This window comes from Kribbella sp. NPDC058693, from assembly GCF_042715335.1.
GTDB classification, from domain to species: domain Bacteria; phylum Actinomycetota; class Actinomycetes; order Propionibacteriales; family Kribbellaceae; genus Kribbella; species Kribbella jiaozuonensis.
On sequence record NZ_JBHXSQ010000003.1, the window covers coordinates 779,361 to 834,078 of the forward strand.

General features: G+C 68.8%; 57 protein-coding genes and 1 pseudogene (2 of these 58 only partly in view). 36 read left to right on the top strand and 22 right to left on the bottom strand.

Going from position 1 to position 54,718, the window contains the following annotated elements; translation table 11 throughout:
• The 3 genes in view from nagA to ACFWUU_RS21705 are tightly spaced (at most 11 nt apart) and all read left to right on the top strand, a layout consistent with a single transcriptional unit that may run on beyond the window.
• Positions 1–912 carry the 3' portion of an N-acetylglucosamine-6-phosphate deacetylase gene (gene nagA, locus ACFWUU_RS21695; RefSeq protein ID WP_380177583.1) on the top strand. It extends 219 nt beyond the left edge of the window, so the window shows 912 of its 1,131 coding nt (coding positions 220–1,131); its start codon lies off the left edge, out of view; it ends in the stop codon at positions 910–912.
• On the top strand, positions 900–1,814 hold the full coding sequence (locus tag ACFWUU_RS21700; RefSeq protein WP_380177585.1) for a 1-phosphofructokinase family hexose kinase: 915 nt from the start codon (positions 900–902) through the stop codon (positions 1,812–1,814). Before nagA ends, ACFWUU_RS21700 begins: the two co-directional genes overlap by 13 nt.
• An 11-nt stretch (positions 1,815–1,825) precedes the next feature.
• A complete protein-coding gene (locus tag ACFWUU_RS21705) occupies positions 1,826–2,662 on the top strand; it encodes a ketose-bisphosphate aldolase (RefSeq protein WP_380177587.1) in 837 nt (278 codons plus the stop codon).
• Here the strand turns inward: ACFWUU_RS21705 and ACFWUU_RS21710 are convergent.
• A complete protein-coding gene (locus tag ACFWUU_RS21710) occupies positions 2,659–2,913 on the bottom strand; it encodes a hypothetical protein (RefSeq protein WP_380177589.1) in 255 nt (84 codons plus the stop codon). The genes ACFWUU_RS21705 and ACFWUU_RS21710 overlap by 4 nt on opposite strands.
• 74 nt (positions 2,914–2,987) lie before the next feature.
• Here ACFWUU_RS21710 and ACFWUU_RS21715 point away from each other — a divergent pair, with 74 nt between their 5' ends.
• From ACFWUU_RS21715 to ACFWUU_RS21725, 3 genes are all read left to right on the top strand, one after another.
• On the top strand, positions 2,988–3,545 hold the full coding sequence (locus ACFWUU_RS21715; RefSeq protein WP_137258888.1) for a TetR/AcrR family transcriptional regulator: 558 nt from the start codon (positions 2,988–2,990) through the stop codon (positions 3,543–3,545).
• 75 nt (positions 3,546–3,620) lie between these two features.
• Positions 3,621–4,154 carry a hypothetical protein gene (locus ACFWUU_RS21720; protein WP_380177591.1) on the top strand — a complete coding sequence of 178 codons (534 nt, stop codon included), beginning with the start codon at positions 3,621–3,623 and terminating at the stop codon, positions 4,152–4,154.
• A 1-nt stretch (position 4,155) separates the two neighbouring features.
• Positions 4,156–5,427: an APC family permease gene (locus tag ACFWUU_RS21725; RefSeq protein WP_380177593.1), complete on the top strand. Its 1,272-nt coding sequence runs from the start codon at positions 4,156–4,158 to the stop codon at positions 5,425–5,427.
• Here the strand turns inward: ACFWUU_RS21725 and ACFWUU_RS21730 are convergent.
• Complete coding sequence (locus ACFWUU_RS21730) at positions 5,393–6,442, bottom strand: ABC transporter permease (protein ID WP_380177595.1); 1,050 nt, start codon at positions 6,440–6,442, stop codon at positions 5,393–5,395. The two genes, ACFWUU_RS21725 and ACFWUU_RS21730, sit on opposite strands and share 35 nt — an antisense overlap.
• Positions 6,439–7,317, bottom strand: coding sequence for an ABC transporter ATP-binding protein (locus tag ACFWUU_RS21735; RefSeq protein WP_380177597.1), 879 nt, complete (start codon positions 7,315–7,317; stop codon positions 6,439–6,441). Before ACFWUU_RS21735 ends, ACFWUU_RS21730 begins: the two co-directional genes overlap by 4 nt.
• A gap of 65 nt (positions 7,318–7,382) precedes the next feature.
• Here ACFWUU_RS21735 and ACFWUU_RS21740 point away from each other — a divergent pair, with 65 nt between their 5' ends.
• Entirely contained in the window at positions 7,383–8,597 is a 1,215-nt protein-coding gene (locus ACFWUU_RS21740; protein ID WP_380177599.1) for an RNA-guided endonuclease InsQ/TnpB family protein, read from the top strand.
• A 37-nt stretch (positions 8,598–8,634) separates the two neighbouring features.
• Here ACFWUU_RS21740 and ACFWUU_RS21745 read toward each other — a convergent pair whose 3' ends face one another.
• Both ACFWUU_RS21745 and ACFWUU_RS21750 read right to left on the bottom strand, forming a co-directional pair.
• Positions 8,635–9,027: a GntR family transcriptional regulator gene (locus ACFWUU_RS21745; protein WP_202878018.1), complete on the bottom strand. Its 393-nt coding sequence runs from the start codon at positions 9,025–9,027 to the stop codon at positions 8,635–8,637.
• 73 nt (positions 9,028–9,100) lie between these two features.
• Entirely contained in the window at positions 9,101–10,411 is a 1,311-nt protein-coding gene (locus tag ACFWUU_RS21750; protein ID WP_380177601.1) for a cryptochrome/photolyase family protein, read from the bottom strand.
• Between the two features lie 61 nt (positions 10,412–10,472).
• On the opposite strand from ACFWUU_RS21750, the gene ACFWUU_RS21755 reads away from it, so the two are divergent.
• The 10 genes from ACFWUU_RS21755 to ACFWUU_RS21800 all read left to right on the top strand — a co-directional run bounded on the left by ACFWUU_RS21755 (position 10,473) and on the right by ACFWUU_RS21800 (position 18,119).
• Entirely contained in the window at positions 10,473–11,177 is a 705-nt protein-coding gene (locus ACFWUU_RS21755; RefSeq protein WP_170989997.1) for a metal-dependent transcriptional regulator, read from the top strand.
• A gap of 75 nt (positions 11,178–11,252) precedes the next feature.
• Positions 11,253–12,032 (top strand): class I SAM-dependent methyltransferase, encoded by a 780-nt coding sequence (locus ACFWUU_RS21760; protein ID WP_137258894.1) that lies wholly within the window; start codon positions 11,253–11,255, stop codon positions 12,030–12,032.
• A 43-nt stretch (positions 12,033–12,075) separates the two neighbouring features.
• Positions 12,076–13,428 carry an aminodeoxychorismate synthase component I gene (gene pabB, locus ACFWUU_RS21765; protein ID WP_380177604.1) on the top strand — a complete coding sequence of 451 codons (1,353 nt, stop codon included), beginning with the start codon at positions 12,076–12,078 and terminating at the stop codon, positions 13,426–13,428.
• A 12-nt stretch (positions 13,429–13,440) separates the two neighbouring features.
• Positions 13,441–14,139: an aminotransferase class IV gene (locus ACFWUU_RS21770; protein WP_380177609.1), complete on the top strand. Its 699-nt coding sequence runs from the start codon at positions 13,441–13,443 to the stop codon at positions 14,137–14,139.
• A gap of 67 nt (positions 14,140–14,206) precedes the next feature.
• On the top strand, positions 14,207–15,112 hold the full coding sequence (locus ACFWUU_RS21775; protein WP_137258897.1) for an SPFH domain-containing protein: 906 nt from the start codon (positions 14,207–14,209) through the stop codon (positions 15,110–15,112).
• Positions 15,113–15,125: 13 nt separating this feature from the next.
• Positions 15,126–15,344, top strand: coding sequence for a hypothetical protein (locus ACFWUU_RS21780; protein WP_137258898.1), 219 nt, complete (start codon positions 15,126–15,128; stop codon positions 15,342–15,344).
• Positions 15,328–16,047: a GPP34 family phosphoprotein gene (locus ACFWUU_RS21785; RefSeq protein WP_380177611.1), complete on the top strand. Its 720-nt coding sequence runs from the start codon at positions 15,328–15,330 to the stop codon at positions 16,045–16,047. Before ACFWUU_RS21780 ends, ACFWUU_RS21785 begins: the two co-directional genes overlap by 17 nt.
• Positions 16,048–16,105: 58 nt before the next feature.
• Complete coding sequence (locus ACFWUU_RS21790) at positions 16,106–16,465, top strand: GntR family transcriptional regulator (RefSeq protein WP_130440939.1); 360 nt, start codon at positions 16,106–16,108, stop codon at positions 16,463–16,465.
• Entirely contained in the window at positions 16,465–17,361 is an 897-nt protein-coding gene (locus ACFWUU_RS21795; protein ID WP_137258901.1) for an ABC transporter ATP-binding protein, read from the top strand. Before ACFWUU_RS21790 ends, ACFWUU_RS21795 begins: the two co-directional genes overlap by 1 nt.
• Complete coding sequence (locus tag ACFWUU_RS21800; protein ID WP_137258902.1) at positions 17,358–18,119, top strand: hypothetical protein; 762 nt, start codon at positions 17,358–17,360, stop codon at positions 18,117–18,119. Before ACFWUU_RS21795 ends, ACFWUU_RS21800 begins: the two co-directional genes overlap by 4 nt.
• A 388-nt stretch (positions 18,120–18,507) precedes the next feature.
• Here ACFWUU_RS21800 and ACFWUU_RS21805 read toward each other — a convergent pair whose 3' ends face one another.
• From ACFWUU_RS21805 to ACFWUU_RS21825, 5 genes and pseudogenes are all read right to left on the bottom strand, one after another.
• Positions 18,508–21,132 carry a glycogen debranching protein gene (locus ACFWUU_RS21805; RefSeq protein WP_380177614.1) on the bottom strand — a complete coding sequence of 875 codons (2,625 nt, stop codon included), beginning with the start codon at positions 21,130–21,132 and terminating at the stop codon, positions 18,508–18,510.
• 151 nt (positions 21,133–21,283) lie between these two features.
• On the bottom strand, positions 21,284–22,060 hold the full coding sequence (locus tag ACFWUU_RS21810; RefSeq protein WP_380179041.1) for a substrate-binding domain-containing protein: 777 nt from the start codon (positions 22,058–22,060) through the stop codon (positions 21,284–21,286).
• 96 nt (positions 22,061–22,156) lie between these two features.
• A pseudogene (locus tag ACFWUU_RS21815) lies at positions 22,157–22,270 on the bottom strand (LacI family DNA-binding transcriptional regulator); the annotation flags it as partial.
• 93 nt (positions 22,271–22,363) lie between these two features.
• Positions 22,364–23,140, bottom strand: a complete 777-nt coding sequence (locus ACFWUU_RS21820; RefSeq protein WP_380177616.1) for an LLM class flavin-dependent oxidoreductase — start codon at positions 23,138–23,140, stop codon at positions 22,364–22,366.
• 31 nt (positions 23,141–23,171) lie between these two features.
• Positions 23,172–23,912 (bottom strand): SDR family oxidoreductase, encoded by a 741-nt coding sequence (locus ACFWUU_RS21825; RefSeq protein ID WP_380177618.1) that lies wholly within the window; start codon positions 23,910–23,912, stop codon positions 23,172–23,174.
• A 118-nt stretch (positions 23,913–24,030) separates the two neighbouring features.
• Between ACFWUU_RS21825 and ACFWUU_RS21830 the strand changes: the two genes are divergently transcribed.
• The 3 genes from ACFWUU_RS21830 to ACFWUU_RS21840 are packed head-to-tail and all read left to right on the top strand — an operon-like array spanning position 24,031 to position 26,563.
• Positions 24,031–25,524 (top strand): AlkA N-terminal domain-containing protein, encoded by a 1,494-nt coding sequence (locus ACFWUU_RS21830; RefSeq protein WP_325053136.1) that lies wholly within the window; start codon positions 24,031–24,033, stop codon positions 25,522–25,524.
• Between the two features lie 2 nt (positions 25,525–25,526).
• On the top strand, positions 25,527–26,081 hold the full coding sequence (locus ACFWUU_RS21835; protein WP_380177620.1) for a GNAT family N-acetyltransferase: 555 nt from the start codon (positions 25,527–25,529) through the stop codon (positions 26,079–26,081).
• On the top strand, positions 26,078–26,563 hold the full coding sequence (locus ACFWUU_RS21840; protein ID WP_380177622.1) for a methylated-DNA--[protein]-cysteine S-methyltransferase: 486 nt from the start codon (positions 26,078–26,080) through the stop codon (positions 26,561–26,563). The genes ACFWUU_RS21835 and ACFWUU_RS21840 overlap by 4 nt, the downstream gene beginning before the upstream one ends.
• Here the strand turns inward: ACFWUU_RS21840 and ACFWUU_RS21845 are convergent.
• Together ACFWUU_RS21845 and ACFWUU_RS21850 are read right to left on the bottom strand one after the other, a co-directional pair.
• Positions 26,560–27,762, bottom strand: coding sequence for a cation:proton antiporter (locus ACFWUU_RS21845; protein ID WP_380177624.1), 1,203 nt, complete (start codon positions 27,760–27,762; stop codon positions 26,560–26,562). The genes ACFWUU_RS21840 and ACFWUU_RS21845 overlap by 4 nt on opposite strands.
• A 1-nt stretch (position 27,763) precedes the next feature.
• Positions 27,764–28,240 (bottom strand): cation:proton antiporter regulatory subunit, encoded by a 477-nt coding sequence (locus ACFWUU_RS21850; RefSeq protein WP_380177625.1) that lies wholly within the window; start codon positions 28,238–28,240, stop codon positions 27,764–27,766.
• A 127-nt stretch (positions 28,241–28,367) separates the two neighbouring features.
• Between ACFWUU_RS21850 and ACFWUU_RS21855 the strand changes: the two genes are divergently transcribed.
• The 3 genes from ACFWUU_RS21855 to ACFWUU_RS21865 all read left to right on the top strand — a co-directional run bounded on the left by ACFWUU_RS21855 (position 28,368) and on the right by ACFWUU_RS21865 (position 32,239).
• Positions 28,368–28,910 carry a PadR family transcriptional regulator gene (locus ACFWUU_RS21855; protein ID WP_380177627.1) on the top strand — a complete coding sequence of 181 codons (543 nt, stop codon included), beginning with the start codon at positions 28,368–28,370 and terminating at the stop codon, positions 28,908–28,910.
• Complete coding sequence (locus tag ACFWUU_RS21860) at positions 28,907–30,922, top strand: FAD-dependent oxidoreductase (protein WP_380177629.1); 2,016 nt, start codon at positions 28,907–28,909, stop codon at positions 30,920–30,922. The genes ACFWUU_RS21855 and ACFWUU_RS21860 overlap by 4 nt, the downstream gene beginning before the upstream one ends.
• Before the next feature lie 84 nt (positions 30,923–31,006).
• On the top strand, positions 31,007–32,239 hold the full coding sequence (locus ACFWUU_RS21865) for an FAD-dependent monooxygenase (RefSeq protein ID WP_380177631.1): 1,233 nt from the start codon (positions 31,007–31,009) through the stop codon (positions 32,237–32,239).
• Here ACFWUU_RS21865 and ACFWUU_RS21870 read toward each other — a convergent pair.
• From ACFWUU_RS21870 to ACFWUU_RS21890, 5 genes are all read right to left on the bottom strand, one after another.
• On the bottom strand, positions 32,189–32,779 hold the full coding sequence (locus tag ACFWUU_RS21870) for a TIGR03086 family metal-binding protein (RefSeq protein ID WP_137258913.1): 591 nt from the start codon (positions 32,777–32,779) through the stop codon (positions 32,189–32,191). The two genes, ACFWUU_RS21865 and ACFWUU_RS21870, sit on opposite strands and share 51 nt — an antisense overlap.
• Before the next feature lie 137 nt (positions 32,780–32,916).
• Positions 32,917–33,507 (bottom strand): HhH-GPD-type base excision DNA repair protein, encoded by a 591-nt coding sequence (locus tag ACFWUU_RS21875; RefSeq protein ID WP_380177633.1) that lies wholly within the window; start codon positions 33,505–33,507, stop codon positions 32,917–32,919.
• Positions 33,508–33,529: 22 nt separating this feature from the next.
• Positions 33,530–35,734, bottom strand: a complete 2,205-nt coding sequence (locus tag ACFWUU_RS21880) for an iron ABC transporter permease (protein WP_380177635.1) — start codon at positions 35,732–35,734, stop codon at positions 33,530–33,532.
• A 44-nt stretch (positions 35,735–35,778) separates the two neighbouring features.
• Positions 35,779–36,753, bottom strand: a complete 975-nt coding sequence (locus tag ACFWUU_RS21885; RefSeq protein ID WP_380177637.1) for an ABC transporter substrate-binding protein — start codon at positions 36,751–36,753, stop codon at positions 35,779–35,781.
• Between the two features lie 11 nt (positions 36,754–36,764).
• Entirely contained in the window at positions 36,765–37,577 is an 813-nt protein-coding gene (locus ACFWUU_RS21890) for an ABC transporter ATP-binding protein (RefSeq protein WP_380177639.1), read from the bottom strand.
• Between the two features lie 97 nt (positions 37,578–37,674).
• Between ACFWUU_RS21890 and ACFWUU_RS21895 the strand changes: the two genes are divergently transcribed.
• Together ACFWUU_RS21895 and ACFWUU_RS21900 are read left to right on the top strand one after the other, a co-directional pair.
• The gene (locus ACFWUU_RS21895; RefSeq protein ID WP_380177641.1) at positions 37,675–38,556 is read left to right on the top strand and encodes a GntR family transcriptional regulator; all 882 of its coding nucleotides are present in this window, start codon (positions 37,675–37,677) and stop codon (positions 38,554–38,556) included.
• A gap of 27 nt (positions 38,557–38,583) precedes the next feature.
• Complete coding sequence (locus ACFWUU_RS21900; RefSeq protein WP_380177643.1) at positions 38,584–39,459, top strand: hypothetical protein; 876 nt, start codon at positions 38,584–38,586, stop codon at positions 39,457–39,459.
• A 6-nt stretch (positions 39,460–39,465) separates the two neighbouring features.
• Here the strand turns inward: ACFWUU_RS21900 and ACFWUU_RS21905 are convergent, their stop codons facing one another.
• Complete coding sequence (locus ACFWUU_RS21905) at positions 39,466–40,413, bottom strand: NAD-dependent epimerase/dehydratase family protein (RefSeq protein ID WP_380177645.1); 948 nt, start codon at positions 40,411–40,413, stop codon at positions 39,466–39,468.
• 165 nt (positions 40,414–40,578) lie between these two features.
• On the opposite strand from ACFWUU_RS21905, the gene ACFWUU_RS21910 reads away from it, so the two are divergent.
• The 4 genes from ACFWUU_RS21910 to ACFWUU_RS21925 all read left to right on the top strand — a co-directional run bounded on the left by ACFWUU_RS21910 (position 40,579) and on the right by ACFWUU_RS21925 (position 43,728).
• Positions 40,579–42,036 carry an LCP family protein gene (locus tag ACFWUU_RS21910; protein WP_380177647.1) on the top strand — a complete coding sequence of 486 codons (1,458 nt, stop codon included), beginning with the start codon at positions 40,579–40,581 and terminating at the stop codon, positions 42,034–42,036.
• Positions 42,037–42,049: 13 nt separating this feature from the next.
• A complete protein-coding gene (locus ACFWUU_RS21915) occupies positions 42,050–42,409 on the top strand; it encodes a YciI family protein (RefSeq protein WP_380177649.1) in 360 nt (119 codons plus the stop codon).
• A gap of 81 nt (positions 42,410–42,490) precedes the next feature.
• The gene (locus ACFWUU_RS21920) at positions 42,491–42,868 is read left to right on the top strand and encodes a YciI family protein (protein WP_380177651.1); all 378 of its coding nucleotides are present in this window, start codon (positions 42,491–42,493) and stop codon (positions 42,866–42,868) included.
• A 35-nt stretch (positions 42,869–42,903) separates the two neighbouring features.
• A complete protein-coding gene (locus ACFWUU_RS21925; RefSeq protein WP_380177653.1) occupies positions 42,904–43,728 on the top strand; it encodes an alpha/beta fold hydrolase in 825 nt (274 codons plus the stop codon).
• Here ACFWUU_RS21925 and ACFWUU_RS21930 read toward each other — a convergent pair.
• Positions 43,675–44,010, bottom strand: a complete 336-nt coding sequence (locus tag ACFWUU_RS21930) for a winged helix-turn-helix transcriptional regulator (protein WP_380177655.1) — start codon at positions 44,008–44,010, stop codon at positions 43,675–43,677. The two genes, ACFWUU_RS21925 and ACFWUU_RS21930, sit on opposite strands and share 54 nt — an antisense overlap.
• A gap of 88 nt (positions 44,011–44,098) precedes the next feature.
• Here ACFWUU_RS21930 and ACFWUU_RS21935 point away from each other — a divergent pair, with 88 nt between their 5' ends.
• Both ACFWUU_RS21935 and ACFWUU_RS21940 read left to right on the top strand, forming a co-directional pair.
• Positions 44,099–45,043: an NADP-dependent oxidoreductase gene (locus ACFWUU_RS21935; protein ID WP_380177657.1), complete on the top strand. Its 945-nt coding sequence runs from the start codon at positions 44,099–44,101 to the stop codon at positions 45,041–45,043.
• A 215-nt stretch (positions 45,044–45,258) separates the two neighbouring features.
• Entirely contained in the window at positions 45,259–45,885 is a 627-nt protein-coding gene (locus tag ACFWUU_RS21940) for a superoxide dismutase (RefSeq protein WP_380177659.1), read from the top strand.
• A 56-nt stretch (positions 45,886–45,941) separates the two neighbouring features.
• On the opposite strand, the gene ACFWUU_RS21945 is transcribed toward ACFWUU_RS21940, so the two are convergent.
• The 3 genes from ACFWUU_RS21945 to ACFWUU_RS21955 all read right to left on the bottom strand — a co-directional run bounded on the left by ACFWUU_RS21945 (position 45,942) and on the right by ACFWUU_RS21955 (position 48,971).
• Entirely contained in the window at positions 45,942–46,724 is a 783-nt protein-coding gene (locus ACFWUU_RS21945) for an alpha/beta fold hydrolase (RefSeq protein WP_380177661.1), read from the bottom strand.
• 94 nt (positions 46,725–46,818) lie between these two features.
• Positions 46,819–48,075 carry an RNA polymerase sigma factor gene (locus ACFWUU_RS21950; protein ID WP_380177663.1) on the bottom strand — a complete coding sequence of 419 codons (1,257 nt, stop codon included), beginning with the start codon at positions 48,073–48,075 and terminating at the stop codon, positions 46,819–46,821.
• Positions 48,072–48,971 carry a TIGR03564 family F420-dependent LLM class oxidoreductase gene (locus ACFWUU_RS21955; RefSeq protein ID WP_380177665.1) on the bottom strand — a complete coding sequence of 300 codons (900 nt, stop codon included), beginning with the start codon at positions 48,969–48,971 and terminating at the stop codon, positions 48,072–48,074. The genes ACFWUU_RS21950 and ACFWUU_RS21955 overlap by 4 nt, the downstream gene beginning before the upstream one ends.
• A 94-nt stretch (positions 48,972–49,065) precedes the next feature.
• Here ACFWUU_RS21955 and ACFWUU_RS21960 point away from each other — a divergent pair, with 94 nt between their 5' ends.
• From ACFWUU_RS21960 to ACFWUU_RS21980, 5 genes are all read left to right on the top strand, one after another.
• A complete protein-coding gene (locus ACFWUU_RS21960) occupies positions 49,066–49,599 on the top strand; it encodes a TetR/AcrR family transcriptional regulator (protein ID WP_380177667.1) in 534 nt (177 codons plus the stop codon).
• Positions 49,600–49,653: 54 nt separating this feature from the next.
• Positions 49,654–52,641, top strand: coding sequence for a glycine--tRNA ligase (locus ACFWUU_RS21965; RefSeq protein WP_380179043.1), 2,988 nt, complete (start codon positions 49,654–49,656; stop codon positions 52,639–52,641).
• Between the two features lie 9 nt (positions 52,642–52,650).
• A complete protein-coding gene (locus ACFWUU_RS21970) occupies positions 52,651–53,625 on the top strand; it encodes a pyridoxal-phosphate dependent enzyme (protein ID WP_380177669.1) in 975 nt (324 codons plus the stop codon).
• Entirely contained in the window at positions 53,618–54,526 is a 909-nt protein-coding gene (locus ACFWUU_RS21975) for a ribonuclease Z (protein ID WP_380177671.1), read from the top strand. Before ACFWUU_RS21970 ends, ACFWUU_RS21975 begins: the two co-directional genes overlap by 8 nt.
• Positions 54,527–54,629: 103 nt before the next feature.
• A protein-coding gene (locus tag ACFWUU_RS21980) for an EfeM/EfeO family lipoprotein (protein WP_380177673.1) crosses the window boundary here: on the top strand, positions 54,630–54,718 show its beginning. 1,042 nt of this gene lie beyond the right edge of the window; only the first 89 of its 1,131 coding nucleotides appear in the window; it begins with the start codon at positions 54,630–54,632; its stop codon lies off the right edge, out of view.

A 54,718-nucleotide genomic window follows, 5' to 3' on the forward strand; every position in this document is an offset into this window, starting at 1 on the left:
GATCCGGAGGAGGCGCGAAAGGTCGCGGCCTTCCACGGCAAGCACGGTACGACGACCACGCTGGCCAGTCTCGTCACGGCGCCGCTCGACGTCCTCGTCGACCAGACGGCCTGTCTCGCGGAGCTGCTCGCCGACGGCGTGATCGCGGGCGTGCACCTCGAAGGACCGTTCCTGTCGGCGGCGCGGTGTGGTGCGCACGACCCGTCGCTGCTCCGGCCGCCGCTCAAGGACGACGTGGCGAAGGTGCTCAGCGACACGGTCAAGATGGTGACGATCGCGCCGGAGCTCGAGAACGGGCTGGAAGCGATCCGCCAGGTCGTCGACGCGGGCGCGGTCGCGGCGCTCGGGCACACGGATGCGACGTACGAGCAGATGGTCGCCGGGGCGGATGCCGGCGCGACCGTCGCGACGCACTTGTTCAACGGGATGCGGCCGTTCCATCACCGCGATCCGGGCCCGGTCGGCGCGGCGCTGAACGACGAGCGGTTGCTGCTCGAGGTGATCAACGACGGCATGCACCTGGACCCGCAGGTGGTCCGGGTCGCGCTGGCGGCTGCCGGGGTGAACCGGATCGCGCTGATCACCGATGCGATGGAGGCGACCGGGATGGGGAACGGCCGCTACAAGATCGGCAACCTCGAGGTCGACGTCAAGGACGGCCTCGCGACGCTTGCCCACGGCACGCATTCGATCGCGGGCAGCACCTTGACCATGGACGTTGCCTACCGCAACGCGGTGAAGTCCGGGGTCTCGCTGGTGGATGCGTCGCGGATGGCGTCGACGACCCCGGCGCAGACCTTCGGCTGGTACGACGTGGGCTCGATCGAGACCGGGAAGCGGGCCGACCTGGTGCTGTTCGACGACGAGTACGTCGTGCAGAAAGTGATGCGGGCAGGGTCGTGGCTGGACTGATCGGGACCGTCACGCTCAACCTCGCGCTGGACGTGACGTACGAGGTCGACGAACTGCAGGTCGGCGGCAGTCATCGTGTCGACCGGATCCGTCGGCGGGCCGGCGGGAAAGGCGTGAACGTTGCGCGAGTCGCGGCGATGCTTGGGCATCAGGTGCTGGTGCTCGGGTTCGTCGGTGGCGTGACCGGCGAGCTGGTCGCCGAGGAGTTGTTCGACGCGGGGCTGACTGCTTTGCTGACGCCGATCGCGGGCGAGACCCGCCGTACCGTTGCCATTGTCAACGGAGTGGACGGGGACGCCACGATCTTCAACGAGGCCGGACCGACGGTGAGTGCGGACGAGTGGCGCGCGTTCCTGGATCGGATGCCATGGGGGCGGATGGGCGTGCTCGCGTGTTCGGGCAGTCTGCCGCCGGGGTTGCCGTCAGATGCTTATGCCGAGCTCGCGGTACGGGCGCGGCATCACGACGTACTGTCGGTGATCGATACCGGTGGCGACGCGTTGACCGCCGCGGCCAAGACGGGTGCGGTAGTGCGGGCGAACGCGTCGGAACTGCGTGCGGCTGTTGGTGACGTGGAGGTCGAGGAGGGTGCGTCGGAACTGGTCGCGCTCGGTGCGGCCGCTGCGGTGATCACCGACGGACCGCGCGGGATGGTTGCTGCCAGCAAGAAGGGCGTCTGGCGGGCATTGCCGGTCGAGACCGTCAGCGGGAACCCAACCGGTGCAGGCGATGCGTGTACGGCGGTCGTCGCGGCAGCTGTCGCGGAATCGCCGGAGCCCGACTGGTCCGCCGTACTCAAGTCGGCCGTCGCCGCATCCGCTGCCGCAGTGTTGACACCCGTTGCCGGAGACATCGATCTGGCTGCTTATCGCCGCTGGCAACCTCAGGTAACCGTTAACTAGAAGGAGTTCTCATGCCATTGGTTTCCGGGGCCGAGGTTGTGCTGGCTGCGGCCAAGGCCGGTCGTGGTGTCGGTGCGTTCAACGTGATCCAGCTGGAGCACGCGACCGCATTGATCGCCGGGGCCGAGCAGGTCGGCGCGCCGGTGATCCTGCAGATCAGTGAGAACGCGGTGAAGTACCACGGCGCCCTCAAGCCGATCGGGCTCGGCACGCTGGCTGCTGCGGCGGCCGCGACGGTGCCGGTCGTCGTACACCTGGATCACGCGATGGACCGGGACCTGGTCACCGAGGCGGTCGCGCTCGGGTTCACGTCGGTGATGTACGACGCGTCCAAGCTCGAGTACGCCGACAACGTGGCCGCGACGACCGAGGTGGTGGCGTACTGCCATGACCACGGCGTGTTCGTCGAGGCCGAGATCGGCGAGGTCGGCGGGAAGGACGGCGTCCACGCACCCGGCGCCCGCACCCGCCCCGACGAGGCCGTCGCGTTCGCCGAAGCGACGGGCGTGGACGCGCTCGCAGTTGCTGTCGGCTCGTCGCATGCGATGACCGAGCGCACCGCGACTCTCGACTTCGAGCTCATCACCCAGCTCCGCGAGGCTGTCCCGGTGCCGCTCGTCCTGCACGGCTCATCGGGCGTCGCCGACCCGGACCTCACGCGGGCAGTCGAAGCCGGCATGACGAAGGTCAACATCGCCACTCACCTGAACAACGTCTTCACCGCGGTGGTCCGCGAGGTCCTCGCCGAGAACCCGAAGCTGGTCGACACCCGCAAGTACCTCGGCCCGGCCCGCGATGCCGTCGCGACGGAAGTGGCGCGACTGCTGGGTGTGCTGAAGGCGGTCTAGATCCCCGCGGCGCCCCGGATCCAGTGCGCACGCAGATCGTCGCGGGCGACCTGGACCTGCTCGCGGGTCGTCGGATCGGGCACCTCGAAATCGTCGATCAAGCGGGTGAGCGCCATCTCCACCGCCGCGACCAGCGCGTCCTCTTCGGAGAGGTCGACCTCGGCCACCCCACGCAGCCCGGCCGCCAGCGCGGTCAGGCCGGCCAGCTCCTGGTCGGTGAATTGCACCCGGACCTCGGTCCTGCTGTCCACGCCGCCTCCTCAGCTGGTTGGTACAGTCATCGTGCAGTGCAACGACCATGTTGCACAAGAGTGAGGGGTCGCGGATGACCGTGGCGGTGGACGAGACGCTACGCACGGCCGCCATCGCCGTACTGGCCGAGTACGGCTGGGCCGGCGTGACGCTGGAGCGGGTCGCGGAGAAGGTCGGCCGGTCCCGGGTCACGCTCTGGCGGCAGGGACTGACCGTCGAGGCGCTGCTGAACTCGCTGCTGGACGCGCTGGCCGACGACTACCGGGACACGATGTGGCCGGTGCTGGCCGGTTCCGGGACCGGTCGCGAGGGCCTGATCCGCGCGATCGAGGCGCTGTTCGACGTGATCGACCGGCATCTCCCGCTGATGCTGTCGTCCGACCTGGTGTTCCACCAGGAGCAGGCGCGCAACGGGCCGGTCTCGTTCCTCGATCCGTTCGAGCGGTTCCTCCGCGACGGCGAGGCGGACGGCACGCTGCACCCGCACGGCCGGGTCAGCGACGTGGCCGAGGTGCTGATGGTCTCGGCCGCCTTCACCTATGTGCACATGCGCGGCCGGCACCACTGGTCGCGGTCGCGGGCCCGGCGCCTGACCCTCGACCTGGTACTCCGCGGCGTCCTGGAGGCGTGAAACATGACTGTTGCGAGAAATGCAACGAGCGTGTTTCACTGACGGCATCATCAGCTTCTCCTGGAGGAGACCGCCATGACACTGCCGTACGCCGAACCGCTGGTCCGCCGCGAGCCGCAGCCCCGGGTGATTCCCGAACCGCCGCGGGTCGGCGAGCCGGGTGGGGATCCCTGTGGCCTGTGCAGCTGGTTGTCCGGCCTGGACGACACCGCTCGGGACGCCGAGGACAAGCCGCTCTGGTACGACGCCGACTGGGCGCTCTGCCGGGCGACCGGGGTGACGATCCCCGGCGTGGTCTGGCTGACCAGCCGCGCTCACCACGACTCGTTCGCGGATCTACCGGATGCCCTGGCGCGCAGTTACGGGCCGATGGTCGCCCGGGTCGAGCGGGCCATTCTTGCGCTCGGCGACATCGCCAGAGTGCATGTCTATCGCTGGGGCGACGGCTCCGCGCATTTCCACGTGTGGTTCTACCCGAGGCCGCTGGGCATGCTCGAGGCCAAACGGGAGATGCTGCCCTTGTGGGCGGAGGTGCTGCCGGAAGCTCCGAAGGAGGTCGTCGCCGATGCCGAGGACAAGATCGCGGCGGCGTTGGCGGCGGACAGCTGACATGAGCGCATCCCGGCCGGAGCACGCGGAGCAGCCGGACGAGCCGAGGCTCGCCCGGCGGCTCGGGCTGGGCGATGCGGTGGTGATCGGGCTGGGCTCGATGGTTGGTGCCGGGGTGTTCGCGGTCTGGTCCCCGGCCGCGCACGCCGCCGGCTCGTGGTTGCTGCTCGGCCTGGGGATCGCGGCTGTTGTTGCCTATTGCAACGCAGCGTCCTCGGCGCAGTTGGCCGCGGTGTACCCGGTGTCGGGCGGCACGTACATCTACGGTCGCGAACGCCTGGGGGAGTGGTGGGGCTTCGCCGCAGGTTGGTGCTTCGTGATCGGGAAGACGGCGTCATGTGCTGCGATGGCGCTGACCTTCGCGACCTATGTCGTCCCCGACGAATGGTTGCGGCGTCTGCTGGCCCTCGCAGCAGTGCTGATACTTGCCGCGGTCAACTACCGCGGTGTGACCAGGACCGCGCGTCTGACCAGGATCCTCGTCACCTGCACCCTCGTCGTACTCGCCCTCGTCCTCATCGTGCTCTTCACCGGCGAGCCCCACCACCACACATCCACGCCCACCTCGGCGTACGGCGTGCTGCAATCGGCCGGCCTGCTGTTCTTCGCCTTCGCCGGCTACGCACGAATCGCGACCATGGGCGAGGAAGTCCGCGAGCCCGCCAGAACCATCCCGCGAGCGATCACCGCAGCCGTGATCATTGCCATCGGCATCTACCTGCTCGTCGCCGTCGCGCTGCTGCGGACCGGCGACCCCGCGTCGACCACGGCGCCCCTCGCGTCCGCGGTCGACGGGGTCGGTGCGGCCTGGGCGACACCGATCGTCCGGATCGGTGCCGCGCTGGCCAGCCTCGGCGCCCTGCTCGCCTTGATCGCCGGCGTCGGCCGCACCACGCTCGCCATGGCCCGCAACCAGGACCTCCCGGCCTGGCTGGCCGCCGTACATCCCCGCTACCAGGTCCCGCACCACGCGGAGCTGGCGCTCGCCTCGGTCGTCGGCGTACTGGTGCTCACCACCGATCTGCGCGGCGTGATCGGCTTCTCGTCGTTCGGCGTCCTGCTGTACTACGCGATCGCGAACGCCTCCGCCTTCACCCAACCGGCCGATCAACGTCGTTGGCCCCGCGCCGTCAACGTGATCGGCCTGATCGGTTGCGTCGTACTCGCGGTCACTCTCCCGTGGACGTCCGCGATCGTGGCTGCCGCCCTGCTCGCGGCAGCCCTTCTCGTACGGCGGTTCAGGACAGGTCGCGCCGGATCCGCCAGAAGCTGAACCCGACCAGCGCGAACGCTGCCAGCATGAACAACCCGAACTCCCGCCACTGCAGATCCCAGAACGTGTCAGCGGTGAAGTAGCGCACGTGCTGGCGGTACCCCTCATCGGCGAGCCGCTGGAAACACGCGGCCTCGTCCGGCGTGTTGGTCGGCTGCTGCTTGAGCCCCGGCGGCGGCGCGGGCGCACAGGCCATGGTCCAGTCGGGCAACGTACTCAATGCCTTGCCGGACTTGTCCACGGTGTTGTCGGACAACTTCCACGCGCCGATCGCGCCGGTCGTGACTTCCATTTCCTTCACATGCTGGTTCGGTCCGTCACCGCTGATCCCGAAGCCGCGGATGTTGTCCGCGGTTGCCACGACGTACTTGTCCGTCGGCGTGAGCAGGTGCGGCCGGATGAAGTGCGGCGTGAGGATCTGCACGAGGATCACCACGGCCAGCGTGACCGCGAGAGCGACGAGGGTACGACGTACCACCAGTCCCACCGCGACCCCGAGCGCGAACGCGAACGCGGCGTACCCCACCGGGACGAGACCGCGGGCGGAGAACGTCGACGGGAACATCCGCGGCAGGTACGTGTTCGAGTCCTGGCCTGCGTTGATCGCGTCGTCGATCGGGTCCGCCCACCACGTCACCGCGAGGCTGAGCAGGCCGGTGATCCCGATCGCGGTGAGGCCGGTGACTCCGAGCTTGGTCGCGAGCCAGCGCCGGCGCGAGATGCTCTGGCTCCACACCAGCCAATGGGTGCCCGTCTCCAGCTCGCGGGCGATCATCGGTGCGCCCCAGAACGCGCCGATGACCGGCGGAACGGCGTACAGCAGAACCTGGCCGATGATGTAGAGGAGCGGGTTGAGGCGCTCGAAGGCGAGGTTGCTGATGAACTTGTCGGTCAGGCGGTGGTAGTCGTCCAGCAGGTTCGGCCCGGTCACGGCGAAGAAGATCGCGGCCGCGAGGATCACCGATGCGACCACCAGGAACTGCACGCGGAACTGTCGCCAGGTCAGCCAGATCATCGCTGCACCTCCAGGACTGGGCGCTCCGGCTGGATGTCGCGGCCCATGTAGGCCAGCACGAGATCCTCGAGCGTGAGTTGGGTGACCGTCCATGCCGGATCGTGGATCGGCTGGTCGGTCCGGATCAGGTACGTCGATTGCCGGTCGGTGTGGCTCGCGGTCACGACGAGCTGGTCACGCGGCATGTCCTTCGGATCGCGGAGCGGACCGGTCAGCCGGTAGTGCGTCGCCAGCAGCGTGTCGATCTCGCCGTTGACCTGCACCCGTGAGTCGACGAGCACGATCACGTAGTCGCAGGCCCGCTCGACATCGGAGACCAGATGCGAGGACAGTACGACGCTGAGCTCCTGCTCCGCGACCGCCTCCATCAGGTCCTGCAAGAACTCCCGCCGGGCCAGCGGATCGAGCGCCGCGACGGGTTCGTCGAGGATCAGCAGATCCGGTCGCTTGGCCAGCCCGAGCGTGAGCGCGAGCTGTGCACGCTGACCACCGGACAACTTCCCCGCCCGCTGCTTCGGATCGAGCTTCAGATGCTGGATCCGCTGCTGTGCAAGGGATTCGTCCCACGCCGGGTTGAGCCGCCGCCCGAGCCGCAGATGGTCCGCAATACTCAACCGCGCGTACGTAGGCGTGTCCTGCGCAACATACCCAACCTTCGCCTGCTGCGACCCCGCCGGCGCCCCCAGCACCTCCACCGTCCCCGCACTGGGCGACAACATCCCCACAGCCAGATTCAGCAACGTGCTCTTACCGGCCCCGTTAGGCCCGACCAGCCCCACCACATGCCCAGCCGGAACCTCCAAATCACAATCGGTCAGCGCCCAGCGCCGCCCATACTTCTTCCCCAACCCCTGAGCCTGCAGAACTGTGTTCATCGGATCGATGGCGTGGTCCTACTGCTGACAGCGGGACTGGGACGCCATCTCCCTCCCTTCAGAAAATGTCGGAGGCGACTGATTACGTCGTTCAGGTGTCGCGTTACCGCCTCGCACCGACCGGTGCTCAAGCTGAAGGACTGCTTGAGCAGTGCAGTCATGCGAGGTTCGTTTGGAATCTGGCGCTCGAGCAATGGTCGATGTGGCGGCCAGGACGTCGGTTGTCCGCTCCCGGCCTCGTTGTTCAGATGCGGCAACTGACCGAAGCTCGGAGACAGCACGACTGGCTGCGTGCGGGTTCTCGGACCGTGCAGCAACAGGCGTTCCGGGACTTCGATCAGGCAGTGAAGGCGTTTTTCACCGGTGCCCGCCGACGTCCGACCTGGCGGAAGGCCGGTCGGCGCGAAGGCTTTCGAGTCGTCGGCAGTCAGGCCGGTCGTGTTGAGCGCCTGTCGCGCAAGTGGGCGAAGGTTCTGGTTCCGAAGGTCGGTTGGATCAGATTCCGGCTGTCCAGGACATTGCCGGCGGCGAGGTCGTACCGGATCACCCGGGACGCGGCCTCCAGATGGCACATTGCGTTCGCGGCGAGACCGGAGCCGATCCTTGCGCCCGGCAACGGTCGGGTCGTCGGAGTAGATCGCGGCGTGGCCGTGTCCGCTGCTTTGTCGACCGGCCAACTCCTCGTCTGTCCGGCGCTCCGGCCGGCTGAGCGGAAACGCCTTCGCCGATTGCAGCGTCGACTCGCGCGAGCCTGTCCTGGCTCGAATCGCCGGATCCGCACCAAGGCGGCCATCGCCAGACTGAAGGCCCGGGAGACAGACCGGCGGAAGGACTGGGTCGAGCAGGTCTCGACAGACCTCGCCCGGCGCTTCGATGTGATCCGCGTCGAGGACCTGGACATTCGGAGCATGACTCGGTCGGCCGGCGGAACGACTGTCGCCCCGGGCAAGAACGTTCGGCAGAAGGCGGGCCTCAACCGAGCAATCCTCGCGAATGGTTGGGGACGGCTTGTCGAGCGACTGGAGCAGAAGGCTGTGGGCCGGGTGCAGAAGGTCGCCGCGGCTTACACCTCCCAAACCTGTTCGCGGTGTGGAGCCAGGGACCGGAAGGCACGCGAGAGCCAAGCGACCTTCCGGTGCCGTGCATGCGGCTACATCGCGAATGCGGACGTGAATGCAGCTATCAACATCGCGGCAGGGCGTGCCGTGACCGCGCGTGGAGCCGAGCGGGTTTTGCCGGCAATGAAGCGCGAACCTCAACTCTCTACCTCCTCCCCGTAGATGGTTGGAATCCCTGTCTTCCGAGACGGGGAGGGCGTCAAGCTATGTCCTCCTGAGCGGCGGACCGAAAGGTTGTCAGGAAGAGGGCCTCGATGCTTTCGTCGTCGAGGCCGGCTTTGCGGGCCTTGGCCAGCCAGCGGCGGAGGTCCTGTTTGAGGGGGCCGTGGGCGGCGAGGGTGTTGTCGGTGAGGGTGCGGGTGACGAACGTGCCGCGCCCGGGCCGGGCCTGGACCAGGCCTTCGTGCTCGAGTTCGCGGTACGCCTTGAGCACTGTGTTCGGGTTGATTGCCAGCGACGCCACCACGTCCTTCACGGTCGGCAGCTGGTCACCCTCCCGCAGCAGTCCGAGCCGTAAGGCGTTGCGGACCTGCTGAACGATCTGCTGGTACGGCGAGACCCCCGACCGGCCGTCCAGATGGAACTCGATCATCCATAACCCCATTCATCTAGGTAACTAGCACTATAGGGGTACGGCGGGATCGCTCGTCAAGAGCGAGCAGTGATCAGCGGATGGCGGCGTACCGGCGGAGGGCCTCGGCGCGGGCCTCGCTGTGGTCGACGATCGGGGCCGGGTAGGCGTCGGCGCCGTACCGCCAGGGCTCGTGCGCCGCCTTGCCGTCGAGGTGCCGCAGCTCGGGCACCCAGCGTCGGACGTACTCACCGTCGGGGTCGAACTTCTGCCCCTGGCTGACCGGGTTGAAGATCCGGAAGTACGGCGCCGCGTCCGCGCCGCAGCCGGCCACCCACTGCCAGTTGAGCGAGTTCGACGCGAGATCACCGTCCCGCAGCGACCGCATGAACCACCGCGCGCCGAACCGCCAATGCACGTGGAGATCCTTGACCAGGAACGACGCGACGACCATCCGCACCCGGTTGTGGACGAACCCGGTCTCGGCCAGCTCCCGCATCCCGGCGTCGACGAGCGGGAACCCGGTCCGCCCCGCGCACCACGCCTCGAACAGCTCGCCCGGTTCGTCGTACTGCATCTTGTCGAACTCCGGACGCAGCGGTTTCCACGCGGCCTGCGGGTTGCGCGCCAGAAGATCCGCGCAGAACTCACGCCACGCCAGCTCGCGCCGATAAGCCTCCGCGCCAACGCTGCGTTTGCGGGCCAGATCGGCGAGCATCGTCCGCGGGTGGATCTCGCCGTACTTCAACGGCACCGACATCCGCGACGTGCTGTCGAGGTCAGGCCGATCGCGCTCGTCGTCGTACGCCGCGACGTCCTCGAGGTACGCCTTCCAGTGCTCGAGCGCCGCCCGCTCACCGGCCCCGTCACCCGACGACGGCAGTTCCTCGCCGGAAGCCTTCACCCACGTCACGTCGGCCGGCGCCTCCACCGGTTGCCGCCACCCGTGCGCGAGCCATGCCTTGAAGTACGGCGTGAACACCTGGTACGACCGCCCCTGCTGGTTCAGCACCCGCCCCGGCGCGACGGCGTACGGCGATCCCGTCCGCCTCAGCGGACACTTCAATGAGGCTTCAACTTCTTGATCGCGCTGTTGCCCGTACGGCCCGTAGTCCGCGCTGATGTGCACACTCGCAGCCCCGACCTCATCCGCGACAGCGGGTACGACGGTTGCCGGATCACCACGCCGTACGACGAGCCGTCCGCCCATCGCCTCGGACAGGCTGCGCAGCGACGCCGCGAGGTGATCCCGTCGTGGATCGCCCGACCGGTCCCAGAGCAACGGATCCACCGCAAACACGCCCAAAACCCGGCCGGAACCCGCCGCAACGGCGTCGAGCAAGGCCGGATTGTCCGCCAACCGCAGGTCCCGGCGGAACCACATCACCGCTGTCATCGTGCTCATCATCCGCCAGTACCCAGCAGCGATTCGGTAAGGGTTGCCTCAATAGGTGAGAATGGTTGTCGTGAGCGAGCTGATCGATACCACCGAGATGTACCTGCGGACCGTCTACGAGCTGGAAGAAGAAGGCATCCTCCCTCTCCGGGCCCGGATTGCCGAGCGCCTCCACCAGTCCGGTCCCACGGTCAGTCAGACGGTTGCGCGGATGGAGCGGGACGGTCTGATCAAGGTGGAGGGCGACCGCCATCTGGAGCTCACCGACGTCGGCCGCAAACAGGCGGTCCGGGTGATGCGCAAGCACCGCCTCGCGGAGCGTCTGCTGGTGGATGTGATCGGGCTCGAGTGGGAGGACGTGCACGCCGAGGCCTGCCGCTGGGAGCACGTGATGAGCGACGCGGTCGAGCTGCGGCTGCTGAAGATCCTCGACAACCCGACCGAGTCGCCGTACGGCAACCCGATCCCGGGGCTGGAGGAGCTGCAGACCAGCGGTATCGCGAGCGGGATCGAGGACTTCCGGATCGGCGTCGAGCCGCTCGACCAGGTCCTCGACCAGTCCACCGGCGAGAGTGTGCGGGTGCTCGTCCGCCGGATCGCCGAGCCGGTGCAGACCGACGACGGCGCGATGGCCGTACTGCGGAAGGCCGGCGCCCTGCCCGGCCGCGAGGTCGACTCGATCATGGACGCCGACGGCGTACTGGTCGGCAGCCGTGAGGCGGGCGGTGTGATCAGCGACGAGACCGCCGGTCACATCTTCGTCAGCCGCGTCTGAGCATCGTCAAGGCTGTGTTAACGCTGAGCACCCGATGCGGTACGTCGGGTTGCCGACGGGTACCGTCATCCCGCAATGTCTGAGAACGCGATCGATTGGCCGCAGTACCTGCGGGAGTTCCACACCGCCACGCCCGGCAGCACGGAAGCGCTGCTGTCACGGGCAGTGGCCGGCGACCATACGCCGTACCGCTGGCTGGTCCGTGCCGTTTCCGGCGAGGCGCGCCGGGTGCTCGACCTCGCCTGCGGCAACGGGCCGGTGGCGCGTGAGCTGTACGGGCGCTGGGTGGTCGGGGTCGACAACAACCCGGCCCAGCTCGCCGGTGCGCCCGGTCCGAAGGTGCAGGCCGACGCGCTGCACCTGCCGTTCGCGAACGAGGTCTTCGACGTCGTCACCTGCTCGATGGGCCTGATGGTCCTCCAGCCGCTCCCTGACGTCCTCGCGGAGGCGGCCCGGGTACTGCGGCGCGGCGGCGTGCTGGCGGCGATCGTGCCCGCCGTACGGCCGCTGCGGCGCGGGGACATCCGGACGCTGAGCGGTCTGACCACGCGGCTGCGGTCGACACCCCAGTTCCCGGCCGGCGGCGAGATCACCGAGCTGAAGGACCAGCTCCATCACGCCGGGTTCGACGTGATGGAGAGCCAGCGCGAGCGGTACGTCTACATGATCCGCAGCCGCGACGACGCCGTGCGGCTGGTGAACGCGCTCTACCTCCCGGGTACGCCGGACGTCCGTCGCGACACCGCCGCCGGGTGGCTCGCGGATCGTGCCGAATCGAAGGACGGGCTCGAGGTCGCGATCCCGATCCGCCGCATCACCGCGATGCGCACCAAGGTCGCACTGACCATCTCCTGAATACCGGGCTCCGTTCGGGGCCCGCGGTCGGTACGGTGTGCTTGTGAGTGCGCTGCGCTGGTCCGTCCGGACGCTCGATCGAGCGCTCGACGGTGAGACGGTCTACCGCGAGCTGCTGGCCGCCGAACCGGTCGCGTACTGGCTCGACGGCAGCCTGACCGACCGCGCCCCGCGACGCGTCTCCGTCCTCGGTACGAGCGTCGGAGCCGAGGTCATCACCAGGGATGTTGCCGACGGCGACGTCTTCGCCGAGCTCAACCAACTGCTCGCGGACCGAACCGAGGAGCCGCCGGCAGAGCTGGCCGGGCTCTTTTGCGGCGGCTACGTCGGGTACTTCGGCTACGAGCTGAAGGCGCTCACCGGCGGCCGCGCCGCGCACGAGTCGCCGACGCCGGACGCGCTCTGGATCTGGGCGAACCGGTTCATCGTCATCGATCACGATCACGACCGGACCTACCTGGTCGCGGTCGACGAGCCCGGCGCCGGCGAGAGCTGGTTGGATCGTGCCGAGACGGCCGCCGCCGACTGGTGGATGGGCAGCGTCGACGCCCCGGCGATCGCCGGGCTCGACCTAGAGGCGCATCTCGAGCAGGACCGGGCGACGTACCTGGCCGGTATCGCGCGGGTGCTGGAGGAGCTGGAGGCGGGCCAGACGTACGAGGTCAATCTGACGAACCGGGTCCGGCTGCCGGCCGTGCAGGACCCGTTCGAGTTCTTCCGCTGGCAACGGTCCGCGAACCCGGCGCCGTACGCCGCCTTCCTCCGGTACGGCGATCTCGCGGTGGCGAGCTCCTCGCCCGAACGGTTCCTGACCGTGGACGCGGACGGCTGGGCCGAGTGCCGGCCGATCAAGGGGACCGCGCCGCGCGATCTCGACCCGGCGGAGGACCAGCTCGCGGCGAAGGCGCTGGCCGAGGACGACAAGACCCGGGCCGAGAACCTGATGATCGTCGACCTGATCCGCAACGACCTCGGCCGGGTGAGTGTGCCGGGGACCGTGACCGTGCCGCAGCTGATGCAGGTCGAGAGCTACCGGACCATGCACCAGTTGGTGACGACGGTCCGCGGCCGGTTGCGGGACGGGCTGACCGCGGTCGATGCGGTCCGGGCCTGCTTCCCGCCGGGGTCGATGACGGGTGCGCCGAAGATCCGCACGATGGAGATCATCGACGAGCTCGAGTGGAGTGCCCGCGGGGTGTACTCCGGTGCGCTCGGCTACCTGTCCCTGGACGGGCGGGCGGACCTGAGTGTGGTGATCCGGACGGCGGTGCTGACCCCGGACGGGACCGTGATCGGGGCGGGGGGTGCGATCGTGCTGGATTCCGACCCGGTCGCGGAGTACGAAGAAATGGTGCTGAAAGCAACGGCAGCCGTCGGCCGGGCGAGCCGCGGGTGAAGGGTGGGGGAGATGAGTGGTCTGCTGGTGGCGGATTCGTTCCTGGTTGCCAATGGCAAGGTCCGGGGACTGGAGCTGCACCGGGAACGGTTCGTCCGGTCGTGTGCCGCGGCGGGGGTCGCCGCGGAACGGTTCTGGGACGAGCAGGCCGGGCGGCTGCCCGGGTTCGGGCGGTGGTTCCCGCGGTTCGAGCTGCAGACGTCGGGTGAGCTCGCCGTCCAGCTGCGGCCGGCGCCGCCGATCGGCGGGCGCGTGCGGGTCGCCGTCCACGAGGGGCCGGATCCGCGGACCGCGCCGCGGGTGAAGGGTCCGGACCTGGAGCTGCTCGGCAAGCTGAAGGAGTCGGCGCCTGATCGTGCCGACGAGATCCTGTTGCTCGACGCCGACGGGACCGTGCTCGAGGCGGCGTACTCGGCTGTCGTCTGGTGGGACGACGAGACGCTCTGCTTCCCGCAGTCCGACCGGCCGCTGCTGGCGTCGGTGACCGCGCAGCTCCTGCGCCGGATCGCCGGCAGCCAGGGCGTCGAGATCTCCGAGCGGGCTGTCACTCCACAGGACCTGCAGAACACGACCGAGGCGTGGCTGGTCAACGCGCTGCACGGCATCCGCCCGATCCACGCCTGGGGCGCCTCGGCGATCGACCCGCTGCCGAACTCCGTCTCCACCCTCTGGCAGTCCCACCTGGAGTCGCTGGCGGCCCGTCTGCCCTGATCGGAACCCACTTGTAAATGTGATATCACTTTGCTACCTTCGAGCTATTCGAGAAGGAGGCAATGTGATGGTGGATGTCGCGGTGGAGATGCCGGCCCCGAAGGTGACCGAGCGCGCCGGCCGGGATCTGAACGGTTGGCCGATGGCGCTGCTGGCGTTCGTGCTGCTGGTGGCGGGGGTGGCCGGGTTCATCATTGGCGCCACCCACGATCGGGGAGCGGAGGTCGTGCTCGCGATCGCGGTGTTCGTGGTCGGCCTGATCGTCGCCGCCGGGCTGACCCCGGTGTCGCCGGGCCGGGCGCGGGTCGTGCAGATCCTCGGGCGGTACTCCGGGACCGTGCGGACCAACGGGCTGCGCTGGGTGAACCCGATCTCCTCGCGGCGTGAGGTCTCCACCCGGATCCGCAACCACGAGACGGCCGTTGCCAAGGTCAACGATGCCGACGGCAACCCGATCGAGATCGCCGCAGTCGTGGTCTGGCAGGTCGAGGACACCGCGCAGGCGATGTTCGAGGTGGACGACTTCGTCGAGTTCGTCGCGATCCAGACCGAGACCGCGGTCCGGCACATCGCCAACAGCTATCCGTACGACGTCCATCCCGATGGCGAGGTGTTGTCGCTGCGGGACAGCACCGACGAGATCACCGAGAAGTTGTCGGCCGAGATCGGTGCTCGGGTACACGCCGCCGGTGTGCATGTGATCGAGTCGCGGATCACCCACCTTGCGTATGCGCCGGAGATCGCCCAGGCGATGCTGCGGCGGCAGCAGGCGGGTGCCGTCGTCGCGGCCCGGCAGCGGATCGTCGAAGGTGCGGTCGGCATGGTCGAGCTGGCGCTGGACCGGCTGTCCGAGCACGAGGTGGTCGAGCTGGACGAGGAGCGGAAGGCGACGATGGTCAGCAACCTGCTGGTGGTGCTGTGCGGCGACCGTGACGCCCAGCCGGTGGTCAACGCCGGCTCGCTCTACCAGTGAGTGGTCGTCTGCCGTGGCTGTCGAACGCAAGAAGATCCTGCTCCGGCTGGATCCCGTGGTGCACGACGCGCTGGCCCGCTGGGCGGCCGACGACCTGCGCAGCACCAACGCCCAGATCGAGTTCCTGCTCCGCCGAGCCCTGGCCGACGCCGGCCGCCTCCCCGGCGGAGTAGGCAAACTCCGCCGCCCCGGCCGTCCTCCGAAGGAGGAAGACGATGACCAGAAGGAATGAAACGCTCGCCGGAGGTGGGCAGACGTTGCGCCGTACGCCGCGGCCTGCCCGGAAGGTAGTTGCTCTAGGCAATCTCCAGACGCCGGAGTCGTTGGCGGCCCGGATGTTCTTGCTGTGTTGCGATCCGGAGCGGGGCCGGCTGGGTGCGCGGTCGAAGATCGGGAAGGCGTTGCGGGCGGCGACGCTCGTGGACCTGCAGCTGGCGGGGAATGTGGTTGACGAGGGTGGGCGGGTGCGGGTGACGGCGGTGCCGGCTCCGCGGGATGTGGTGTCGGCCGGGGTGTTGGAGGAACTGCGGGCGGTGGGACCGCGGCGGTGGCGGCATTGGATCGATCGGCGGGGCGGGGTGACCGTGCGGCGGGTTCGGGATGAGCTCGAGCGGGCGCGGTTGATCAAGGTGGAGCCGCATCGGATTCTCGGGATCATCCCGGCGGATCGCATCACGGTCCGGCACCCGCTGATGCGGCGGCAGCTGCTCCAGGCCGCCCATGACACGCTGCGCGCCTCGCGGCTGGTGTCGCGGGTGGACCTGCGCGACGCCTCGATCGTCGTACTCGCGTCCACCGCGGACCTGCGCACGATCGTCAGCAAGGAGCAGCGGATCCGGCACAAGGACCGCCTGGCGCAGCTCGCGGTGCGCGTCGGTCCCGTCGTACCGGCGCTGAAGAAGGCAATCCAGCAGGGGCAATCCGCCGGCGGGTGACCCCGGGCGGTGCTATGGTTCGTTACTCAAGTAACTAACCAAGGAAGGGGGTGGGGTTGTGTTCGACGACCGGAGTCCGATCTATCTGCAGATCGCGGAGCAGATCAAGAACGACATCGTGACCGGCGCGCTGGCCGAGGACGAGCAGGTGATGTCGACCAACCAGTACGCCGCCTTCTACCGGATCAACCCGGCCACCGCGGCCAAAGGTTTCGCGCAGTTGGTCGACGAGGGCGTGCTGTACAAGAAGCGCGGTATCGGGATGTTCGTCTCCCCGAACGCCCGCGACCTGCTCCGCACCGGCCGCCGCGACTCGTTCTTCGCCGACGTCGTCGACCCGATGATCCGCGAGGCCAAAGCGATCGGCATCCCCTTGAAAGACATCCTCCAGCACATCCGCACGTACGGAGACGCCTGATGACCACCGCCCTGACCGTCAGGACAGAGAACCTCTCGGTCCGGTTCGCCGGGGTGCCGGCGCTGGACCGACTCGATCTGCGGCTGGCGCCCGGCAAGATCCATGGGCTGCTCGGCCGGAACGGATCCGGTAAGAGCACGCTCGCCGCGGTCCTGGCCGGATTCCGGCGGCCTGACGAGGGTCGGGTCCTGATCGAGGGCGGCGACCTCGGTACGGCGCAGGAGCCGTACGAGAACGCCGTCGTCACCAGCCGGCTCTGCCTGATCCGCGAATCCGGCGACCGGCCCGACGCCGTACCGGTCAAACAAGCGATCAGTCTCGCGGCCGCGCTCCGCCCGTACTGGGATGCCGAGCTCGCCGGCGACCTGCTGGACCGCTTCGAGGTGCCGCTGAACAAGAAGATCCAGAAGCTCTCCCGCGGTAAGAAGTCCGCGCTCGGCGTCGTCCTCGGCCTCGCCAGCCGCGCTCCGCTGACGATCTTCGACGAGAGCTACCTCGGCATGGACGTCCCGTCGCGGAACCTGTTCTACGACGCGCTGCTCGCCGACTACACCGAAGTACCGCGAACGTTCGTGCTGTCCACCCACCTGGTCAGCGAGGTCAGCGCGATGCTCGAGGAGGTCGTCATCCTCGACAACGGCCGCCTCGTCACGCAGTCACCGGTGGACTCGCTGCGCGGCCGCGGCGCCTCGATCGTCGGACCGGCCGCGGCCGTGGACAAGTTCACCGTCGGCTTCACCGTGCTCGCGGAGGAGCGGCTCGGCGGCACCAAGTCCACGACGGTTCTCGGCGACCTCGATCCGGCGCTGCTGGCGGACGCGGCTGCCGCCGGTCTGGAGATCGGTCCGGTCGGCCTGCAGGATCTCTTCGTCCATCTGACAGGAGCCCGCTCATGACCACCACGGCCGAGGCGACGCTTCCGCGCGAGGCCACCGACTGGCGCCGGTTGAAGACGGTGTTGTTGTCGATGACCGTCGGTCTGCGCCAGATGCTCGTCGGCTACTGGATCGTGATGCTCGTTGCGTTCTTGGCGATCGGGCTCGTCATCCAGCTCGTGACCAGCGGCGTCACCAGCAGCATGTGGGACTACGGCACCCAGTCGCCGAAGTACTTCTCGCTGGCGATCGGCGTGACACTCACCCCGGCGTACCTGGTGCTGCTGGTCGCGCATGGTGTCACCCGGCGGATGTATGCGGTTGCCTCAGGCATCTACCTGACCGGCGCCGCGGCAGCCACCTCGATCGTCTGGGTGCTGGCCTACCAGATCGAGCACTTGATCTACGCATGGCAGGGCTGGCCCGACAAGTTGAACAACCCGCACCTGTTCACCAGCACCTCGCAGGTCGGCCTGGTGTTCGCCGAGTTCTTCCTGCTGATCCTGTCCCACGAGGTGACGGGCTGGTTGCTCGGTATCACCTTCGTTCGCTTCGGCGTCTGGCGCGGTCTGCTGATGCTGCCGCTGGCGTTGATCCCGGCCGTGGCGGCCGAGTTCCTGCTCGTCGCGCAATGGCTCGCCGACATCCTCACCAACGCCGGGTATCACCGGCCACCGCTCGCCGTCGCCGTACCGTCGGTGCTCGCGGTCAGCGCGCTCGGTGTGTATGCCGGGTATCGCATTCTGCAACCGATGGCGCTCAAACCCGCTAAGGGCTAAGACACGTTATGCACAGGGGGTGTGTATAACCGGGACAGTTTCTGTGGATGGTTGCGCGATCACTGTGGACGACCAAAACTGTTGCCAGGAAAGGCTTGTGCGACCCCCGTTCAAGAGCGTAGAAATGTCGACACGCCGCTTCGGACTGGAGTGGCGGGTCGATCGGAAACCGAGGGCCCTAGCGGTGGGGATCCCCACCGAGGTAGACCGGTGACGGGGTCTGCCGGCCTCCACGGACCCGTATCGGGAAGCTGGAGACGTCACCTTCCTTCAGCTGGTGCGGGCCCCTCCGACTCATACTCGGAGGGGCTCGCCTTCTTGAACTCATCAGTCCAGAAAAGAGAACCCCGAGGTCGCGAACGACCTCGGGGTTCCGCGCGGGGATATCTCAGCGGAGGGTGATTCTCAGTTCGGTGTGAGAGCCCTTTGCCGGCACCTGGACCTCGGTCCCGCGCGTGGTGGTGACGAGCTTGTACTGCGTCGCGTGGCCGTCGACCGACACGCTCTTCACCTTCGCCCCGGACGGCAGTACGGCGCCGACCGTGAGCGTCGCGCCGACGCCCTTCGCGGTCACGTCGGTCGACAACGCCTTACCTGTAAGGCGTGCGGAGACATCGACCGAGCCGCGGCCGACCCGGATGTTGCTACCGGCCACCTTCTGCTGGCCCTGCGGCAGCTGCGGTACGACGGCGATCCGGCCCTGCCCGAGGTCGGGGTCGACGCCGAGCTGCTGGTGGATCACCGGCCAGAGGATGCCGTACGCACCCCAGGCCTGCAGTGCCATCGAGCGGTCGTAGAACGGCCGGCCGGTGTTCGCCGCCGAGTCCGGTGACGGGGCGATCTCCGGCATCGCGCCGGGGGTCTCCCAGACCGACGGGTCGAGCTGGATCCGGGCGTTGCCGGTGGTGTACGCCTGCTGCTGCTTGGTGCCCAACCGACCGAAGTTGCCTTCCGCAACGGCCATGATCGACGTGTTCAGACCGAAGATGCTGCGCTCGCTCTTCACCTGCGAGACAACCGGATCACACGTTGCGCCGGGGTTGCCGGCCGGGTCCGATGTCGCGCCGGTGCCGGTGTGGAACAGGCCGAATTCGCCTGTGTAGCAAGCTGTTTCGCGCTGGTCGAGCGCCGTGTTCGCGTTGGCGGTCGAGGCGAGCGGCGAGGCCGGCTTGCCCGGGTGGTTGAGTACCGCTTCCATCGGCGTGACGCCGATCCAGTGCCGCTGGAAGATCGGCGTGTTGTCGTTCGCCGGGTTGGCCGGGTCGTCGATCGAGTCGGCGTACCCCATCGCCTGCGGTACCCACCACTGTGCCTCGAAGCGGGACTCGAGGTCGTTCGCGCGGGTGGTGGCCCACTGCTGCACCTTCGTGTCGTGCTTCGACGCGGCCAGGTCGGCGAGGTCGGTCAGACCGCGGATCAGGTAGACGGTGTTGTCGAGCTTCTCCACACCCATTCCGGTGCGCTCGACGTTGCCCAGACCCTCGGGCCAGCCGTCGCCGTCCTTGTCCAGTTCGCGGTACACGTACTGCAGGTTCCGCACGCTGAAGTCGTACATGTCGTCGCGGAACTTGTTGTCACCAGTCCACCGCCACAGCAGCGCGACCGTGCTGGGGAACTTCACCGTCTCGTCGGTGTTGCCTGCGCTCTGGTTCGAACCGAAGTACACCGAGCCGGTCGGAGTGACCTCGTGCGCGACCTTGCCGCTGCGGTTGTTCAGGATGTCGCTGACATCGCGCAGTGCCTTGAGGTGGGACTTGACGGTGTCGAACTGGCCCGCTGCGACGGCGGCGAAGGCGGTGTACTCGCCGTCGGTCGCGAACAGCCACGGGTAGTCCGGGAAGCCGGCGCCGAACCAGCGCGCGGTCTGTACTGTCCCGGCGGGTGCCGGGAAGTCCTTGCCCTCGTTGACGTCCCGGATCTGCAGGTTGTGCGCCTCCTGCACCGAGTCGGCGAGGTTCTGCTTGCTCCACTCGACGCTCTGCTGCAGCAGCCGGTCACCAGGAAGGTCCACTGCGGACTGCGCGTCGATCTGCTGCCGTACGGCGGTCTTTGCCCGCAGCAACTTGTCCGGGTTGCTCAGCGCCTTGCCGTACTCGCGCTGGGCGGCCTGGCTGCCCTGGTCCGATCCGGCCACGGCGAACCAGATCGTCTTCTGCTGACCGGCCGACAGCTTCACGTCGTAAGTGAGGCGGCCACCGGTGCCCTTGCCGACGAGCGAGTCGTCGCAGCGGGCGGGCGTCGTACCGTCCTTCGGGCAGATCACCGCGGGGCTCTGCGGTCCGCGGTGGTCCGGGCCGAGCTGGTGATCCGTCGGACGCAGGGACGATCCGACGAACGCGGCGTAGTCGTGGTTGGTCGCGTTCGGGTACGACGGGGTGCCCTGCTCGCGGAACCGGAGCGCGCCGTTCGTGTAGTCGCCGGTGTCGGGCAGGTTGGCGTCGGCCGCGCCCGGGGTGGTCCAGTCCCACGGGTACGACTGCATCAGCTCGGAGTGCGCGTCGACGTCGAGCTTGACCGTCTTCGCCGTACTCGAGCTGAGCGTGAGGCCGACCAGCGTCGCGCGGACGCCGTCGGGGACGAAGTCGGTACGGCGTACGTTGACCGAACCGGAGTAGTCGATCCGGCTGTACCCCTGACCGCTCGTGTACTTCGCGGCGGCGACGTCCTTTCCGAGCCAGTTACCGTCGAGCCCGAACCAGATCCCGTCGAGCAACTTGATCGGCTGCGACCAGAAGCCACCCATCTCACCACGGATGTGCCATCCGGTGGCGGGGTAGAGGCCGGTCTCATCACCCATCGCGTAGGCCCGATCGCCAACCACCAGCGACCGCCGATCAGCAAGCCGAGTCGTCTCGGAAAGCTCAGACGATCCAGCAGTTGTTGTCGTGGAGTTCGTGGTGGGGCCTGAGGCGGCGCCGGTCGAGCCGGTGGTGGACGGGCCCGCGAGGGCGGACGCCGTGCCGGCGAGCACGGTCGCGGCGGCGAGCAGCGCGATGCCCGCGGTGCGACGCACCGGGCGCCGCGTGGCGGCGCCGGACTGCCGGGCGGGTGGAGCGGACTGCGGGGTTGGTGGGGCGGAGCTGGTTTGTCTACTTCGGTTGGTCGGATCGGGAGTCATTGGCGGTTTCCTCCTTCTCGCGGCGCCGGGGGGACAGCGCCGGGGATCAGCCAGGGGCCGAGCTGCCCCTGATCACCAGTTCTGGCTGCAGTAAGCGTTCGGTCGGCGTACCGTCGGGCGCGCCGGTGAGGATCTCGATCAGTTCGCCGGCGATCTCGTCCATCGGTTGCCGGAGGCTGGTCAGGCCGGGGGAGACGACGTCGGCCAGGGGTGAGTCGTCGAAGCCGGTGAGGCCGATCTCCCGGCCGGCCGTGATTCCGCGACGGTTCAGCTCGCGCAGCGCGCCGAGCGCGAGAATGTCGCTCAGGGCAACAATCCCGTCGAGCTCCCGCCCGGCGTCGAGCAGCGCCGCGGTCGCGCGCGCACCTTCGTCCAGGCTGTCCTCGTGGCAACGGATCGACAGCCCGGTGGTCTGCAGCCCGAGCTTCTTGCACTCGTCCCGCCAACCGCCGTACCGGTCCTCGGCGAGCCCGGACGACTTGGGCCAGCCGATGAACGCGATCCGCCGACGACCGGTCTCATACAAATGCCGGACCGCCATCGCCGAACCGGCCGCACCGTCAACATCCACCCAAGGACCGGGCTGCGTGGTCTCCTTCCACACCCGCCCGAAGCTGACGAACGGGATGCCCTGCTCCTTCAGCCACGCATGCCGCGGGTCGTGCGTCTCGGTCTGCGACAGCACGAACCCGTCGACCAGCCGACGCGCATGCAGATCGTCGTACGTCGGCATGCCGTCGACGCCGGGCGGTGCGGTGAACAGCAGGATGTGCCGGCCGGTACGTTCCGCGGCGGCGCAGAGCGCGTGCAGGAACTGGTCCATGACGAGATGGGTCTGGTTCGGCCAGTTCGGCACGCAGTACCCGATCAGTTCGACCGCGCTGGTGCGCAGACTGCGGGCGTTACGATTGGGCCGGTAGTTGAGCAGTTCGATCGATTTGTTGACGCGTTCGAGCGTGTCCGGCCGGAGCCGGTGCGGGGCGTTGAGCGCGTTCGATACCGTCTGCACCGACACCTCGGCGTGGGCGGCGACCTGCTTGAGCGTAGCGACAGCGACCTCCCACGGACGTTTTGAACGTTAAAAACATCCGCAGTCTGCCCCGGCCCCTCCAAACCTGTCAACGGTTCAGAGTCGCGGTGGACCCTGGCGCACGATCGCCAACGTCTCCTCAACCCCCATCGGCGCGATCCACCGCCCCCACCAGGTGGCCCCCGCCTCCGCGAACGCCGCGGGCTCACCCCCACTCACCTTCACCTCGCGCGCCCCCTCCGCCAACAGCCCGAGGACATCATCGGGAGTGATGGTCTGCGGCGCATCGGTGCTCCCCTTATAAGCGCAAGACCCACCCCACCGCACAATCCGCCGCCGCACGGCAGGCACCAACATGTTCCCGCCCACCCAGACAGGAATTCGCGGCTCCTGCACCGGCCGAGCCGTCAACTGCACGTCCTCCAACCGGTAGTGCTTGCCGGTGAAGGTGACCCGCTCCCCACTCCAGAGCCGATCGATCAGCTCCAGCCCCTCGTCCAGCATCTCCGCCAGCACCTTGGGACTCCGGCCCTCCATGAACGGATCGCCCGGATCCCCGATCCCCACCCCGAGCACCATTCGCCCACCGGACAGGTGATCCAACGCAACAGCCTCCGCCGCCACCTTCCACGGCCGGCGCCGAGGCAGCGGCGTCACCGTCGTACCGATCCTGATCCGCTCGGTCGCGACCGCCATCGCCGCCAGGCAGATCCACGGGTCGTACGTCGGCTGGGACGCATCGCCCTGGTAGACCAGATAGTCCTCCAGGAACAACGCGTCCCAGCCACAGTCCTCCACCACGCGGGCAAGCTCAGCCAGCCCGCGTGGATCCCGCCCGTCACCCACCGCCCCAACAGTGACCGAGAACTTCATGCTGCTGAGGCTAGAGACGACCTCCGACAATTCAGGCCGTGTGCCCGCCATCGACGGTGAGTTCCGTGCCGGTGATGTACGCCGCGTGCGGGCCGGCCAGGTAGGTGATCGCCGCGGCGACCTCGAGTGGGCTGCCGAAACGGTCCAGGGCGAGGTCCGCGATCTGCGCTGCCGCGTACGGGCCGTCGGCCGGGTTCATGTCGGTGTCGATCGGGCCGGGCTGGACGACATTCGAGGTGATGTCGCGAGCCCCGAGTTCGCGGGCCAACGCCTTGCTCAAGCCGACCAGCGCAGCCTTGCTCATCGCGTACAGCGTCATACCAGGGCTCGTGACCCGGCCGGCCGCGCAGCTGCCGAGATGAATCACCCGGCCGCCGTCGGACAGCAGCGGTACGGCGGCCTGCGTGGCGGCGTACACGCCCCGGATGTTGACCGCGACCACCCGATCCACGTCGGCCGGCGTCAGCTCGGTGATCGGCGCGATCGCACCCACCCCGGCGTTGTTCACGAGAATGTCCAACCCACCAAGGGTTTCCGCAGCCCGTCGTACGCCGTCGCCGACCGCAACCGCATCCGCCGCATCGACGGCGAGCGCCACGGCACGGCGCCCGAGGCCCTCGATCTCCTTCACGACTGTTGCCGCCGCATCCGCGGACGCGTTGTACGTGATCGCGACGTCGGCGCCCTTCTCCGCCAATGCGATCGCGGTCGCGGCGCCGATCCCGCGGCTGCCACCTGTCACCATTGCCTTCTTGCCAACCAATTCGTTCATGTGAACCAGTCCACGCGAGCCGTGACGGTGAAGCTGGCGGGAATCCGACGCCGGATCGTGGCGTCGCAAAACCGCGACCCGGTCCACCTCCATGTCGTAAAACCGCTAGCGACTGTCGGTGGCGGCAGGGATGCTGGAGGACGTGTACGAGTGCAGGGAGCGATGTATCCGGGCCGTCCAGTCCAAGGACGCGCGGTTCGACGGGTGGTTCTTCACGGCTGTTCTGACCACGAAGATCTACTGCCGGCCGAGCTGTCCGGTAGTGCCGCCGAAGGTCGAGAACATGCGCTTCTACCCGAGCGCGGCCGCCGCCCAGCAGGCCGGGTTCCGCGCCTGCAAGCGGTGCCGTCCGGACGCGAGCCCGGGCTCCCCGGAGTGGAACGACCGCGCCGACCTGGTGGCCCGCGCGATGCGCCTGATCGCGGACGGGGTGGTCGACCGCGACGGCGTGCCGGGGTTGGCCGGCCAGCTCGGGTACAGCGTGCGGCAGGTGCAGCGGCAGCTGCTGGCCGAGCTCGGCGCCGGGCCGCTCGCGCTCGCCCGGGCGCAGCGGGCACAGACCGCGCGGCTCCTGATCGAGACCAGCAACCTGCAGATGGCGGACGTCGCGTTCGCCGCCGGGTTCTCGAGCGTACGGACGTTCAACGAGACCGTGCAGGAAGTCTTCGCGCTCGCTCCGACTGAGCTGCGTCGCCGCGCCCGCCGGGGTACGGCGACCGCCGCGCCGGGCACGATCTCGCTGCGCCTCCCGTTCCGTGCACCGTTGACGCCCGACAACCTGTTCGGTCACCTGATCGCGACCGGGGTGCCAGGCGTCGAGGAGTGGCGCGACGGCCACTACCGCCGCACGCTGCGCCTCCCGCACGGTCACGGCGTGGTCGCGTTGCGGCCGATGCCCGACCACATCGCGTGCCAGCTCTCGCTCACCGATCAGCGCGATCTCGCGATCGCGATCAGCCGTTGCCGGCGGATGCTCGACCTCGACGCGGATCCGGTCGCGGTCGACGACCTGCTCAGCGAGGATCCGGTGCTCGCGCCGCTGATCGTGAAGGCGCCGGGCCGACGGGTTCCGCACACGGTCGACGGCGAGGAGTTCGCCGTACGTGCGGTGCTCGGTCAGCAGGTGTCCACCGCGGCCGCACGTACGCACGCCCATCGCCTGGTGCTGCAGCACGGCGAGCCGATCGAGGATGCGGCCGGTGGGCTGACGCATCTGTTCCCCACGACGCAGGCGCTGGCCGGGCTCGATCCGGAGACGCTGGCGTTCCCGAAGTCGCGTCGTACGACGTTGACGACACTGGTGCGGACGCTCGCCGATGGGGAGATTGACCTCGGAGCGGGCGCGGACTGGGATCGTGCGCGGGAGCAGTTGGCCGCGTTGCCGGGGATCGGGCCGTGGACCGTCGAGTCGATCGCGATGCGCGCGCTGGGTGACCCGGATGCCTTTGTGGCCAGTGATTTAGGTATCCGGTACGCCGCTCGTGACCTAGGCTTGCCCGAGGCCCCCAAACTCCTGACCGATCACGCGCGCGCGTGGCGGCCTTGGCGTGCGTACGCCGTGCAGTACCTGTGGGCCACCGGTGACCACGCGATCAACAAGATTCCGGAGTGAGAATGACCGACCTGACCACCGACCGTCTGTTGCTCCGTCAGTGGCGTGACTCCGATCGGGAGCCGTTCGCCACGCTGAACGCCGACCCGGCCGTGATGGAGCACTTTCCGGCTCCGCAGACCCGTGAGCAGAGCGACGCCCTGATCGATCTGAACATCCCGCACCTCGACGGCCGCGGTTGGGGCCTGTGGGCGCTGGAGGTGAAGGACACCGGGGAGTTCATCGGCTTCACCGGGCTCAACGTGCCGACGTTCGACGCGCCGTTCCTGCCCGGGGTGGAGATCGGCTGGCGTCTGTCGAAAGGTGCCTGGGGCAACGGTTATGCGACCGAGGCGGCCCGGGCCGCGCTGGCGTACGCGTTCGGGCCGGTCGGGCTGGACGAGATCGTCTCGTTCACCGCGACCACCAACCTGCCGTCGCAGCGGGTGATGCAGCGGATCGGCATGGTGCACGACGAGGCCGGCGACTTCGATCACCCGCGCGTCGAGGAAGGCCACAGCCTGCGCCGGCACGTGCTCTACCGGATCGACCGCGCCCAGTGGGAGTCCACCAAGTGACGTACGCCGTCATCGACAGCCCGCTCGGTCCCCTCACCCTGCTGGGGACCGAAGCGGGCGAGTTGACCGGCCTGTACATGGACCAGCAGCGCTACCGCCCCGACGAAGCCGGCTTCGGCGACCGCGACGACTCGGCCCTGCGGGCGGTCGCCGAGCAGCTGGACGAGTATTTCCACCACGGCCGCACGAAGTTCGACGTACCACTGCACCTGCGCGGCACCGACTTCCAGCGCCAGATCTGGACCGCCCTCCAGGACATCCCGTACGGCGAGACCACCACGTACGGCGGTCTCGCCGCGGCGCTCGGACTCAAACCCCAATCGGCCCGCGCCGTCGGTCTCGCGAACGGCAAGAACCCGATCAGCATCATCGTCCCGTGCCACCGCCTGGTCGGCTCGACCGGGAGCCTGACCGGCTACGGCGGTGGCATCGAACGCAAACGAGCCCTGCTCGATCACGAACGCGGCGACAAACTCTTCTAGCTGGGCGTCTCGACTCGCTCGACAACGGGCGCGGCGGCCTTCGGCTTCGACTTGAACAGGCGCCGCGCGAGCGGCTCGGTGTAGCGGGCGGCGACCGGACCGAGGATGACCAGGATCAACACGTACGCCGTCGCGAGCGGGCCGAGCTTCGGTTCGACCCCGACGGCGAGGCCGGCGATGACGATCGAGAACTCGCCCCGCGCCACCAACGTCCCGCCGGCGCGCCAGCGTCCTGCGGTCGAGATGCCAGCCCGGCGTGCGGCGTACCAGCCGGTGGCGATCTTGGTGAGCGCGGTGAGTACGGCGAGGCCGAACGCGATCGCCAGCACCGGTGGGATCTTCGCCGGATCGGTGCTCAACCCGAAGAACACAAAGAACACCGCGGCGAACAGATCACGCAGCGGAGCAAGCAGATTCCGGGCACCATGTGCGACCTCGCCGGACAACGCGATCCCGACCAGGAACGCACCGACCGCCGCCGACACTTGCAGGTGCTGCGCAATCCCCGCGACGAGCAACGTCAGCCCGAGTACGACCAGCAACAGCATCTCGGGGTTGTCGGAGGACACCGCCCGGCTGATCACCCGCCCGTACCTGAGCGCGATGAACAGCACCACGCTGACTGTCCCCAGCGAGATCAGCAACGTCATGCTTCCACCGGCCAACCCGACGCCCGCGAGCAGCGCGGTGAGGATCGGCAGATAAACCGCCATCGACAGGTCCTCGAGCACCAGGATCCCCAGTACGACCGGCGTCTCGCGGTTACCCAATCGGCCGAGGTCGCCGACCACCTTCGCGATCACGCCCGACGACGAGATCCACGTGACACCGCCCAACGCCACCGCCGCCACCGGACCCCAACCGAGCAGCAACGCCACAGCAGCACCAGGCAACGCGTTCAGCAGGAAGTCGACCGCACCCGAGACGTACTGCGTCTTCAGCGTGCCGACCAGATCCGACGCGGTGTACTCGAGCCCGAGCAGCAACAGCAGCAGGATCACGCCGATCTCGGCGCCGGTGGCAACGAACTCCTCACTCGCTGCCAGCGGCAACAATCCGCCGTGCCCGAACGCGAGCCCGGCCAACAGATACAGAGGAATCGGCGAGAAGCCGAGGCGGCCGGCGATCCGGCCGAGGATGCCGAGAGCAAGGATGACGGCGCCGAGCTCGATCAGCAGGGCGGTGATGTTCTCGTGCATCTCACCCACCCGCGATCAGGTCGGCCACGGCATCCACGCCCTCGCGGGTGCCGACCACGACCAGGGTGTCGCCGATCGCGAACCGGAAGTCCGGCGTCGGCGAGGGCGTCGCACCGGTACGCCGCAGTACCGCGACGATCGACGCGCCGGTCCGGCTGCGGGCCTGGGTGTCGCCGAGCGTGCGCCCGGCGTACGGCGACTTGGCCGTGATCGGGATGTGCTCGGTGACCAGGTCGATCTCGATCTCGCCCCGGACCGGGTCGATCGACTCCGGGATCAGCAGCTGCGCGAGCGCCGCCGCCTCGCTCTGGCCGAGCGGGACCGTGGCCTGGCAGGTGTCGTCGTCCTCCGGATCGTGGAAGCCGAGGAACCGCCGGCCGTCGTTGTGCACCACCACCGAGACGTGCTTGCCACCCTCGGTGACCAGGTCGTACCGCGTACCGATCCCTGGCAACGTCGTCTTGGTCGGGTGATTCATGATGCTCCGATCAATAGATGGCGTCTGCAACCATTCTCTCAAAGTCCGAGCACCCGGTCCGGGTCCTGGATGTGATCCGGGTTGCAATCAGGTGCAGTGCAACGAGTTGCATAGGTACGCTCCGGTCATGGCGCTGGAGCACGCGATCCTGGTCTCGTTGACCGAGCGCGCCGGGTCCGGCTACGAGCTGGCCCGGCGGTTCGACCGGTCGATCGGCTACTTCTGGCCGGCCACGCACCAGCAGATCTATCGAGTACTGCGCCGGATGGACGAGGCCGGCTGGGTCACGCACACCGAGATCGCCCAGGAGGGCCGACCGGACAAGAAGGTCTACCGGGTCGCGGCCGCCGGGCGGGCGGAGCTCACGCGTTGGCTGGCCGAGCCCGAGGATCCCGCCGTACTGCGGGACGGGCTCGGGGTGAAGCTTCGCGGTGCCTCGCTCGGCTCGCTGGACGTCGTCCTCAAGGAGATCGAGCGGCACCGGGCCGAGCATGCGACCCGGCTCGAGGTGTACCGCGGGATCCAGAAGCGCGACTTCCCGAAGCCGTCCACCCTGCACGGCCGCGACCTGCACCAGTACCTCGTACTGCGGGGCGGCATCCGCGCCGAGGGGTCGTTCACAGCCTGGTGCGACGAAGTGATCGAAGCCCTCCGGAAGGACAACCGATGACGGCGTACCCGCATTTGCTGGAGCCTCTGGATCTCGGTCATGTGGTGCTGCCGAACCGGGTGATCATGGGCTCGATGCACACCGGTCTCGAGGACCGGCTGAGCGACCTGCCCAAGCTCGCGGCGTACTTCGCCGAGCGGGCGCGTGGCGGGGTCGGCCTGATGGTGACGGGCGGCTACGCGCCGAACCGCACCGGCTGGCTGACGCCGTTCGGGTCGACGCTCACCAGCCATCGGCAGGCACGCAAGCACCGCCTGTTGACCGACGCGGTCCACGAGGCAGGTGGCCGGATCGCGTTGCAGATCCTCCACGCCGGCCGGTACTCGTACCATCCCTTCAGCGTCTCCGCGTCCGCGCTCAAGGCCCCGATCAACCCGTTCAAACCCCGCGCGCTGACCGACCGCGGAGTGCTCAAGCAGATCAAGGCGTACGTCGATTGCGCCGCGCTGGCCCGTGAGGCCGGGTACGACGGTGTCGAGATCATGGGGTCCGAGGGGTACTTCATCAACCAGTTCCTGTCCGAGCGCACGAACAGGCGGACCGATCGCTGGGGCGGCAGCCCGGAGAACCGCCGCCGGCTCGCGGTCGAGATCGTCCGGCAGACCCGGGAGCGGGTCGGCGAGGACTTCCTGATCATCTACCGGCTGTCGATGGCCGACCTGGTCGAAGGTGGTCAGACCTGGGACGACGTGGTTGCGCTGGGCAAAGAGATCGAGGCGGCCGGTGCGTCGATCATCAACACCGGCATCGGCTGGCACGAGGCCCGCGTGCCGACCATCGTCACGTCCGTGCCGCGCGCCGCGTTCACCAGCGTGACCGCCGCCTTCAAGCCGTACGTGAAGATCCCGGTCGTTACCTCGAACCGGATCAACCTGCCGCAGGTCGCCGAGGAAGTCCTGGCGCGTGGAGATGCCGATCTGGTCAGCATGGCCCGTCCGTTCCTGGCGGACCCGGAGTGGGTGCTGAAGGCAACAACTGATCGGGCTGACGAGATCAACGTCTGCATCGCCTGTAACCAGGCGTGTCTGGATCATGTGTTTGCGAAGCAGAAGGCGAGTTGCATGGTCAACCCGCGAGCGGCCCGCGAGACCGAGCTGCAGTTGCTGCCGACCCGTCGTACCAAGAGCATCGCGGTCGTCGGGGCCGGGCCGGCCGGGTTGGCGGCGGCGGTGACGGCCGCCGAGCGGGGGCATCGGGTCGAGTTGTTCGAGGCGGATGTGGAGATCGGCGGGCAGTTCGGGATCGCGCGGCGGATCCCGGGCAAGGAGGAGTTCGCCGAGACGATCCGGTACTACCGGCGGCGGCTCGAACTGACCGGCGTGAAGGTGCATCTCGGTCGGCGCGCGACCGTCGAGGACCTGGCCGGGTTCGACGAGATCGTGCTCGCGACCGGCGTCGTACCACGGGTGCCGGCGATCCCGGGGATCGATCATCCGACTGTGCTGTCCTACGCGGAGGTCGTGCGCGAGGGGAAGCCGGTTGGTGAACGGGTTGCGGTGATCGGGGCCGGCGGGGTCGGTGTGGATGTGAGCGAGTTCCTGACGACACCGGTGTCGCCTGACCTCGAGGCTTGGAAGCGTGAATGGGGGGTCGGTGATCCGACGAAGCTCGCGGGTGCGCTCGCGGTACCGCAGCCGGAGCCGTCGCCGCGGAAGGTGTATCTGTTGCAGCGTAAGACCGGGAAGATCGGCGCCGGACTCGGTAAGACCACGGGGTGGGTGCATCGGGCTGCCTTGAAGAACAAGCAGGTCGAGCAGTTGCGCGGCGTCAACTACGAGCGCATCGACGACGAGGGCCTGCACGTCACCTTCGGTCCGAAGCACGAGAAGCCACAGGTCCTCGCCGTCGACACGGTCGTCGTCTGCGCCGGCCAGGAACCGGTCCGCGACCTCGCCGACGCACTCCGCGCCACCAACCGCCCGGTCCACCTCATCGGCGGCGCCGACGTAGCCGCCGAGTTGGATGCCAAACGGGCCATCGAGCAAGCGACTCGACTGGCGCTCACCCTCTGATCAGTGCACTAGTGCGCGGTGGCGTCGCGCGGTGCGAGTAGTGCACCGTGTACGGCGTACGCGCACTAGTCAAAGGGGTGAGTGATGAAGACTGTTCTGATTTCCGGTGGTGGGATTGCCGGGCCGGCGTTGGCGTTCTGGTTGCGGCGGTTCGGGTTTGTGCCGACGGTTGTCGAGATCGCGCCGGGGCCGCGGCCGGGCGGGCAGACCGTCGACCTGCGCGGCGTGTCGCGGGTCGTTGCCGAGCGGATGGGCATCATGCCGGCGGTGGCCGAGCGGAAGATGCACGAGCGCGGGCTCGAGTACGTGCGGGCCGACGGCTCGCGGTCCGCGGTGATGCATGCGGAGCTGATGGACGGTGCCGGTCCGGTCGCGGAGATCGAGATTCTGCGCGGTGATCTGGCCGCGATCCTGACCGACGCGACGGCCGGGGTCGAGTACGTGTACGGCGACTCGATCACCGAGTTGCACCAGGACCCGACCGGCGTCGACGTGACATTTGCGAGTGGCACGCGACGGCGGTTCGACTTGGTGGTCGGCGCGGACGGAGTGCACTCGCGGGTACGGCGGTTGGCGTTCGGCGCGGAGTCGGAGTTCGTGCATCACCTCGGCGGCTACACGTCGTACTTCACCGTCGAGACGCCGGAGCCGTTGGACCACTGGTTCAAGGTGTACACCGCGCCGCGCGGGCGATGGGTCGGGCTCCGGCCGGACCACGCTCCGCAGTACGCGAAGGCGTTGCTGAGCTTCCGGTCGCCGGTGATCAGCTACGACCGGCGCGACCTCGCGGCGCAGAAGCGGCTGGTGCGGGAGCAGTACGTCGGGCTCGGCTGGCACACGTCGCGGATCTTGGAGCAGCTCGACCAGGCCGGCGATTTCTACCTGGACAGCACGAGCCGCGTCGTCGTACCGGAGTGGTCTCGCGGCCGGATCACGCTCGTCGGCGACGCCGGGTACTGCGGTTCGCCGATGGCCGGCCACGGTACGGCGCTCTCGCTCGTCGGAGCGTATGTCCTGGCGGGCGAGCTGGCCGCGGTCGACGGCGATCACGCCCGCGCGTTCCCGGTGTACCAGGCCCGGATGCAGGCGTATGTCGACCAGCGGATGGAGCTCCCGCCGGGCGGGATCAAGATGGCGATGCCGATGTCGTCGTTCGGGATCGCCTACCGCGACTTCGTACTCCGGACGATGACGTCGAAGCTGATGTCGGGTGCGCTGGCGAAGATGACCTTGGCGAAGCCGGATGCGATCGAGCTGCCGGAGTACTCAGTCCAGCGGGGAAACCCACTCCGGATTGCGACCGAGCAGGCCAAGTAGCTGGTCGAGATCGGGAGCCGTGCCGGAGACCTTCACGATCCGGTCGAACGCGTAACCGGGGCCGCGGTTGCCTTCGGTGTCGGGGATCCGGCGGGCCAGCGTGAGCGCCATCTCGACCATGTCCGGCGGCGGGGTGTACGGGACGTCGATCGCGCGGGCCAGGTCCCAGGCGTGCACGATGCAGTCGAGCTGGTGGAAGGTCAGCGCGATCCGGCGCGGGAACGAGCCGAACTCGCGTACCTCGACCAGCCGGTCCAGCGCGCCGCCGTCGGCGAACGCGTCCGCGACCCGGACGTTCGACCGCCGGTACGCGCCGGCCGGGTTGTCGGCGAGGCGGCCGCCGTTCCAGGTGTGGATGGAGGCGGAGCCGTTCAGGGCAGCAGCTGCGAGGCCCTCGTTCTGACTGACCAGATGGCGGAGCAGACCGCGCACGGTCCAGTCGGGGCACGGGGTGGGGAACCAGAGTTGCTCGGTCCGCACCTGCATCACGACTTCACCGAGTACTGCGCCGGCCCGACGATCCAGATCCCGGATGTCCATCCGCTCTCCTCCCGTGGCTGCCCCAGCCGAGCATAAGGCGGTACGTCGCCTCCTGCAGGAAACCGCGTGGTTCACAAGGGACAACCCGCACGCAGAAGGCCCGACCTGCAACAGGTCGGGCCTTGGTGTCGCGGGATTCAGGCGCCGGCGACTTCCTTGGCGGCGGCCTTCGCGGCCTTCTTGAAGTTGCGGACCTCGGCCAGCGAGGCGGCGTCGGTGACATCGGCGATCGAGCGGTGCGAGCCGCGGTCGCCGTAGTGCCCGGCGGCCTCTCGCCAGCCCTTGGGCTGTACGCCGCGCTGCTTGCCGAGCATCGCGAGGAAGATCTTCGCCTTCTGCTCACCGAACCCGGGCAGTGCCTTCAGCCGCTTCAGCACCTCGGCGCCGTCCGGCTTCGGCCGGCCGCTGAGCCAGATGTTCGCGGTCTCGCCGTCGTAGTTGTCGATGATGTGCTGTGCCAGTGCGTGCACCCGGCGGGCCATCGAACCGCCGTACCGGTGGATCGCCGGCGGGGTGACGCAGAGCTCGACGAACGTGTCGACGTCGCTCGCGGCGATCTTGTGCAGGTCGAAACCGTCCATCCGGTTCGCGATCTTCCACGGACCGGAGAAGGCGTGCTCCATCGGATACTGCTGGTCCAGGAGCATCCCGACCAGCAAGGCGAACGGGTCGTCGTTGAGCAACTTGTCGGCGTCCGGATTGCCGGTGAGGTGCAGTTCGCGCAGCATGCGGACCATCTTGACACGAGGTTCAGCGCGTGGGCACCCGTGTTCTCCAGAGCAGATAGACGAAGTACGGCGCTCCGATGAGTGCGGTCAGGAGGCCGGCGGGGATCTGGGCGGGGGCGAGGACCGTCCGGCCGAGGCTGTCCGCGACGCTGACCAGGATCGCACCGAGCAGGGCCGCGACCGGAAGGATCCGGGCGTGCCTCCCGCCGACCAGGGCACGGGCAGCGTGCGGAGCGACCAAGCCGACGAACCCGACGACACCGATCGCGGAGACCGCCGCCGCAGTCAGCAGAGCTGCTGCCAGCAGCATCAGCAGCCGCGTTCGCTCGAGCCGCACGCCGAGGATCCGCGGCACGTCATCGTCCAGCGCCAGCAGATCCAGCTCTCGCCGGGCATGCACAACAACTGGAGTGAGGACTATCAGCGCGATCGTCACCGGTAGCACCTGCGGAAGCCTGCGCCCGTATGTGCTCCCCGACAACCACGTCATCGCCAGACTCAGGTTCCACGGATCGGTGGCAACGATCAGCAACGTGATGATCGCGGTCGCCACCGACGAGACGCCGACCCCGATCAGCACCAACCGGTCTGAGCTCAAGCCGCCGCGCCAGGAGATCAGGTAAACCAGCCCGAACGTGACGACGGCTGCGACCGCGGCGACGCCCGACAGCAACCAGATGCTTGCTGAGGGCAACAGGATGAGCGTGGCGATCGCGCCGACGCCCGCGCCGCCGGTGATACCGAGGATGCCCGGTTCGGCCAGCGGGTTGCGGCAGACCGCCTGCACCGTCGTACCGGCGATCGCGAGCGCCGCACCGCACAGCAGCGCCGAGACGACCCGTGGGAAGCGCTGGTCCAGGACGTAGGTGATCGCGCGGCCCGACGCGCCGTTCATCCAGTTCGCGAGGTCGCCGGTGCGGAGCAGCGCGTCACCGGTCAGCATCGCGCCGACCCCCGCGGCGATCAGCAGTACGACGAGCGCCGCGGTCACGATCCAGAACGTACGGCGACTGCGCAGACCGGAGCCTGTCCCGCCGGGGGAGCGGCTCGGCCCCGAGTCGCGATGCCGTCGGGCCAGCCAGATCAGGACGATCGCGCCGACCACCATCGTCATGATCCCGGTCGGGATCTCCACCCCGGCCTGCCCGCCGAACGCGGCCCGCAGTACGACGTCGGAGGCGAGTACGACGAGGACGCCGGCGAGACCGGAGAGCGGCAGGAGTACGCGGTGCCGGAGCAGGCCGGGGACGAGCGGGGCGGTGAGGCGGACGAGGACCGGCGCGACCAGGCCGACGAAACCGACCGGTCCCGCGACGGTGACGGCGGCCGCGGAGAGCATCACTGTGACGAGCGTGGTGAGGACGCGGATCCGGCGTACGTTCACGCCGAGGACGGAGGCGGTGTCGTCGCCGAGGGCAAGGATGTCGAGTTTGGCGGCCAGCAGGAACGCAACGAGGATGCCGAGGGCAACGATCGGTGCCATCTGGGTGACCGCGCGCAGGTCGGTCTGCACCAGCGTGCCGGCGCCCCAGGCGAACGTGCCGACCGTCTCCTCGCGGTACAGCAGCAGGAGCAGCGTGGTCACGCCGGCGAGCGCCATCGCGACCGCCGACCCGGCCAGGATCAGCCGGGTCGGCCCGGTGGAGCCGCCCGCCGACAACACGAGCACCAGCCCTGCGGCTGCGAGCCCGCCGACGAAGGCGACTCCACCGGCGGGCAGCGCCGGTAACGACACCCCGAACGCGGCCACGATCACGACGGCCAGGTACGCCCCTGCGTTGACCCCCAACGTGTCGGGTGAAGCGAGCGGGTTGCGAGCCAACGACTGCAACCCCGCTCCCGCAACCCCCAGGGCGATACCTACCAGCACCCCGGCCAGCAGCCGGGGCAACCGCGACGCGACCAGCACGTTCGCGGCGTTGTCCGTTCCTTGCCCGAACACCAGCCGCAGCAGGTCGCCGGCGCCGACCGAGGACGTGCCTTGCGTCAGATGTACGGCGGCCAGCAGCACGATTGCAACCGCCGCCAGGAGAAATACCCCCGCCACCCGCACCCGCCGAACGGGTTGAAGCGAGGCCTCCCGCGCTGCGGCCACGGGACCGTGTTGGGTCGCGGGGCGGGCCGCCGCCGGCCGATCCGCGTGTGGAGCGGCTGCGCCCACCCGGTCCGGGTGTGGAGCGCCTGCGCCCACTGGATCCGGGTGGTCGGGCGGGGCGGCTGTGCCCACTCGGTCCGGGTGGTCGGGCGGGGCGCCTGTGCCCGCCTGCTGGGTCAAGATGTGACTGCCTGGACGGCGGCGTCGATGAACTGTTCGGTGGACTTCGGGCCCCCGAACATCCAGATGCCGTCGGGCAGGCGGTGGACCTTGTCGGTCTTCACGAACGGCAGGTTCTTCCAGATCGCGTTGCCGGCCAGGTCGCCGCCGAACACGTCACCGCCGTCGTTCTTGTTCGCGATGTACAGGAAGTTCCCGTCGGGCAGCTTGGTCAGCCCCTCGAGATCGGTCTGCGCGAGCCCATAGTCCTTGTCGCCCGCACCGGTCCAGCCGTTCTTCAGACCCAGCTCGGTCGCGACCGCGCCGAGCAGCGACCCAGTCGTGTACATCCGGATCGAGATCGTGCTGCCCTGCTTCCACCCGTCGGCCATCGTGAACCCGGTGCCGGCCTTGCCCGCGTCGGCGATCTTCTGCTTGCCGTCGGCAATCGCCTTGTCGAAGTCCGCGTTCAGCTGCTTGGCCTGGTCGGCCTTGCCGACCGCCTGGCCGATCAGGTCCAGGTTCGTCTTCATCTGCGGGATCGCGTTCTTCGCGTCCGCGCCGCGGATCACCAGCACCGGAGCGGCCTTCTCGAGCTGGGTGATCGTGTTCGCGGCCTCGTCGGTCGTGGTGATGACCAGATCGGGGTTGAGGGCAACGATCGCGTCGACGCTCGCCTCGCCGCGGGTACCGACGTCCTTCACCGACGGGTCGAGCTTCGCCGCGGTGACCCAGTTCGTGTACCCCTTGGTGTCCGCGACGCCGACCGGCATCACGCCGAGCGTGACCAGGTTCTCTGCGGCGTTCCACTCCAGCGCCACGACCTTCTTGGCAGGTGCCTTCAGGTCGAGCTTCTTGTTCCGGGCGTCGGTCAGGGAGACCGGCTGCGCGGCGGCGTCGCTGGCGTCGTTCGAGGCGGTGGGTTCGCTGGTACCGCAGGCAGTCAGACCCAGCAGGGCAGCAGCGACCAGAGCGATGGCGGTTCGTCTCATCAGGATGACTTTCAGCTCGTCGTGACGCGGGACAGGTGTTTGCCGATGGGGCGAGTGGTGACCAGACCGGTGGCCGGATCGGTGCCGACCTCGATGGTGATGCCGTACGTCTCGGTGAGCGCGTCGGCTCGCAGTACCTCGTCCGGCGTACCGGTCGCACGTACCCGCCCCTGATCGAGTAGTGCGATCCGGTCCGCCACCGCAGCGGCCTGGTTCAGGTCGTGCAGTACGACGCCGACCGCGACGCCGTGCTCGTCGGCGAGTTCGCGCATCAGGTCGAGGATCTCGATCTGGTACCTCAGGTCGAGGAACGTGGTCGGTTCGTCGAGCAGGAGTACGCCGGTGTCCTGGGCGAGGCACGTTGCCAGCCAGACGCGTTGCAGCTCACCGCCGGACAGTTCGTCGACCGCGCGCTCGGCCATCGAGGTGACGCCGGTGACCGTCATCGCGTGCTCGATCGCGCGCGGGCCGTCCGCGTCGTCGTTGCGCCAACGGCTCCGATGCGGATGACGCCCGTACCCGACGACGTCGCGCACGCTGACGCCGCTCGGGGTCGGCCGGGACTGCGAGAGCAGCGTGACCTTGCGGGCGAACTCCTTCGCCGACAGGTCCAGCGCGCTGCCGCCGCCGGGGAAGGCGATGCTGCCCGCGTCGGGGTGGTGGAGACGGGCGAGCGCGCGCAACAGCGTCGACTTGCCGCTGCCGTTGGGACCGACGAGCGCAGTCACGCGGGCGGGCTCGAGATGCAGCGAGGCGCCGTCGACGACACGCCGACCGTGGTAGCCCAGACACAGCCCGTCGCCGGTCAGCCCGTTCGTGTGCATGCGGCAGAGGATAGCCTTACCTAAGCTGACCTGTCAGGAGGGGTCTCATCCCGAGCTAGTGCGCGTACGATGTATGCGCACTAGCTCGGGAGGGGCAATGACGCAGTACGAGACGATCGCGGCCGAGTTGCGGCGGCGGATCAAGGCCGGCGAGTTGAAGCCGGGGGATCGGGTGCCGTCGACGCGGGCGCTGGTGCGGGACTTCGGGGTGGCGATGGCGACCGCGACGAAGGCGTTGCAGGCGCTGCAGGCCGAGCGGCTCGTGCATCCGAGCCCTGGTGTCGGGACCGTCGTCGGTCCACCTCCTCGTACGACGCGTCGCGTCGAGCAACCTGAGCTGAATCGGGACGAGGTCGTGCGGATGGGGATCGCGATCGCGGATGCCGAGGGGTTGGCCGCGTTGTCGATGCGGCGGATCGCGAGCGAGCTCGGGGTGTCGACGATGGCGCTCTACCGGTACGTCGGGGGCAAGGACGTACTCGTCGTACAGATGGTCGACACGGCGATCGGGGAGTTCCCGCTGGAGACCTCGCCGGATGATTGGCGTGAGGCGATCGCGATGGTCGCGCGGGTGCACTGGGCGGCGTACCGGCGTCATCTCTGGCTGGCGAGCGCCATCAGTCTGAGCCGGCCGCAACTGGTCCCGCGGTTGCTGCCGCACACGGATGCGGTGCTGCGGGCGTTGCGCGGGTTCGAGAAGAGCGAGGCGTTGTCGGCGATGATCAGCCTGTTCGCGTACGTGCGCGGCGTCGCGCTGGTGATGGAGGCGGAGGCGCAGGCCGAGCAGGACACCGGCGTGACCGCCGACGAGTGGGTGACGGAGCAGGCCGACAAACTCGGCGCGATGATCGCGATGGGGAATCTGCCCGCGTTCCGGGAGTTGCTTGCGGACGGGTTCGACTATGAATACGACCTCGACAAGTTGTTCGAGTTCGGCCTCGAGGTCTTCCTCGACGGCCTCGCAACACGGCTACGCTGAGTGCTGACGACTTCTCCGGAGGTAGCGATGGAGCCTGTGTTCGCGCCGGGTGTGCCTGTCGGCGTACGGCGGTTGTACGAGCACCGGCCGGAGTTGTTCGTCCCGGCCGATGCGCCTCGCCCGAAACGGCAGACGTCGTGGTCGGTGGCACCCGGGAACACGTTCGGCACGCTGCTGGTGTGGCTCGCGGTGTGCGTGGGCGGCTGGATCCTGGCGCTGATCGTGATGGCGGCGACGCTGCCGACCGCGGTCGCGGCCTGGGCGGCGGTGGCGCTGGCCGGGGTCGCCGTACTCGCCACCGGCGGGATCCTGGTGAAGTCGATGGTCGAGGACCGCGGGCACAAGGCGGTCCGGATCCAGCACGGGAAGTACCTGCTGCCGGAGGACTTCGACGAGCCGGCGGCGCGGATGCTCGGGCGTGCGCAGCGTGCGGTGAAAACAGTGCTTGAGGCAACAGTTACCCGGCGCGGGCTGCTCGACGAGATGAAGAACGAGCTCGTCCTGCCCGAGCAGCTCTGGGACATCGCGCAGGTACTGCGGGAGCAGACGGTACTGCGAGCGCGGCAGAAGGACATCGCCCGAGGAATGGAGACCGCCGAGCTGGACGCCGTACTCGGACCGCAGCGCCGCGCCCTCGCGCTGTCCGTCGACGCGATCAAGCGCAAGGTCGACCTCCTCGACCGGTACGCCGACCGGGTCCGCTCCGCCGACGCCGCGCTGCGCGCCGAAGCAGCGCTGGAGGACGGCGACCGCTACATCGAACTCCTCGCCCGCACCGAGCCCGTCGGCGACACGTCGATCGTCCAAGGCTTCGCCGACGAGGCCACCGCGCTGAAGGACACCCTGACCCGCTCGATCAACGCGGCCCGCGACGCCGGCCGGACCCTCGCCCTCCCGGAGTAGCTCCGGTCAGATGGAGGCCAGGAGCTTCGCTTCCTGCTCGGGCGTGAAGCCGAAGTCGAGGTCCGGGGTGCCACGGTCGTGGTCCCACGCGACCAGGTCGGCGATGGTCTGGCGGAGCGGAGTGACGGACATCCCCGCGCCTCGCGCCTTCGCCGGGTTGCGGCGGCGTTCGCCCCACTCGGACTCGGGCTCCATCAGCGGGAAGCGCGCCGGCGCCGCGTCCCTCGGCACCGGCACCAACTCAACCGTTCGGCCGGCCAGGTCCGCCGAGGTTTCGATCAGTTCGGCGATCGTGCTGAACGGCCCGACCGCGTTGTACCCGCCGGACCGGGCGTCGGTGATGAGCTGGACCGCGAGCCGCCCGACGTCGCGGCTGTCGATGAACTGCAGCGGCTGCTCCGGCTTCGTCGGCAGCGCGACCCGGCCGCCGGCGGCACCGCGTCGTACCCAGTAGAGGACCGTGCTCGCGGTGTCGCCCGGGCCGGTCACCCGGCCGGGGCGGATGATCGTTGCCCGATCGCCGTACCGCTCGACGACGTCGTCCTCGCACGCGACCTTGCACGGTCCGTACGTCTCGTTGGTGAGTACTTCGGCGTCCCGCATCGGCTCGCGCCGGGGCGCGGTCTCGTCGGTCCCGGCCGGCAGGTCGCGGACGTACACCGCGTGGCTCGAGACGAACACATACCGCCCGACCCGGTCACCGAGCACGTCCATCGCCTGGTCGACGTCCCGGGTCCGGTAGCCGCTCAGGTCGACCACCGCGTCCCACTCGCCGGTCCGCAGCGCCTCGTAGTCGCCGGTCTCCCGGTCGCCGATCAGCTCGGTCACCTGCGCGGGCAGCGGCGTCCCGCTCTTCCCGCGGCTGAAGGACGCGACCTCCGCGCCGTGCGCCAGCGCGTCCTCGACGATCGCGCGGCCGACGAACCCGTTTCCACCCAGAATCAGAATCTGCACGATCGGTCAACCTACCGGCCGGATCCGGCCGATTGACAACCGATTAACGCTGTAACACGTCTGAAGAGGTACAGGGTGCGATTGGTGGCGCACACTGGAAGCGGACGGCGGACAGGGGAGCCAATGGGGAGACGTGCGCGCGCGGCAACGAGACGGCCACGATCGGTGCCGAAGTTGCTGGGGCTGACCCTGTTGGGCGCACTGCTTCCAGGACTCGGGTTGATCATCGGCGGCCGCCGGCGGATCGGCGCGTTCGTACTCACCCTGTTCCTCGGGCTGGTCGGCCTCTGCGTGTACGTCGGGCTGACCCGGCGGGAGCAGGTCCTCGCCGCCGCCGTCGTACCGAGCCGGCTGCTGATGACATCGGTCGTGATCGCCGCGGTCGCGTTCCTCTGGATCGTCGTGATCGTGGCCTCGCACCGGTCGTTGCGTCCGGCAACGGGCGGCGCCGGCGGCCGGGCGCTCGGGGCCGGCTTCGTCGGGATCCTCTGCTTCGCGATCGCGGCGCCGGCGGCGGTCGGCGTACAGAGCGTGCTCGCGCAGCGGACGCTCGTGCAGGACGTGTTCCAGGCCGAGGGTGAGAGCAAGAGCGCGACCCGGCCGAAGGTGGTCAACGTCAAGGATCCGTGGGAGGGCAAGCCGCGGCTGAACCTGCTGCTGCTCGGCGGCGACGACGCCCCGAGCCGGGAGGGCGTGCGGACCGACACGGTGATCGTGGCGAGCATCGACACCAAGACCGGCAACACCGCACTGATCTCGCTGCCGCGGAACCTGACGTTCATGCCGTTCCCGGCGGACTCGCCGCTGCACAAGTACTACCCGGACGGTTTCGGCAAGGAGGGGCTCAGCCTCGACGGCCGGCTGGAGTGGATGCTGACCGCGATGTACCAGAACATCCCGGACGCGCATCCCGGCATCCTCGGCCCGTCGGACAACGAGGGCGCCGATGTGGTGAAGCAGTCGGTCGGTGAGGCTCTCGGCCTGAAGCTCGACTACTACCTGCAGGTCAACCTGCAGAGCTTCCCGGAGATCGTCGACGCGCTCGGCGGGATCAAGGTCAACGTCAACGAGCGGGTCGCGATGGGCGGTATCAGCAGCTCGCACATCCCGCCGAAGGAGTGGATCGAGCCCGGCCCGAACCAGCACCTCGACGGACGGCACGCGCTCTGGTTCGCCCGCGGACGGTACGGCGCCGACGACGACCAGCGGCAGGTCCGCCAGCGGTGCGTGATCAAGAGCATCGTCGACGCGGCGGATCCGCAGACGCTGGTGACGAAGTACAAGGCGATCGCGAAGGCCGGGCAGCACCTGCTCCGGACGGACATCCCGCAGGAACTGCTCCCGGCGATGGTCGAGCTCGCGCTCAAGGTCAAGTCTGGCACGGTCTCCAACGTGACGCTCGACCCGGAGAAGCTGCGCCTCAAGTACCTCCACCCCGACTACCAGGCCCTCCGCGACACCGTCGAGAACGCCCTCGAATCCACTCCGCCGCCGACCGTCGCGCCGACCACCCCCAGCACCACCCGCAAGCCGACCACCACAACCACCACTCCACCACCCGGCCCGACCCAGAACCTGGTCGACGCCTGCGCCTACAACCCCAACGGCGACCAGCCGAACTGAGTAGCTTGGCGACATGCGTTTCGACCGATACACCGTGATCCTGCTGACGCTGCGCCCGGACGCCCCGGTGATGACCGACGACGAGGCCGCCGATCTGCAGGACCGCCACCTCGCCCACGGAGCCGACCTGCAGGATCGCGGTCTGGTGCTGGCTCGCGGCCCACTCGTCGATCAGGACAACGAGCGCTACCGCGGCTTCTCCATCTGGTCGGTGGACGCCGCAACCGCCCGCCAACACGCCGAGGCCGACCCAGCAGTCCGAGCCGGCCGCCTAGCCGTCGAGGTCATGACCTGGATGATGCCCGCCGGCAACCTCCAGTTCTCGCAGGTCCACGCCCCCCGCTCGATCGCCGAAGCAACCGGGAGCAATTGATCCGAGGGCGCGTGTCGATCCTGGTGTGGGCTGATCGACGTGAGAGTAAGTGATCGATCGACACGACGAGGAGCAGCAGCGATGCGCTACATGATCATCAACAAGGCGGATGCCGACAGCGAGGCCGGGAAGTTTCCGTCGCCGGAGGTTGCGGAGGGGGTCGGGAACGTGGTCGAGGACCTGTCGAAGGCCGGGGTGCTGCTGTTCGCGGAGGGGGTGCACCGCAGTTCGCTCGGCGCGCGGGTGAAGGTCGAGGACGGGCGGCGTACGGTCACCGACGGCCCGTTCGCGGAGACCAAGGAACTGGTCGGCGGGATGATCGTCGTCGAGGTGCGCAACCGCGACGAGGCGATCGAGTGGGCCGCCCGGCTGGCCGAGGCGCTCGGCGACGAGGTCGAGGTGCGCCGGGTCGTCGAAGAGGCCGATTTCGGTCCGGACTCGGACGTCTTCCAGAACTGATGTCCATTCGTGCCACCGTCGTTCGTGGAGGTGGCATGAACAACACATTGGTGGTTCCCGAGGCGGAGTTGTACTACGAGGTGCGCGGATCAGGACCGTTGCTGGTCCTGGTCGGCGCGCCGATGGACGCGGACTCGTTCGCACCGCTGGCCGATCTGCTGGCCGACGACTACACGGTGCTGACGACCGATCCGCGCGGGGTCAAGCGGAGCACCCTCAATCCCGGCGGTACGTCGCGACCCGAGCAGCGCGCCGACGATCTGGCCCGGCTGATCCGGCACGTCGACGCCGGCCCTGCCGTCGTACTCGGATCGAGTGGGGGAGCGGTGAGCGTGCTGGCGCTCGCGCAGCAGCACCTGGACGTCGTACGTGCGGTGATCGCGCACGAGCCGCCGCTCGACCGGCTGGTCGAGGACGGCGACGAGCTGCTGGCGAAGTCGGAGAAGCTGATGGCCGACTACCTGGCCGGGGACGTGGTCGGTGCGTGGCAGCAGTTCTTCCGGCTGGCGAACCTCGGTGTACCGGATGAGGTTGTCGAGATGATGTTCAGCGGCAAGCGCGACCCGCAGCAGGTCGCGGCCGAGCAGTTCTGGTTCTCGCACGAGATGCGCGAGACGATCACCTGGACGCCGGACCTGGACAAGCTCCGTACGGCGAACGTCATCGTCGGCATCGGCGAGGAGTCGACCGGGCAGCTGTGCGACCGGACCTCGACGGCACTGGCCGACCAGCTCGGGATCGAGCCGACCCACTTCCCCGGCGGCCACACCGGCTTCGCCGACCAGCCCGAGCCGTTCGCGAAGGCGCTACGCGCTGAGCTGGTCGAGGTGGGTTTCCACCCAGGTGCGCAGCGCGCCTAGCGGCTTCGACACGCTCCGGCCGATCGCTGTCAACGAGTACTCGACGTGCAGCGGCACCGCCGGGAAGATCTCCCGGTCCACGAACCCGTTGTCCTCCAGCCGCCGCAGCGTCTGGGTCAGCACCTTCGGGCTGATCCCCTGCAGCCGCCGCTGCAGCTCACCGAACCGCAGCGGGCCGTCCTCCAGCGCACCGATCGCGAGGGCGGCCCACTTGTTCGCCAGCAGGTCGAGAACGTCCCGGCACGGGCATTGCGAGGCGTAGACGTCGTGCTTGTCATGCATGCCGGTGGAGCATTTCGTCGTCATACTTCCCAAAAGGTAGCAGTAGTCCTTGCGGGAAACTAGGGCCATCGGGATAGCTTCCCGAGGCATGAGAGCAATCAGCCAAGATACGTACGGCGGGCCCGAGGTCCTGAAGCTGATCGACACCGCCCGGCCGGAGCCGTTGCCCACCGAGGTCCTGGTCCGCGTGGAGGCGGCCGGGGTGAATCCCGTGGACGCCAAGACCCGAGCCGGCCAAGGCGTGGCCGGGCTGCTCGGCGAACCGCCGTTCATCCTCGGATGGGACGTGAGCGGCGTCGTCGAGGCGGTCGGGCACGGCGTCCACACCCTCGCGGTCGGCGACGAGGTCTACGGGATGCCTTGGTTCCCGCGGGCGGCGTCGGCGTACGCCGAGTATGTGACCGCGCCGTCCCGGCATTTCGCCCGCAAGCCCGCGAACCTCGACCACATCCAGGCTGCCGCGGTGCCGCTGGCCGGGCTCACGGCGTACCAGATCCTGACCGCGCTGGCCGACGTACAGAAGGACCAGCGGGTGCTGATCCACGCGGCCGCGGGCGGCGTTGGCCACCTGGCCGTGCAGATCGCCAAGGCGCTCGGTGCGTACGTCGTCGGTACGGCGAGCGCCGGCAAGCACGAGTGGCTGCGCGGACTCGGCGCGGACGAGGTGATCGACTACCACTCGCAACAGCTCGCCGAGGCGACCGGGGACCTGGACGTCGTGGTCGATCTGGTCGGGACCGAGGCGACGTTGGCGCAGTCAGTTGCTGTCACGAGGCCGGGTGGCCTGGTGGTCGCCGTACCGTCCGGGAGCCCGCAGGCAGTAGTTGACCGGGCCGCGGAGTCGGGCGTCCGGGTGGCGCCGTACCTGGTGGAGCCCGACGGTCATGCGCTCGGTGAGATCGCCGAGCTGATCGAGAGCGGCGCCGTCCGGATCGAGGTCGAGGAGGTGTTCCCGCTCGCCGAGGCGGGCGCGGCGCACCGGCGTCTGGAGGACGGCCGGACCCGCGGGAAGCTGGTGCTCGCGGTTCGGTGAGACTCGCTCGTGGGTCGCTGGGTGGAGTATGTGAAGCTGGGGGTGTCCGGGACGTACGCCGGGGTGTGAAGGCGGTCGGACCGGGCACCGGTCGGTGGTGGCGCGTTCGCCCGCGTGTTGCCTTGACCTCAACCGTGGTTGAAGTTTCAAGCTGGTGCCGCTGAGACAGGACATCGGAGATATCGGCCCTGGTGGGCCCCGACGAAGGAGCAGAGTTGACCACGTACACGCTTCCCGATCTTCCCTACGACTACAGCGCGCTCGCGCCGAGTATCGCCGGCGAGATCATGGAGCTGCACCACGACAAGCACCACGCGACCTACGTGAAGGGTCTGAACGACACCCTGGACAAGCTGGCCGAGGCCCGCGACAAGGGTGACTTCGGGTCGATCGTCGGGCTGGAGAAGACGCTCGCCTTCAACCTCGGCGGCCACGTCAACCACTCGATCTTCTGGAAGAACCTGTCCCCGGACGGCGGCGACAAGCCGGACGGCGAGCTCGGCGCCGCGATCGACGAGTTCTTCGGCTCGTTCGACGCGTTCCAGGCGAACTTCACCGCGAGCGCGACCACGATCCAGGGCTCGGGCTGGGCCATCCTCGGCTGGGACGCCCTCGGCAGCCAGCTGCTGATCCACCAGCTGTACGACCAGCAGGGCAACCTGCCGGCCGGCCAGACCCCGATCGCGATGCTGGACATGTGGGAGCACGCGTTCTACCTGCAGTACAAGAACGTGAAGCCGGACTACGTCAAGGCCTGGTGGAACGTCGTCAACTGGGCCGACGCCCAGGCCCGTTTCGACGCGGCCCGCGCCGGCGCCGGCGCGCTGATCACCGGCGCCTGACAGACCACGCAGTACGACGAAGGGCGTCCGGCCGGGCCGGACGCCCTTCGTGCTGTTCAGGCACAGAACCCGGCGATCACCGGTGCGATCGCGGTGGCCTTGATGACGTGGTTCTGACCCGGTACTTCGGTGTGCCCGGCGCCCGGGATCGCGTCGGCCAGCGCACGGGTGGACGTCTTCATCCACGCCGGGCTCTTGCCGCCGTTCACCACCTGCACCGGCTGCTGGATCGACGCCCACTGGGCCGCGTCCATCGGTTCGCCGAAGCAGTTGTCGCCGAGGATCTGCGCGTCGTACGGGATGGTGTGGGCCATTGCCTTCATCGGCTTCCAGGCCGGCATCAGCTTCATCATCGTGACGAAGATCCCCGGCAGCCCGATCCCCTTGGTGAAGAAGTACTTGATCGCGTCGCCCGGCTCGAGCGCCTGCATCTCGGCGACCCAGGTGCGCGGGATCTGCTTGCGGCTGTCGTCCACGACGTACGGCGGCTCGAACGCGACCAGCTTCTCGATCGGCAGCCCGGCTGCCGCGGCCCGGAGCGAGAGCGCCGCGCCGGACGACGAGCCGTAGACGTACGCCGACCCGTCGGCCGCCTCGATCACGGCCGCGAGGTCCTCGATCTCCCGGTCGACGTCGTACGCGCCGGTGTCGCCGGAGTCGCCGCGACCGCGCCGGTCGTAGTTGTAGACGGTGAACCGGTCGGCGAGCGCCTCGGCGACCGCGGGCATCGGGCCCTGCGCACGGGAGCAGAGCGCGCCGTCGACGAGGACGAGCGCCGGCCCGTCCCCGCGCCGGTCGTAGGCGATCGTGGTGCCGTCCTTCGATACGACGGTGTTCATGGTGACTCCTCCTGATGGGTGACGATCTCACCCCTGCGTCGAGCGTCTACGTCGCCGCTCGACTCTGTGTGACGTAGATCACTCGTAGGAGGAGTCAGCAGGCGGCGGCGCGTTCGAGGAGAAGTTTGCGTTCGCGTTCGTTGCGGGTCAGGGCGGCGGCCTTCTCGAACTCCTCGCGGGCCTCGGGGAGGCGGCCGAGTTTGAAGAGGAGGTCGCCGCGGACGCTCGGTAGGAGGTGGTAGTCCTTCAGCGACGGGTCGTCGGCGATCGCGTCCACGGCCTCCAGGCCACGCTCGGGGCCGAACGCCATCGAGATCGCGACCGCCTGGTTCAGCTCGACCACGGGCGACGGCGTGACCTGCGCGAGTACGGCGTACAGGCCGGCGATCCGGGCCCAGTCGGTGTCCTCCGGTACGGCGGCCCGGGCGTGGCAGGCGGCGATCGCGGACTGCAGCAGGTACGGACCGGGCGGCTTCTCCAGGGCCCAGGCGCGGTCGATGCCTTCGAGGCCGCGGCGGATCAGCAGCCGGTCCCAACGGCGGCGGTCCTGGTCGAGCAGGAGCACCGGCTCGCCGTCCGGCCCGACGCGGGCGTTGGCCCGGGATGACTGCAGCTCCATCAATGACAGCAGGCCGAGTACTTCGGGCTCGGTCGGCATCAGCTCCGCGATCAGACGACCGAGCCGCATCGCCTCGTTGCACAGTGCCGGACGCATCCAGTCGTCGCCAGCGGTCGCGGAGTACCCCTCGTTGTAGATCAGGTAGACGACCTCGAGGACCGACGACAACCGCTCCAGCAGGTCCGGCCCGGACGGCACCTCGAACTGGACCTCGGCCTTGGCCAGGTTGCGCTTGGCCCGGACGATCCGTTGCGCGATCGTCGGCTCCGGAGCGAGGAACGCGCGGGCGATCTCGTCGGTCTTCAGGCCGCCGAGGAGCTTCAGCGTCAACGTCACCCGGGCGTCCATCGTCAGTACCGGGTGGCAGGCGGTGAACACGAGCCGCAGCAGGTCGTCCTCGATGTGGTCCTCGAGGATCGCCTCGACGTCGTCCTCGACGCTGTCGCCGTCGATCTCGAGCTCGTGCCCCATCTCGGCGAGCTTGCGCTGGTACGTGTCCTTGCGGCGGATCAGGTCGATCGCCCGGCGCTTGGCGATCGCCATCAGCCAGGCCCCCGGATTGTTCGGTACGCCGGACTGCGGCCACTGCTCCAAAGCCGCCACCAGCGCATCCTGCGCCAGTTCCTCGGCCAGACCCACGTCTCGCACGATCCGCGCGACACCCGCGATGATCCGCGCCGACTCGATCCGCCAGACCGCGTCGACCGCCCCATGCGCCTCCGTAACCGTCACCCCGCCACTGTAGACAGGTACGCGGTCGTCCGGCTCTGTTCTTCCAGGGTGCCGATCGGGGCGAGCATGAGGTCGGTGGCGCCGGTGTCGCGGACACGGTCGAGTTGCTTCCGGATCGATGCCTCGTCACCAACGATCAGTACGTCGGCCGGCCCGTCGACGCCTTCCCGGTCGAGCATCGCGCGGTACTCCGGAACCTGCCCGGCCAGCGCGAACTGCTCCGCGAACCGCGCCCGCACCGCGTCCTCGGCGGACGTCAGACACACACCGAGCCCCGCCACGATCCGCGGACTGCGACCGCCGGACGCACGCGTGATCGACGGTACGACGTGCTCGCTCAAGGTTCGGGGCCCGGTCATCCAGGTGATCGTTCCGTCGGCGAGCTCGCCCGCGACCTTGAGCATCGCCGGACCCAGGGCTGCGAGAAGCACGGACGGTGCCTCGGTGCCGGGGAGGTCGAGGGCGCCGACCGCGGTGTACGCCGAGCCGTGGTGATCGACGGCCTCGCCGCGGAGGAGTGGCCGCAGTACCTCCAGGTATTCACGCAGTCGTCGCGCCGGACGGTCGGTCGGGAGTCCGTACATCGTGCTGACCATCCGGGCGATCCCGGCGCCGATGCCGAGAGTGAGTCGGTTGCCGACCGCCGCCTGCACGGTCAGCGCCTGTTTCGCGAGCATGAGCGGGTGCCGCTGGGGGAACGGAACGACGGCGGTGCCGAGCTCGATGCCGGGCGCGGTCGGACCGGCGACTGCCAGCGTGGTGAGTGCGTCCCAGCCGACGCCGTGCGTCACCCACGCGGTGCCGACACCGGCTGCGGCTGCCTCCTGGATCTGCCGGGTGATCTCCGGCAGCGGGGCGGGTCCGCGGACGTCGCCGAAGGCCATGCCGATGCGCATAGGGTCTCCTCAGAGTTTAAGTGGGGTGGTCCCCCGGTTAGCAGCCGCTACGATATGGGGGACCACCCCACTTACGTCAAGGGACTTCGACGAGATGCGTGCTGACGCCCAGCGGAACCGGGATCGCCTGGTCGCGGTCGCGGCCGAGGTCGTTGCCGAGCAGGGCGCGGAGGCATCGCTCGAGGAGATCTCCCGACGGGCCGGCGTCGGATCGGCGACGCTGCATCGGCATTTCGGCGGCCGGATCAGCTTGCTGGAAGAGGTGTTCCGGAGCAGCGTCGACGCGGTCTGCGCGCAGGCCGTCGAGCTGCTCGATGCTCCGGATCCCCTGCAGGCGTTGACGAACTGGCTCCGCGCGATGGTCCGGCATGCGACCAGCAGCCGCGGCCTCGCGACCGTGCTGGTGATGAGCGGGGACTGCGGTACGGACACGCACGCGCGCGTGATCGCGGCCGGCCGGAGGTTGCTGGAGCGCGCCCAGGACGGTGGCGCCGTACCCGCGGACGTCCGGATCGAGGACCTCCTGAAGCTGGTCAACGGCATCTCACTGGCCAGCGGCGACGACCCCGCCCAGGCCGACCGATTGCTCACCCTGGCAATGCGGGGGATAGCACCGGCCAGTGCCTAATAGACTTCGGTCCGAAAACCCCCGGAAGATGGCTTGAGGTTTGCTGTGCTCACCATGCAGGACGCGCTGCTGGCGCTGACGAAGTACTGGACCGACCGGGGCTGCATGGTCGTGCAGCCGTTCAACACCGAGGTCGGAGCCGGAACGCTGAACCCGGCGACCATCCTGCGGGTGCTCGGTCCCGAGCCGTGGCGGGTCGCGTACGTCGAGCCGAGTGTGCGGCCCGACGACAGCCGCTACGGCGAGAACCCGAACCGCCTGCAGACCCACACCCAGTTCCAGGTCGTGCTCAAGCCGGACCCGGGCAACCCGCAGGAGCTGTTCCTGGAGAGCCTGACCGCGCTCGGGATCGACATCCACGCGCACGACGTCCGGTTCGTCGAGGACAACTGGGCCAACCCGGCGACCGGTTCCTGGGGTCTGGGCTGGGAGGTCTGGCTGGACGGCCTGGAGATCACCCAGTTCACGTACTTCCAGCAGGCCGGCGGGATGACGCTCGACCCGGTGTCGGTGGAGATCACCTACGGCATCGAGCGGATCATGATGGCGCTGCAGGGCGTCTCGCACTTCAAGGACATCGCCTACGCGCCCGGCATCTCGTACGGCGAGGCGTTCGGCCAGGCGGAGTACGAGATGAGCCGGTACTACCTCGACGACGCCGACGTGGAGTCGCAGAAGCGGCTGTTCGAGGAGTACGCGAACGAGGCCCGCCGGATGATCGACGACCGGCTCCCGGTGCCCGCGCACATCCAGGTACTGCGGTGCTCGCACACCTTCAACGTCCTCGACGCCCGCGGCGCTGTCAGTACGACGGAACGCGCGAAGGCGTTCGGCCGGATGCGCACGCTGGCCCGCGAGGTCTCCCGGCTGTGGGCCGAGCGCCGCGAGGAGCTGAAGTACCCGCTGGGTCTCGCCGAGCTTCCGCCGGCCGCGGCCGAGCCGACCGAGTTCCCGGCGATCACCGGGACGCGGCAGCTGACGTTCGAGATCGGCACCGAGGAGATGCCGCCGTCGGAGGTCACCAAGACCGCCGAGGCCGTGCGTTCCGCGCTGGAGGAGAAGCTCGGCGCGACCCGGCTCGGCCACGGCGCGATCACGACGTACGCGACCCCGCGCCGGGTCGTCGCCTTCGTCGCCGAGGTCCAGGCCAGCGAGCCGGATGCCGAGCGGGTGGTGCGCGGTCCGCGGAAGTCGGCGGCGTACGACGTCGACGGCAACGTCACCAAGGCCGCCGCCGGGTTCGCCCGCGGCCAGAAGGTCGACCCCAGCGAGCTGCACGACCTGGACGTCGACGGCGTCGAGTACGTCGCGGTCACCAAGCCCGACCCGGGTCGCGGTGCTGCGGAGGTGCTGAGCGGCGTACTGAGCGAGATCGTGAGCGGACTCCGCTCCGACAAGAACATGCGCTGGAACGACGCCAAGCTGTCCTTCACCCGCCCCATCCGCTGGCTCGTCGCGCTGCTCGGTGACCAGGTGGTTCCGGTCTCGGTGTCGTCGCTCGCCGCCGGCCGGACCACGCGGGTACACCGGACCGCCGCGCCGCCGAAGGTCGAGATCGCCTCGGCCGAGGGGTACCTCGATCTGCTCCGGATTCATGGCATCGAAGCCGATCCGGCCAAGCGCCGCGCGCAGATCGTCGCCGCGGCGACCGAGCTGGCGAAGACCGTCAACGGCACGGTCGACTTCGAGGGTGAAGCCGCGCTGGTCGATCAGGTCGTCAACCTGATCGAGGAGCCGACGTCGATCCTCGGCGGGTTCGCCGCGGACTACCTCGAGCTGCCGAGCGAGATCCTGACGACGGTGATGCGCAAGCACCAGCGGTACCTGCCGGTCCGTGACGCGGATGGCAAGCTGCTCCCGCATTTCGTTGCCGTGGCCAACGGTTCCGTCGACGAGGACGTCGTGCGCGCGGGCAACGAGGGTGTACTGCGGGCGCGGTACGAGGACGCCGCGTTCTTCTGGCGGGCTGACCTGCAGACGCCGCTGGAGTCGATGAAGGGCGAGCTGGAGAAGCTGGCCTTCGAGGAGCGGCTCGGCTCGATGGCCGATCGCGCGGGTCGCATCGGTCGTATCGCGCTGGCGTTGGCCGGCACGGTGGATCTCGGCGGCGACGACCTGACCACCTTGAAGCGGGCGGCCGAGCTGGCGAAGTTCGACCTGGGTTCGCAGATGGTCGTCGAGCTGACCAGCCTGGCCGGCACGATGGCTCGCGAGTACGCGCGTCGGGCCGGGGAGACCGAGGGCGTTGCGCAGGCGCTGTTCGACATGGAGCTGCCGCGGTCCGCCGGCGATCCGGTGCCGTCGACGACTCCGGGTGCGCTGCTCGCGCTGGCCGACCGCTTCGACCTGCTGGCCGGACTGTTCGGTGTCGGTGCGAAGCCGACCGGAAGCTCGGACCCGTTCGCGTTGCGTCGTGCCGCCGGTGGTGTGGTCGCGATCCTGCGCGAGCACCCGGAACTGCGGGCGATCACGCTGCCGGTCGGTCTGCAGGCCGCCGCCGCGGAGATCGGTGCCCAGGGCATCGACGTACCGGCGGAGTCGCTGGACGAGGTAGCCGAGTTCACCGTCCGGCGGTACGAGCAGCAGCTGCTCGACCATGGCGACGACCACCTCCAGGTCGCTGCAGTGTTGCCGTTGGCAACCGCTCCGGCGGCGGCCGACGAGACGCTGAAGACCCTGCAGGGCCTGGTTGGCAACAGCGACTTCGCCGACCTGGTCGCCGTTCTCCAGCGGGTACGTCGGATCGTGCCGGAAGGCACCGAGGCGTCGTACGACTCGAGCAAACTGACCGAGCCGGCCGAGGTCGCGCTGCACGAGGCGGTCGAGAAGATCGGTCAGGCCCCGACCGCCCTGGCCGACTTCGTCGCCGCAGCGTCGGTCCTGGTCGAGCCGGTCAACGCCTTCTTCGACGAAATCCTCGTAATGGCCAAGGAACCGGACATCCGCGCCGCACGCCTGGGCCTCCTCGCCACCATCAGCCAACTCGCCGCCCCGGTCCTGGACTGGCAAGCATTGGGCACCAGCCTGAGCCCGGCTGAGTGAGGTTTTCACATGACGTTGAGTCCCGCAGAGGTTGCCGAGCGGTCGGAGGTGTTCGCGCCGAGGTTGCGTGAGCATCTGCCGCCGACGCCGTTCGTCTCGTACGGCGCTTTCGGTGAGGATGTTGGTGCCGAGGTGCTGGTGAAGTGTGAGCATCAGCAGCGGACGGGGTCGTTCAAGGCGCGGGGGGCGATGGCGAAGATTCTGACGCTGACGGACGCGGAGCGGTCGGCTGGAGTGGTTACTGCTTCTACCGGAAACCATGGGCTGGGCGTGGGAAATGCACTGGCCACGCTCGGCGGGCACGGGATCGTGTATCTGCCGGAGACGGCGTCGCCGAGCAAGGTGGCGGCGTTGCGGCGGCTCGGACTCGAATTGCGGGCCGAGGGCAACGATTCCGGGGTGCTCGAGCCGAAGGCGCGGGCGTATGCGGCGGAGCACGGGCTGACGTATCTGCCGCCGTACAACGATCCGGACATCATCGCCGGGCAGGGGACCGTCGCGGTGGAGATCGTCGAGCAGTTGGCCGGTGAGCCGCTCGACGCGGTCTTCGTGTCGGTCGGTGGTGGCGGGCTGATCAGCGGAGTCGCGGCGGTGCTGAAGAAGCACCTGCCCGGGATCCGCGTGTACGGCGCACAGCCGGCCGTCGACGATGCGATGGCGGCCTCGGTGCGGGCGGGCGAGATCGTCCAGGTCGACGCCCAGCGGACCTTGTCGGACGGTACGGCGGGCAGCGTCGAGCCGGGCAGCATCACGTTCGACCTGTGTCGCGAGCTGGTCGACGACTGGGTGCTGGTCGAGGAGGACGCGATCCGCGAGGCGCTGCGCCTCGTCATCGACACCGAGCACCAGTTGATCGAAGGCTCGGCAGCGCTGGCGTTCGCGGCAGCGCGCGAACGCCGTACCGAACTGGCCGGGAAGCGGGTCGCGGTCGTGTCCTGTGGCGGCAACATGTCGTCCTCGACCTTGGTGGCCGCGCTTGCGTGAGCTCGTCGTACTCGGGACCGGCAGTCAGGTGCCGTCGCGGGAACGCACGCAGAACGGGTACTTCCTGCGCTGGGACGACGAGGGCTTCCTCTTCGATCCGGGGGAGGGCACGCAGCGGCAGATGCTGTACGCCGGGATCGCGGCCGGCGCCATCACGCGAATGTGCATCACACATTTCCACGGCGATCACTGTCTCGGGATGCCCGGAATCGTGCAGCGGTTGTCGCTGGACGACGTACCGCATCCGGTCCGTGCGCACTATCCGGCGTCGGGGCAGAAGTACTTCACGCGTTTGCGGTACGCCGCGTCGTTCTTCGAGCGGGCCGAATTGCTCGAGGAGCCGGTAGAGGAGGACGGCCTGTTGTCGGTCGGCTCGTTCGGGCAGCTGTGGGCGCGCCGGCTCGAGCACTCGGTGGACTCGTTCGGATACCAGTTGATCGAGCCCGACGGCCGCCGGATGCTGCCGGACAGACTGGCTGCTCACGGCATCGTTGGTCCGGCCATCGGTCGGCTCCAGCAGGCCGGATCTCTGCAGGTGGACGGCCGGACGGTGAACATCGAGGATGTCAGCGAACCGCGGCCGGGCCAACGATTCGCGTTCATCATGGACACCCGCCTGTGCGAGAACGTACTGCGGTTGGCGCAGGACGCGGATCTGCTGGTGATCGAGTCGACGTACCTGTCCTCAGAGGCTGATTTAGCCCGTCGTTTCGGGCATTTGACGGCTCGGCAGGCAGCGCGCGTGGCGGCGGAGTGCGGCGTACGCAAACTGGTCCTGACCCACTTTTCCCAGCGTTATCAGGAACCTGAGCGTTTTCTCAGCGAAGCCGCCGCCGAGTTCTCCGGCGAGATCGTGGTCGCATCCGACCTCAGTCGTACGCCGGTTCCGGCCCGCCGCTAGGGCGAACAATGCATGACGAGAAGGCCAACACGGCTCGACACCGGTGACGGCAGGATTAGCATTACCGGCGAATGGAATTGCCGATCACCAGGAGTAATCTCTCGTGCGCACTCCCCGTCCGATACCGGCTGCGATCGCGCTGGTCGGTGTAGGCGCGGTGGTTGCCGTGGCGGTGTGGCGGCCCTGGGAGGG

What these genes read in the sequence shown, in the direction of transcription:
- ACFWUU_RS21735 (WP_380177597.1), bottom strand. Translation starts at nt 7,317, where the DNA reads ATGAACACAGTTCTGCAGGCTCAGGGGTTGGGGAAGAAGTATGGGCGG.
- ACFWUU_RS21775 (WP_137258897.1), top strand. Translation starts at nt 14,207, where the DNA reads ATGGTGGATGTCGCGGTGGAGATGCCGGCCCCGAAGGTGACCGAGCGC.
- ACFWUU_RS21930 (WP_380177655.1), bottom strand. Translation starts at nt 44,010, where the DNA reads ATGCATGACAAGCACGACGTCTACGCCTCGCAATGCCCGTGCCGGGAC.
- ACFWUU_RS21720 (WP_380177591.1), top strand. Translation starts at nt 3,621, where the DNA reads ATGACACTGCCGTACGCCGAACCGCTGGTCCGCCGCGAGCCGCAGCCC.
- ACFWUU_RS21770 (WP_380177609.1), top strand. Translation starts at nt 13,441, where the DNA reads ATGAGTGGTCTGCTGGTGGCGGATTCGTTCCTGGTTGCCAATGGCAAG.
- ACFWUU_RS21800 (WP_137258902.1), top strand. Translation starts at nt 17,358, where the DNA reads ATGACCACCACGGCCGAGGCGACGCTTCCGCGCGAGGCCACCGACTGG.
- ACFWUU_RS21745 (WP_202878018.1), bottom strand. Translation starts at nt 9,027, where the DNA reads ATGATCGAGTTCCATCTGGACGGCCGGTCGGGGGTCTCGCCGTACCAG.
- ACFWUU_RS21955 (WP_380177665.1), bottom strand. Translation starts at nt 48,971, where the DNA reads ATGCGCATCGGCATGGCCTTCGGCGACGTCCGCGGACCCGCCCCGCTG.
- ACFWUU_RS21835 (WP_380177620.1), top strand. Translation starts at nt 25,527, where the DNA reads ATGACCGACCTGACCACCGACCGTCTGTTGCTCCGTCAGTGGCGTGAC.
- ACFWUU_RS21855 (WP_380177627.1), top strand. Translation starts at nt 28,368, where the DNA reads ATGGCGCTGGAGCACGCGATCCTGGTCTCGTTGACCGAGCGCGCCGGG.
- ACFWUU_RS21825 (WP_380177618.1), bottom strand. Translation starts at nt 23,912, where the DNA reads ATGAACGAATTGGTTGGCAAGAAGGCAATGGTGACAGGTGGCAGCCGC.
- ACFWUU_RS21965 (WP_380179043.1), top strand. Translation starts at nt 49,654, where the DNA reads ATGCAGGACGCGCTGCTGGCGCTGACGAAGTACTGGACCGACCGGGGC.
- ACFWUU_RS21845 (WP_380177624.1), bottom strand. Translation starts at nt 27,762, where the DNA reads ATGCACGAGAACATCACCGCCCTGCTGATCGAGCTCGGCGCCGTCATC.
- ACFWUU_RS21820 (WP_380177616.1), bottom strand. Translation starts at nt 23,140, where the DNA reads ATGAAGTTCTCGGTCACTGTTGGGGCGGTGGGTGACGGGCGGGATCCA.
- ACFWUU_RS21935 (WP_380177657.1), top strand. Translation starts at nt 44,099, where the DNA reads ATGAGAGCAATCAGCCAAGATACGTACGGCGGGCCCGAGGTCCTGAAG.
- ACFWUU_RS21795 (WP_137258901.1), top strand. Translation starts at nt 16,465, where the DNA reads ATGACCACCGCCCTGACCGTCAGGACAGAGAACCTCTCGGTCCGGTTC.
- ACFWUU_RS21810 (WP_380179041.1), bottom strand. Translation starts at nt 22,060, where the DNA reads ATGGACCAGTTCCTGCACGCGCTCTGCGCCGCCGCGGAACGTACCGGC.
- ACFWUU_RS21730 (WP_380177595.1), bottom strand. Translation starts at nt 6,442, where the DNA reads ATGATCTGGCTGACCTGGCGACAGTTCCGCGTGCAGTTCCTGGTGGTC.
- ACFWUU_RS21725 (WP_380177593.1), top strand. Translation starts at nt 4,156, where the DNA reads ATGAGCGCATCCCGGCCGGAGCACGCGGAGCAGCCGGACGAGCCGAGG.
- ACFWUU_RS21900 (WP_380177643.1), top strand. Translation starts at nt 38,584, where the DNA reads ATGGAGCCTGTGTTCGCGCCGGGTGTGCCTGTCGGCGTACGGCGGTTG.
- ACFWUU_RS21865 (WP_380177631.1), top strand. Translation starts at nt 31,007, where the DNA reads ATGAAGACTGTTCTGATTTCCGGTGGTGGGATTGCCGGGCCGGCGTTG.
- ACFWUU_RS21945 (WP_380177661.1), bottom strand. Translation starts at nt 46,724, where the DNA reads ATGAACACCGTCGTATCGAAGGACGGCACCACGATCGCCTACGACCGG.
- ACFWUU_RS21925 (WP_380177653.1), top strand. Translation starts at nt 42,904, where the DNA reads ATGAACAACACATTGGTGGTTCCCGAGGCGGAGTTGTACTACGAGGTG.
- ACFWUU_RS21750 (WP_380177601.1), bottom strand. Translation starts at nt 10,411, where the DNA reads ATGAGCACGATGACAGCGGTGATGTGGTTCCGCCGGGACCTGCGGTTG.
- ACFWUU_RS21875 (WP_380177633.1), bottom strand. Translation starts at nt 33,507, where the DNA reads ATGCTGCGCGAACTGCACCTCACCGGCAATCCGGACGCCGACAAGTTG.
- ACFWUU_RS21715 (WP_137258888.1), top strand. Translation starts at nt 2,988, where the DNA reads ATGACCGTGGCGGTGGACGAGACGCTACGCACGGCCGCCATCGCCGTA.
- ACFWUU_RS21885 (WP_380177637.1), bottom strand. Translation starts at nt 36,753, where the DNA reads ATGAGACGAACCGCCATCGCTCTGGTCGCTGCTGCCCTGCTGGGTCTG.
- ACFWUU_RS21895 (WP_380177641.1), top strand. Translation starts at nt 37,675, where the DNA reads ATGACGCAGTACGAGACGATCGCGGCCGAGTTGCGGCGGCGGATCAAG.
- ACFWUU_RS21860 (WP_380177629.1), top strand. Translation starts at nt 28,907, where the DNA reads ATGACGGCGTACCCGCATTTGCTGGAGCCTCTGGATCTCGGTCATGTG.
- ACFWUU_RS21960 (WP_380177667.1), top strand. Translation starts at nt 49,066, where the DNA reads ATGCGTGCTGACGCCCAGCGGAACCGGGATCGCCTGGTCGCGGTCGCG.
- ACFWUU_RS21740 (WP_380177599.1), top strand. Translation starts at nt 7,383, where the DNA reads ATGTCGGAGGCGACTGATTACGTCGTTCAGGTGTCGCGTTACCGCCTC.
- ACFWUU_RS21850 (WP_380177625.1), bottom strand. Translation starts at nt 28,240, where the DNA reads ATGAATCACCCGACCAAGACGACGTTGCCAGGGATCGGTACGCGGTAC.
- ACFWUU_RS21705 (WP_380177587.1), top strand. Translation starts at nt 1,826, where the DNA reads ATGCCATTGGTTTCCGGGGCCGAGGTTGTGCTGGCTGCGGCCAAGGCC.
- ACFWUU_RS21890 (WP_380177639.1), bottom strand. Translation starts at nt 37,577, where the DNA reads ATGCACACGAACGGGCTGACCGGCGACGGGCTGTGTCTGGGCTACCAC.
- ACFWUU_RS21785 (WP_380177611.1), top strand. Translation starts at nt 15,328, where the DNA reads ATGACCAGAAGGAATGAAACGCTCGCCGGAGGTGGGCAGACGTTGCGC.
- ACFWUU_RS21870 (WP_137258913.1), bottom strand. Translation starts at nt 32,779, where the DNA reads ATGGACATCCGGGATCTGGATCGTCGGGCCGGCGCAGTACTCGGTGAA.
- ACFWUU_RS21920 (WP_380177651.1), top strand. Translation starts at nt 42,491, where the DNA reads ATGCGCTACATGATCATCAACAAGGCGGATGCCGACAGCGAGGCCGGG.
- ACFWUU_RS21915 (WP_380177649.1), top strand. Translation starts at nt 42,050, where the DNA reads ATGCGTTTCGACCGATACACCGTGATCCTGCTGACGCTGCGCCCGGAC.
- ACFWUU_RS21760 (WP_137258894.1), top strand. Translation starts at nt 11,253, where the DNA reads ATGTCTGAGAACGCGATCGATTGGCCGCAGTACCTGCGGGAGTTCCAC.
- ACFWUU_RS21970 (WP_380177669.1), top strand. Translation starts at nt 52,651, where the DNA reads ATGACGTTGAGTCCCGCAGAGGTTGCCGAGCGGTCGGAGGTGTTCGCG.